The sequence below is a fragment of the Ochrobactrum sp. WV_118_8 genome (genome assembly GCF_039631535.1).
Lineage (GTDB): Bacteria > Pseudomonadota > Alphaproteobacteria > Rhizobiales > Rhizobiaceae > Brucella > Brucella anthropi.
Genome location: NZ_JBDIUZ010000004.1, coordinates 114,120 through 156,001, shown reverse-complemented (window position 1 = coordinate 156,001; position 41,882 = coordinate 114,120). Strand labels below are relative to the sequence as shown.

Genomic DNA, 41,882 nt, shown 5'->3' with positions numbered 1-41,882 from the left:
TCTTGTCCTGTTCGGGCGGATCTTTCTCCAGTCCATTCCGGCCAACAAAGCCATGAGTTGGGAATAGTCCAGACGGATCCTCGCTGCCGACAGGCCGGGCCAGCAAAAGCCATGGTCCTCAAGCGTTTTCGAATAAAGGCAAACGCCACTTCCATCCCACCACACAATCCGGACCCGGTCGGCACGCTTTGACCGGAAGACGTAAAGCGCGCCATTGAACGGGTCGAGACCGCCATCACGGACAACTGCCATCAGGGAAGCGGCTCCCTTGCGGAAGTCGACGGGCTGACAGGATACATAAACCACCACTGAGCTGGAGATCATACCTTGCGAACCGCCCGTAGAACCTTCACCAGATGATCCGGATCGAAGGCTGAGCCGACGCGCACCACCATGTCGGCGACAACAATATCGATCGAAGCGCTACACGTCGTTTCAACACGTGCAAATCTGGCCGGACTGTCCGTTCCCGCCGCTACTGGCGAAACAACACCAGACGCAAACGCCTTACGACGCCATTCATAAAGCTGCGAGGGATCCAGACCTTCAGACCGTGCAATCGCCGAGACGTTAGCCCCGGGCTGCAATGACGCGGCAACAATCCGCGCCTTCTCGTCATCCGACCAGTCACGCGGCCGTCGTCGGCTTCGCACGGGTTCCGCCGTCAAAATCTCAAATATCTGGGAATGATTCATATCGTCATTCATAGGACTCTCCGCATGATTCATACGGAAAATCCCCCATCAAACCGACAAAAGATACGTGGGGTGGCTTACCCGCTTACGGTTCATCACCGGTATGAATAATGCAAGTCAGGGCATGAGCGGTTTGTCAGGCGCTGAGCAAGCGGGTGCCGCCATTGGTACTGGGATAGGCGCTATGCTCATCCTGAGTATTTGGGTAATTGGCGATATCATTTTGGGGCTGTTTGTCCTCTTCACGCGCCCAAAGACTTCGTAATTTCAAATGACAGATGCTGAAGTCACTCGAAGCCGGATGGCTTCAGCACGGTTTATAACATATTCAGTGATCGTCTTCTTATTTAAACATGCTGCCCACGATCACATACCCTCTGGATTCATGCATGTTCTTCCGGAATAATGATCTTGATCTTACGAGGAGATCAAACATGAAAATGGGCGGCGGCGAAATACCAGATCCAGAGATACCTGAACCTGAGTTCGATGAATTCGGTGACCGTATCGTGCGCCCAATCGAAAGCGGGCGTTCGCCGGAAGGCCATATCTATGTCGAAAATTTCAACGAATGGAATGCCTATATCAAGCAGCTATCTCGAAATCGCGATGCCCGAATGCTGGAACGCGGCGAGATCGACCAGGCTGGTCTGATCAGAAAAAACGATATATTTTACGGTGTGGATTTCAGCAAAGTCCGGATCGTCGCCATCGGTGATCGCAAGTACGAGGACATCGACTGATGAAGATGCCTGCCCCAGAGATCCCCGAGCCGGAATACGACGAGTTTGGCAACGAGATTGTGCTGCCGATCATTGTGGACGAGTACGTCAAAGATGGCGTTCATATTCAGGTAGTCGAAAACTTTAATGAATGGTCGGACTACACCAAGCAGCTCGAACGGAACCGCGACCAGGCTAGGCTCGAACACGGTGAGATTAATCAGGCCAATCTGAGGCAGAAGAACGGGTTCCTGAATGGTTTCGATTTCGGGAAAGCCCGTATCCGCTGACAAAATTTTAGTCGTCTTCGTCTCGATCAAACTTGCCGTCGCCATTTAACTCGCCATGGTAGAGTTCGTCGATAACGAGGCCTGCAGGGTTGTTGCGAGCTTCTTCCATCGCTTTCTGCCAATCGGCTGGATCTTCCTCGGTTAGGGTAACTGTATGTCGTTGATCGCCATCCCAAAATGTGATGAGAATCTGGTCGCCGCGTACATGCAGATCGACATGCGCATCAGGAACTTTAATGCTATCGTTGATGGGTCTCGGTTTAAGTTCGAGACCGAAAAACCCGGCACCGTGATCGTCGAGAAGAATTAGATGGCGGTTCCGATCTTCGCCCTTGCGATATACAGCCTTCACCATTTCTGGCAGGTTTTCATCAGTATCGTCGGCTATCATTGTCCAGTCAGTCGAGGCTACATCTAGCTTCTCAACTTCCGAAAGGATCGCTTCGACCTGTTCGGACGTTTGGTAAAACCGAAGGTCTTTATCCTCGCCTGGCTTTGAAATCGACACTTCATAGGTCGGCTCGCGCTCATCACCCTTGGCGAAAACTGCTGCACCCACTGGAGTACCAGTAATTACGCTGACAGAGACTCCGTTTGTAAAATCGACGACGGCATGCTTCGTTGATTTCAGCGTTGCTGTCCAGTCGGACATCCGCTCCTGCAAGTTGGCAGGCAATTCGCTGGTACCGTTTTCGATAACAACTGCTCCGTACGCCATTTCATGCTGATGAAACTGAAGATCCTCGACAGTCATGTCAGGGAAGCCAAGTTGCGGTGTCGGATGTTCGAAATCGGTCATATGAAGCCCCGTCGTAAAATACGTGTCCGCTATGCACCAAAATGGATAATCGGGCAATCCTTTCATACAGACCCTTTTAAAACGACAAGGCACCCAAATGGGTGCCATTTAAAGGCGTCGCTCACCTCCTTTCTTAAGCTGCCATGCCGTTTGTGTATGCAAATGCCTTCTGCACGACGAAATCGGTAAATAAGGCATCGGAAATCGCATTGTGTATTCCAGCAGCGTCGACGGCATCATGGGATACGTACAGATATCCCTCGAATTCGCGGTTGCCATTATCTGAATAGACTTCGATGACTGTGTCTCTTTCGTCTTGCTCGATAATTTTGAGCTCAAAAGACTCTCGGTTTATTGTGAAGTTTAAAGTGTTCATAATTGCTCCTCCAATATGTTTTACAAAACTTATAAGCAACATTCGGTTATCGCCTATAAGATAATGATGTTGTCGGTGGATGCTTAAATCAAGTTATAAGTATATGTTTTATTGAATTGGAAGATGATGGGGTTCATTAAATGTTTACAACCATTTGAGGTATCGCATTTATTGTTACCAATTAATTTTATCTATTTTGCATCAGATATCCGCCGATGGATTTCTGTCTAAAATATTCTAAGATATCGGCCATCTCAAATGCCTCATTGCCATAATGGTCAACAATCATCGCATTCGATTTTCGAATGTTCGGAAGCGAATAAGACAGTTCGCGGATTGCATTTTCAATGACATCAACAACGACCTGCTGGCGCTTGAAATAATACCAGCCTTGTAATCGCATTACCGCATCGTTGGCCAACCTTGATAGTTCTGGAATCCCATCTTTCCGTGTCCACGACCGGATCGAGTCGATTGACCGCCAAAAAGCGGCCAATGCGCCTTCAAAATTGGAAAGATAGATGTCATCCCGCAATCCGGTGACTTGCATATAAAACAGGGCTTCTGAAACGTTGGCGGGCATGAAGACGGTCTTGCCGTCTTTATTCCAGATCGAGCGATAGACATGTCCATTCAGGGATTCCAATATACCGCGCTGCCGGTGTCCTAGTTTTATCTGTAAGGAGCCGAATGCAGGCCTGCAGGTATTCTCCCATACATCGTTATAGCTGCCATATTCATTACGATCCGATATCCAATCCTGCGCTGCCGGTGCCAGCTGATGATCGAACGGGATCATGAAGGCATTATGCTCGACATCGTAGATGGCTGCGGGAATTGATGCCTGAAAGGTTTCCTTGTCGGCCTTCGATACCAAACAATACAGAAAGCCGTTGCGCTCGAAGAACGATGCTAATGGCTCGTATGGCTCTGGCATTATGCTTGTGAAGTGATTGATGTCCGTTGCGTTCAATTCCAAGCGCCTCCTCCATGCGCTCATTGACGCATTCGGGGGTTGGTGGGCAATGCCAGCGCCGCTATGACACTGGCATTCTTTGCCTATTAATTCAGGCGGTATTCATCGTGGTATTGCTTGCTTACTTCACCTCTGATCTTTTCTTTCAGGACGCTGATTGCTTCATCTTCGCTGAAATCAACAAATTCGAAGCTATTACCCCATTCCTCCTGCATCTGTTCCACAGCAGCGTTTATTGGGGTAATCAGCATCTCTGCTTTCGAGTGCTTCATCAAAGATGATGTGGTATTATTGTTGTATGCCACTTGCGCTATATCGTCCGAATAAAAATACATTTTTCTCATTTGTCTGTCCTTAAAGTTTTAAATTGAAGTTGTTTCTTTGTCTTCAATAAATATAGTATGTGATCATTTTAGCGCACAAACAAGCCTTGTTTTCTCATAGTGCTTATTCGGATGCCAATAATGTTTATGAATGCTGATATATTCTACATTATTTGAGTGAAATAATTTTACTATTTGCACCGAATAACTTTTCTTCGGCCGATAAAATGGCCGATGAGAAATCCGCCGATGGTTTTTGTGTGCTTAAATTCTGTTTCTAAAGACGACAAACAGGTCTATTGAAAGGAAGGTCAATTGGCCTCATTGGATGTATCGGCTTGAGATTGCACCAGCTGCAGGAGCCGTCTCTCTTCACTTCAGAAGATTGGTAACAGCTCCATGTTTGATGGCAGCCCTCTCGGCTTACAGGCTCAGATAGCTTGCGGCATCCAAGGTCTCATCCAAAATTGCCAAACGATTACCAATGCTCTCTTTCAGATTATCGAGATGAAACAGGTCGGCCTCCAGCTTGCTAAGCACGCTTGCAGCTTGGTGTGTATCAGCACCGGATGCATCCTGGTCGGTGATTTCCGTATCCATCTCGTCGACAAGTTTATCGACCCCAGATGCCAGCAGCTCTATTTTAGCAATGACTTCGTCGTTTAATTTTTTGAGTTCAAAGATATCCATAGTTTTACTCCCTTAATGTTTTTGTTGGGCTGGTCGTTTTTTGAATACCCAACTGAATATATTATGTGCGCTAAAATGCACTACAACAATAGATAAGATATATTACTTGGCAAACAACGTTTACAGATACTGGAACACGACGGCATTATCAGATGAAATATTATTTATTATTGTTTTCCATCGGCGAAATTCACATGAAAGCATCAACACCGTCTTCAATTGAAAGCCTGTAATTAATTTCGGAATCCAGTGCTTGGGATAGATTGATTTCATCAATAGCATCATCAATGGTCTTTGTTATGCCACTGTCACGGATTTCGCCGTTGGATCGATAGCTCCAATGATACGTAAAGCGGCCACCGCTGGATCGAACCAAGATCGTGCCTTCCTGATCGTCTTCAAAAGTCCGATAGAACTCGGTTTTGTTGGTCGTTCGACCACGATATCCGCGCTGCTCCAGACTGCCTCTGATGACTTTCATCGTGTCGTAATAAAGATTGTTTGATGCCATTATACTCCCCTCTCAATAGCTTAATTCGTCCCCATGATCTGCTGCGGGCATGAAAACCACATAATCGAAATCAATAACGCCCACTCGGAGCTCAACAAATTCGTGATGGTTGTCTATTACTCATTTCTCAGTTTCTTCACCAGCTTCTCGGCCAGCAATTCAAGATCGGCTGCCATCGTCGTCGGCTTGAGCCCGACAGACCTCTGGAGTTCAGCCAGTGGTCGGTAGAATTCGACCACACACTTCGTGAGCTGCTCATCTTGTGGTCGCCGCCTGTTGGAGGGATTGCCCCAGCTTTTTGTTGTGAGCTCGTCCTCTCCGATCAGGGCTGCCAATCTGACATTTGTGGTTGCCAGCAATGTCCGTAGTTTTATGTAAATGTTTTTGTTTGGGTGCATTGGTTCCTCCTCTCCTAACTCCATATTTCTTTCATGTGGTCTTTAATGGCCTTCTGATAGCCGTAATATTCGACTGAACGAGCTGGCACATTGAATTGGCCACAATAACTGCTGCCAGCTTCATAAACGTGGTACCACGTAACGACTTCCGAATTCACATAAGCGGTCTCATTCGATGGTCTGACAGAATACTCTACGCCATCCATTTCGAATTCAAATTCCGCCTCTTCCTGATCCTCGTCAGATACCTTTTCGCCTTCGTAGCCATCCCTGATGTCGCGGTAGGCCTGTAAGGTTTTCTCAGGAATTGGGTTATCAGTAAGATAGTCATTTACGATGTCGAAAATTACTGCTTCGACTTCGTCATCAAATCTGTAATCACCGCTTGAAATCGCACCATCTGGATGTCCGCGTGCAATAAGCAGGCCATCGTCGAGATCGATCCATTCCACCAAATTCGTTTTCTCGCCATCGATAATGACATCAAAAGTTGCGCCAAGGTGACCGTCGAAATTTTCGGTTTCAATGTTTTCGACTGTAATATTGTTTGTGATGGTTTCCATATCTCTATTCCTTTAATTGTTTGCTGTTTCGGAAGATTGTTTTTTCTTCATGTATACATGATGTGCGCTAATTAGCTAACAATCAATACCTTTTCTCCAACTTCTTTAACTATATGACAAAGTATGTTTACAATTGTCGACGGAGTCTAGTGAATATAGGTGGTAAATATTTTGAAAATAACCGATATTTATGCATGCAATCGGTGGATTCCCACCGACCATATCCGCCGATGGCCTTTGATCAGAAATTCATTGGCCATAAATTTCGCGCAAAACGCATCGAATGCGATCACTTGGATTCCATTACTTTCTTCAGATCGTCGCACCATGAGAATTTTCTCATAGTCGTCATCTTTGCAAAGATGTTTGCCTCGAAATACCGAGGGCAATCGCGGCCATAGGCTTTCTTCTGCTCCGCTTGAATGGCAGCTTGATACGGATTCATTGCCGTCTGCTTTATTTGCAATGTGTATGCACCAGCTACCACTAGACCGATGACAAATATTATTTTACCCATTTTAACTCCTTTAAGTATGGTTTTCGTGATGATTGTTTTTCAAATGAACCTCTGAAAATTAAGCGGCCTCTTCTTCGGCCTTTTCCTCAGCTTCATCGCGTAGCTGCTCAAGACGGTCTTCAATGATGCCAATTGCGACTTCAGGATTATTGAGAGTATAATTGCGAGCATGGTCTTCCTGATCGCCGCCGGGATTATTCTCATAGTACTGATCGCCAAAATCGCGGTCACGCCATGAAATGTCGCCGTTACCCGAAATCTCGTAGCCGAAAAGCTCGTTATCACTGAGATTTAGTCGCTCCCCAGCTTCGTCAGTGAGAAAAACGACAAGTCCATCGCTGAGGTTCAAGCCGTGCTCAATGCTTTCGATGTCATCATGATCAGATCCGTAGCCGAACCCCCCATCTTTGTTATCTGCAATCCACTTCTCAAGCTGAGCAAGGATTTCGGATGTTTCATCTTCTTCAAAATCGTCTGCTAAAAGGTATTTATCTACCAAGCCGTCTGGCGTATAGACCTCACGACCAAGATTGCTGCCAGTCAGGTATTCTGAGTACTCGATGCCGTGGATTTCAAAAGTCAGAATGTCTCTTTCATCATAGCCAGGGCGGATGTTTTCGATTTTCAGTGTCATAGCTAAACTCCTTAAATGTATGACGTTTCTTCGTCTTTTTCCTCATTTGAGAACACCTATGGTGTGGTTTGAGCGAGCTGCATGCCCCTCTAAAACGCCTTCCGATCCGAAGGCGTTAGGGTGAGGCATTTAAGCTGCGAGCTGTTCAGGCCGCACATCAAAACGGGATGCAATGATATCTTTCACTTTATCCATCTGATCCACCGTCAATGAAATCTTGACTTTGGAAGCACGGCTATCCGCTGGATAAAGCTTGATGCGATCAACATTCATTACTCTCCAGCCTTCAGCGAAACGACGAAGATCGATTTCAGTGCTGTCGACACCGTATTTGTAGCCCTTGCCTGGTGCGTACCCGTATGCCTTTGCGGTAGCACCTACACGATAGGTTTTTGGAAGGTGTACTTCATCAAACTGCACCTCGGCTCTTTCAGCGATATCCACGACTTCTTTAATTGTATCGATTACCCAGTTGCACGCTTTACCGTTAACACTGTCCAGTGCCTGAACGATATCTTCTTCCTGAGTAAGCTTGAGGCCATTTTTCTTGATTACGATCTTTTCCATTATTCTATTCCTTTAAATAGTTGTTGTTTCCCAAGATTGTTTTATTCTTCATGTATTAATGATGTGCGCCTTTTAGCTAACAATCAATACCTATTTTGAAAACAATTTATCTCTAAGACAAAGTATGTTGACGGAATCCGACAGTGTCTAGTGAATATAAGTGAAAAATATTTTGGAAAAGACGATATTTATGCTTGCAAATATTTTATTTTGGCCGACGGAAACCAATTTTGCGCATTTTTATCGGCCGATAGAAATTTTCATCGGCGGTTTTGATAATCCATTGGCCGAAAATAATGGGCGCTCGAATTCCTGAACGCCCATTATGGGAGTCGTTGTTTTAGTACTCAAGGAATCTCAATGGGGACTAAACGCGTCGTCGCATAGTCCGACATAAGCCTCAAATTTTCTACCATTAGAGCCCTCACTTCAGGATTGTCGCCTTCCTGTTCGAGCTTTTCAGCGATGGCGATCAGCATGTCCTGACCGGACAGCATATCATCGGCGCTTACGGTGCCCTTCTTCACTGCTTCATCGATTGCATCCATCAGATAGATGCCGTCTTCCGGCAGCGAAGTGATTTCCGATTTCTTGCGCAGCTCTTCGGCTTCCTCAGCGCTGATGTTGACTTTGAGGGCGGTAATATTGCCCATTTTGCTTTCTCCTTTGTTGTAATCGGTGGCTGGATATCGTAGGTTCGTGAAAGATTCATTGCTGCCGTCGAATTTCATCGGCGAATTCCGTCAGGCAAGCACCGATGTCGGCATCTGACATTCCTGGCTTCCACGTTCCCTGAATTGCGGCAACAAGCAGTTTCCTGATGCGGTCGGCAGACTTGGGGCGCGATGTCGAAATGACGTTATCGTCGATTTTTAGGATCTCGTCACCGCGTATGAGACCGTGTTTGAAGGCAGGTTGATAACGGATACGCTTACCATTTACTTCTAAGTCGAAGGCCTCAGGTTTGATGCCAAGGATCTCGAAAATTGGCGTTGACGGGATTTTGCTATCACGAACAGACTTCCGATCTTTGATCTCGCCTTCGATGGCTGCCAGCAGGGTCTCTGGTGGCAACTTTCTGATGTTGGCGGTTGTCATATCCAGGATCACCGCAAGCTCAGTTTTCCAGAGCTTATGCTTCTTCAAGAGGCTTTTGATCTCGTGTTCGACGAATTCGGTTTCTGTTGTTGGATACCACATGTCGCCCCCTTACCAGCAATTTTCGCAAACGAGTTTTGGCATATAGACTGGCTCATCTCCGCAATGAGGGCAGTTGTCCCATACCTGAGCCTTTGCCTCCGCGAGAAAGCGGCTTTTGCGTGCGGAAATCGCTGGCGCTGGCTTCGTCTTTTCAGCTTCGTATACAGCACGGATGAACTGGGTTTTCTCGTTGAATGCAAAGATCGCTATCCGCTTCTTCAACGTTGGGACATCAAACAGGGTGACTTCGTTTCCTTCGATTTCGGCTGTTTCCTGGAGCGTCGCTGGATAGCGCGGGTCATTGAGAAGGCGGTTTGTGGCTTCCTCAACTGAGAAGTTTGGAAGCGACAGGGTTGATGTCTTCCTGTCCATTTTCAGCTTCCGCATCACTTTGAAGGCGATTTCTGAGGCGGCATCTTTTTCGGCTGCCTGTTCATCAACACTCAGGACTTCCAAGTTGCCAGCAACGGCGTATTTCACTGGGGAAGCGCCGAAATCAGACAGGTAGCTCATCTGCGCCGAGATTGTCGTGCCGACTGCCAAGGTCTTCGTGTTGGCATCGAGTTTGAGCTTGGCTTTGGCATTCCCTTTGTCGAGAATTACGATGATATCGATCCATTCGCGACCGATTTTTGTGATCTTAATTGTGCGCGGGTATGTTTTCTTTTGCTTAGCGTAGAAGGTCATTGGAAAGTTCCTATAAGTAATGTTTGTAGTCTTATTATGTGCGCTTTGTAGCTAACATTCAATGTTATATTTGTTTTTATTTATTTCTATTGCAAACATTGTTTACCGATGTAGGTATAACAACGGGTTTAAATGTCGGTATTTTAGTTTTTCCTTTCATTATTTGGATTCATCGGCGGATTTTATTGGCCGATAACCGCCGACAGAATTTGCCCCCGCAATTAAAATGATAGGATTGAAGCCATTGCCCAAACTCCTCTCAATTGTAAAAAATCGTTACGGTTCATTCGACCACTACGGAGTCTTCTGCTGACATCTGTTTTCTCCTTATTTGGCATTATGCGTAATTGCGTATTCTGCTGTTATGCTATTTTTAATATGAGTGCAATAGGTATTCTAGCTGACACCTGAGAAAAGCCTGCCTGAATGCAGAATTGTTTTTTTGTGATATTATCGAAAGTTGGCAACCGTGACCTTAGACATGCCAGAAAACAGGCAATAATTGGCCATTCACGCGTTTGATGACGTGTTGGGAATGCCGATAATTGGCAATCCGGTATTTATGCAGGCAATTTCGTACGCTTATTCATTCGCCGTCTTCCGAAGAATGCGAGCGTATAAAGGCCGATGAACAGGCCAAAAGCAAACAGCACATAATCGCCGTTGTGCAGGGGTTTACATGGATAGTCGACCTTTTCTTTCTCGATCTTTACAAGCACCTTAGCGCTTCTGCATCTGCGCGACCGCATTCCGCATAGTCGCGAGAACTTCTTCTGGTGGAAGACGACAATCAGACTCGGCCGCGTACTTGCGGGTTGCCGACCAGGATTTGCAGATTAGGACGGCGATCTCTGGAAGAGTAATATCCAACTGATCGCGCAGTTCGTTGAATTCTTGTTTTCGAGGATGCATCTGTTCTACTCCTTGTTATTTGGTCACCCTCCCCGGTTCAGTTTCCGAGGAGGGGTAGTTGTTTTCAGGAGTTCAGGAACTCGATTTTGGAAATCGCTGATGCCGGGAACCAGCTGGCTAGACCCTCGCATTCGCGAGAGATGTAAATGAAGCTTCCTTCAGGTTTAACCCCGGCGTTCTCGTAAGTGATAACCTTGCTGTCTGCAAAGGTTACCTTTGTTGTATCTCCAGAACGTTCAGAGCGATCAAACATAACCATAATTTCGTCAAAGGCATGCGCTGCAATCCAGGTTTTGGTTCCCTTCTTGCTGTTGATGACAGCAATAAAGCCGCCATTGTTCGACACAACGGTTCCTCTAATTCTCTCTATTTTGTCACCAAAATCGATAGAGATGGCATCTCCTCCCGATTGGCGTGTAGCAGGTTCTCCATGTTCGATGATCGATGCGATAGAAGCCGCAGGGATCATTTCCTGAGTATTGGTTTCCTGGTTCGTGATGCTCATGAATTCACCGCAAGGAAGCAGATCGATAGCACTTGAAGAGAGTGTGGTTCCGTTTGTATAGTTGATGGTAATCGTCTTATTCATATTAGTTTTCCTTTTAAGTTTGTTTCGGTTGTTTAGATAAATTGTTTTCTTATCTCTAGTTATTATGTGGTCACTCATTGAATAAAACAAATGTATTCTCTTTTTTTATTGTGACCACATGCAATATTGTTTACGGACTTACGTGAATCAAAGAGAATTGAGGCAAATTATTTTTCGTTTTTTCTTTTAAAACCGCCGACAGGATTACAACGATAACCGCCGACGAAATTTTTCATCTTGTTGAAGCCATGCCCCAAACTCTTCTCAATAAAAAAACAGCGCTTATTCGAGCTTGAATGACCGCCTTCGAAGGCTTGGAATCGGCGGTCAGGTCTTTATCGATGGCCAGAAGTTCCTATGGAAAATCGACTACTACGATCTGGATTACAAATACGCTTCCGAAGCGCCAGAAAACCCGAAAATCACGCGGCGGGTGCTATCAATCATGTTTGCAAGCGACTATTAGTGTCGATGGGGAATTTGTCATTAAGGGGAGTTGGGGAATGGCATCAAAGTGCGCTATTTTGGCGACGTCGATTATTCTGATGGTAGGAGAAGCCTGTTTATCCCTCCCTTCAATTGCAAAAGCCGATACATTCCCAATTGACAGCAAACTACCGGATTTTCAGATCATCAAGTCGTCCGGCATCGGCACCGAGAATGCCTACGTCGAGGCGCAATCGACTGTCGACGACGTCAAGAATTGGTGTGACAACTGGTATCCAGGCAAGAAAGACTGCGTGTCCGATAACTCTAGCGATCTGGACACCGTTTATAAGGCCTCAGCTGACTGCCATGCCGGAACGATGACCGACCCGCAAGGAATGAAGGTCAAATGGTCCGGTCTAAACCGTGGGCAGGATTGGAACCGCTTCTACGAATTCACGAATGTCGAGACAGGTAAGAAAATCGGTTTCTCAAACGCTGACGGTGGTGTCGGTTTGATGGCGCAATGGATGACGCTGTGTCCGTTTGGACTCCCGTATTCTGAATTACCGAAATCGAAAACTATAGACGTGAACCGCGATTATCCGAGACTTCGAGATCGAGACGTCCAGATGACAGAGCACGTCGGACACAACGGCAGCCTGATGGTGCTTGATAAGGACCTCGGTGTAGTCGTGTATAGAGAACCAAAATACAAAAGCATCGCCGAAAACACAGTGCTCTTTCGGGGTTCGATTAGTTTGGAACACGGCGTTCCGACCAGAGGCATGGCTTACGCCTTCAAGAAGGGCTGCGAGCCGCAACCATATTATGTGAATGGGTTCTTCGAGAATGAAAAGCCTGGAAAGCTCATTCTATCGGGCGAGGCTCCGATTTGGGATGGCTGCAATGTAAAAGGCTACAGTTCGAAATCGAAGAATGCCAAACTGGTTTTCGACATGGATTTAATGTGAAATCCGTTCGAATTTCGAAACGATAATGTCCGGCTGGACAGCAAAGTCTTATAGAATCCCGTGAAACACGGACGTGGGCTTTAGACACTTAAGCCTTTATAAAACCACGTAAACAGCGGATGTGGGATTTAAACATTTCCGTAAGTAGAAAACCAAAACGCTCTCCTGAACACGAAAACAGGAGAGCGTTTATTGTGTCGCGTAACGCTATGCGACGAGCGTTCGGGTCTGGTAATAAAGGAGCTACCAACCCGACTGTCGGTGTTGTTTTAAGCGGCACGACCGCCGACTGCGCTGCCGATACACATTGGTGTATTCTTAAAACCCTGTGTACTGCAATTATGGTAGCTGTCGATTTCCCAAGTTGCAAATTCGACCGTTTTCCGCCGACAGAATTATTGGTAAAAATGATGGGACAACGTTTTAATCCCACGTTGCTCAATCCCCGGATTTAGTGGTCGCCAGCTTACGGATTTGCCAGAATAGCTGACGTAACCCATGTTTTTAATCAATGGGGTTTAGACATTCAAACCCTGCAGCACCGGGCGTAGGATTCTAACATCACTACACGCACCATTCAGCCAATCAGCTCCACCGTCTCGACATCCATGTCCATGTCAAACATCACAACTTCGCTTTCACCACGTTCTGTGAAGGCCATCGCGATGTCACGCTTATTGACGAATGCCTTCAAGATATAGGGCGTACCTACGGTAACCCCGCGAATTCCAATGCGTGCGAATTTTTCGGCAACATTGATGTCAGTCGTCCATGCCAACCCGGATACGTAATTTCGACCGCAACGGTGGTCGTTTTGCCCACGATAGATTTCCAGCACGTCCTCACTGGGAAACAGCGCATCCAGATCCCGTTGACAGGCCTTTGTCAGATAAGCGTGGCGGTAAAGCGTATTTAGCATCAGATTTTGAATGGCATCGTGATTGATGTCGTCGAAGGTCGGCCAAAAGGTCGACAGATCCCGCCAGAATGCCCGATGGTTTTTCGGTTTGTCCTCGATGCCTTCATAATGGCTGATAAGTGCTGCGCACTGTTGCTCGGAATCGTATTGGTTCAGGTCAATCTGGCTTTTCATGTCGGCTCCTTGGATTTCGGTTATTCCTGAGTGTCAGCCAGCGGCTTGCATTAAACCAACGGATATTTTTACGCTTTTGCATTTATGATCTAGACAAGCTGAAAACTACATCGTATACGGGCTTTACAAACAAGGAGAAAGATCGTGAACACCACCCCAAACTTCAACAGCATAGCATGCATATCGGGCGTCAAACACGTCACGATAATAGCTATATCTGTTTGAAGTATATAGGGTTTCACGGTAACATATAGCTCTGCTGAACTGAGCTTGGCGGCCGCTCCAAGGCCGTGATTTCCAACAATTCAACGCCGGATCGACGCAGACGAATTCATTTCCTTTGCGTCTTTGACGTCAGGGATTTTCCGCCTACCTACGGCGAACAACCCGATATAAGACGTTTTTAATATGAAAATCCGAATTGGTAGCTACGGCTGCTAATAGGGCAAAGTCCGAAACCTCAGGCGGCCTGTAACTGGCCGCCTGACCCCTACACAAGGAAACGATTCAGGCAGCGGTATGCCCTCGCAACAGGGGAGCTGTGCCTTACAAAAAGATGGAGAATTGAAATGAGCAGATACTGGCTTGACTGGTTTGCTAAAAACGCGATGGAAATCGAGAACCGTCATCTGATTGGCAATGGCAAGAATCCTTACGCGTCACCTGCGGAATGTATCCGTGTTCTTGTTGAACAGGCTTTTATCATCGTGAACGATCCGAATTTATCAGTCCGGCAGGCTATGAATGAAGACTACTTATACCTGGTTGATAAATTAGCGCCATTCAGTGGGGCCGATCTCGAACTTGCCACACCGCCTCTCGCCGTAGCTGTCGCTGATACGCCCGACTACAATGTCTATGCATATGATCACGAGATCGAAGCACGGGCAAAAGAGGTCATCAATACACATTCCAGAATATATCTGGACCTTGGAGATCATGTGTTCAGGATGCCTGGAAATGTTTTTCAGGTGCGTGCGCTATTCATCACGGGAGGCGTTAAACGCGTTCATTTCAGCGCCATTCTGACACGCCCTGGCACCAACAAAGGTTGGTTGTTCGCATGGCTTGAAGGCCACCACAACAGACATCCAACTAACCTACTATACGATGACGTCTGGGCACCGGAACTTTGGATGATTGCCGACGCAAGCAGGCCAATTAACCGCAAAAAGATCGACTACAGAGCGTTTGCAGACCTCGAACGGCTTGCATTTATGACAATTGCCAACTGGGCGACACTCAAGAGAAATGAAGTACCTGCTGTTATGGTGGATTTTGAGAGATATCCAGCCGTTGCAAATCAAGGGTCGGTGCCAGCGGAGGCAATGGCTGAAGATGTTGCACAGGGGGATCGCATCGGTGAAATGCCAATGTCGGAGTCGATCTTTGATGTTGTGGTATTGCCAGCTCTAGGTGAAGAACGCATTAGGCAGATCCGTAGTCGTGTGTCCGGATTAAAATACCAGCCTCGCCATCGCAGGAATTGCGCCCATACGGTTGATGGATTTTGGAGAATGCAGGCTTATGGTCCTGGTAGGAAAAAGCATAAAAGGATTTGGATCGACGGTTTCAAAAGAGGATCAGGTCCGGCCAAGCCGATCATGAACAGTTTGCCCAGGAAATACCGTGCTGCTTAATGAAAATGAAAACGGCCGGATGACTTCAATCATATGTGGTTGTCCGGTCTACCCTACGAGAAAGGGTGGTCTCCAGTCTGGTTCACCCGCGACGAAAACTGTGGGGGGTGTATCCCAACTTTCAAAACTCGTTTGTAAAGCCATAAAACACGGATTCCGTTATTGTTTTTGGTTGGGCCTTACCTCAACACGGGATTCCAGATTTTGATGTCTATATCCCGTTATTTCCAGACGGTTCAATTCTCCAACCCGGCATCATCTCAAAACGAGTTTGGCAGATACGGTTTCAGCGACATCACGGTTCATCTGGAAAAACCGCTTCCGTGGTCTGGAAACAGGGAATCCATCGCTGTCCGACTTCTCGATGCCATCGCGGTCACGGTTTAGGAACTCGGTTGCCATTTGACTGCTTCTATGGGTTTTCTCGATCCCGATCTGGTTGGCCGACTCCGGTTTTCCTTTGATATCGACTTCATCACTGGCATGGTTGGCCACCGTTGGTGTCTGAATGTTGGAACGCTGTGCCTGTTTCTGGTTCTGAACTATGCCCGTGTTATGGGATAAGCTTTTTATCATACACTTATCTTTACGCCGCCCGACACGGTTCAATAGCCTGATAACCTGATCCCAATATTTGTGAACGGTCTGACGAGAAATGCCCGAAACACGGGAAACAATCGTCTTCGTCAATTCGACCCCTTCTGCAGTCAACTGCTGGATCGATGCCGTCAACGTCGCCATCACACGATCCGTCTTTTGTGTTGCAGCATATCGTGCACCTGCAGACTGGCGGTCAGATAAGAACTTCATTCCCTGAACCAGATGCATAGCTGCGCCACGATTGCGCTTCGTCATGAGCTTATCGGGATTCCATTTCGACACAGCATAATTCGCAACACTGGCAATCAGGTATTGAACATTGCCGTCCTTCTTCGATGGCCGATGATCGGATTGGGCAACCGCGCGTTCCAGTTCGATATGTAAACGGTCGCTAATGGCACCCAGTCGGCCTTCAGAACGATTGCGAGCGAATTCGGGATCGCCCGCGAAATGCCAGGTGCTCATGATGCTGTAGGCGGCTTTCTGGAGATAATTGAAGAGGCCATTGGACTGCTCGATGCTCATGCCAGATTGAACGGCCGCTGATTGTCGGGTCAGAGATTCACGGTTGTGACCGAGTTCCAAATATTCAGCGTGCTCACTGAGATCAGGAAAATGGGTGTCCTGAGGACACACAGTGAACCATTCAGGGCTGAGTGGGTTCTTGACCTGTTGAGATGCAGCTGGTGCACCTGCATCAGCTCCGGCGTCCAGTAATGCATTGCATAAACCGTAATAGACGGAATGGAAGAGATCCACAGGCGCACGGTTGAAGCCAGCCTTCGAAGGCTCATTAAAAACGGCCGATCCATATGGCAACATCCATATCGCATGGGGACGGACAAACTGACCGTTAGTCAGACGAAGTCCAACCAGAAAATGTGGTTCGCAGGCTATCTTGCCATCGTGCGCCAGCTGACGGAAATAATCGACGCACTGTTGGTAAGACGACCACACGCGGTCTGTATCGATGCGGATAAATGACAGGAATTTGCGATTACCTTCAATGTATGGCTCATCCAACGAAAGAAGCTTGTTACCAATAGTAGTCAGAGCGCCCTTCCCCCAATTGGAGCGGAGATCCTTGGCCTTCGGCACAGCGGCGACAAACAGCTTGGCAGCTTGGGAATTCAATGTCTGCGAGCGGAGGCCCATTTCAGAAACTGGCGCAACCTGGTGACCTGACAGCACCTTCCAACCACGACGGTCGTAGCCGTTTTCGAGGCGTTCCTTGATAAGCTCGCGCTGGATACGGGATTGCTCGATGAAATATTCGGCCTCAGGCGTGATCTCACGATTTGAATTCTTGCGACGGGCTTGCTTTTTGGCCTTCGCCAAATTGGAACGGAAAATGTCTTCCTGAAACTGCTTCATGAACGTCGCCGGCGACGATGGTGATGATTTGACACCGCTGAAACGGGCTTTCTGAAAATTATTTTTTAGGGTGTTTTGTGGACGAGCTGAGACGGTATGGGAATTATCATCAGATGCATTGTCGCCACGGCAATTTACCTTCGAGATTTCGAAATTTTTACTGTTGACAGATTTGTGCTGTGGATCGAACAATAACTTATCTCCTAAACATCCGCCGAGCCTGCCAGGGCTGTGACGCGGATGTTTTCTTTTTCCAATTCAATAGTTTGGTCTGTCGGCGTGGAAAAAAGCAACCCCTATTCTTTACAATTTCGCATTACTGTTGGATATTAATGCACAGTCGCTTTTTGTGATGTCGGCGGAATCAGCTATTTTGCGAGTGAATTGAAATCGAGAACACCTAAATCATGGCGATCCATCAAATCCAGCTGGCATACGAAATCACGGGTAAGACGAGCCATGCGCGCCGTGCGACGACGCATAAGATCGTCGCAAAGGTCGCCATTCGGGTGCAGGAAATTGATGACATCGATGCCCTTGATGGCCTGACGATCACCATTGGTGGCTACGCTGAGACATTAAAGTTTTACGATGATCGTTTCTGGATACGCGACAAATTGGATGGCCCAGCAGCTGGCATGCTGCGCGCTCAGGCAGGTGTCATCGAAGATATGCGATTGGCAACCGCACTGGTGAAATACCACAGCACATTCGAGGTCTTCCACTACAGGGATCCAGAGATATTCGCCGACGATTTCAAATCAATTTCAGTCGATGAGCTGAAAGACGTCAACGATGCTGGCAGAGCGACAGCTTTGGAGCGACTGGAGAAGGCCGCTGAAGCCGATCTAATCGACATTGATGGAATTCTTTACGTTGCCCTTGGAGAACCTGTTTATTGCCTGCGACTGCTGCCAGATACGCTACAGGTGCTCGTAAGCTTTAAGAAATCGAATGAGATTGCTGTCACCAGCACGCCGACTATTCGGATTCCAATCGATGATATGGCAACATCAAACAGAGACTCGCTGAATGCCTTGATGGCTATCTGGAAAGCCGAAACAGGAAAAGGCGTCACCCAGGTCGCAGAAGCTAGCCTTCATTTCGATTTCAAGCCTGAACTCGATTATTCGGTGGATCGACAAATTGAAAAAGCGGCATCCGATGTAGTGAACCGGACATCAGGGATTGTTGAATGGTCGACGGCGCAGATTACCAGATGGGCAGAGCTACGAGATACTTTGAAATCTTATCGAGACAAAAATGCTGATGTGTATGATTTGGCAAGCAGTCTGACAGATTATGCATCCTCACAAACGCCAGAAATGCGAGCATATATTCGGATGTTGAAGGATCTTTTGGATAATTCCCCGATACATATTCCAGAAATTTTTTTTACGGATTTTCCTCAATAGATTTTTTTGCTATATGTAGATTGCTGGCTGGAGCCAAGAACCCCTTAAGCCCCCCCCCTTGTTCAACAGTTTCGGCCAGCTTGAATATCCTCCGTTGAGACTGAGGCCTGCGTTAATGTCATCTAACGCAGGCCTCGCCTTTTACTTTGTTGAATTCTCAACCTTTTTTCTCTTGTATTTTATCGGCGGAACTTCACCCGGCTTACGACCGAGACCCATATTCTTGGCCATTGCAGACCGCTTTGCCGAATAGTTTTTTGTGACCATTGGGTAATCCTGCGGCAACCCCCATTTCGCGCGATATTCATCCGGCGTCAGATTGTACACGGTCTTCAAATGCCGCTTCATGGATTGGAACTTCTTGCCGTCTTCAAGGCAGATGATGTGGTCATCGAATACCGACTTTTTCGGATTCACAGCAGGTTTTCGGGCCTCGGCCGCTTCGACTACTTCAACAGGGCCATTTTGCAACTCATTGAGCTTTCCATGAACCAGACTAATCAGGGATGGCAGTTCAGAATGCTGGATAGTATTGTTCGACACGTATGAAGATACAATGTCGGTCGTCAATTCTAGTAATGCGATAGTAGTCGGATCAGACATGATATATTGGCCTTGTTAATCGGTAATCTGAATATGGCCATATGGACGCGAAAATAATAGTAAAATATAATTGCGAAGTCCCTTATCGACCCCTTTCTTGTTTCCAAATTCCTCCTTTAAACATCCGGAAACAATCGACAAGGGACATCACAGACGGCCTGATTATAAAGCCGTCAATGGCTGAATTAGGCGGCAGCGCGGTGGAATCTCTCGACCGCTTTTTCTGCAAGAATGTAGGCCAGCGCATGCTCATCCAGTGACTGGAGTTCATCATCCAAATCTATGCCGGATTCCAGCCAGTTGAAAAAGCGATCCTGCACTGAAATATCTGCGTAATCGCTTTCGCCGCCACGGACGACCCACAAGTCCAACTTGGGCAGCAGATTCAGCCTTGCAGCCAGCTCTGATGGAAGATTGAATTCATAGATCTCAAGTGAACCGGTAGTCTTCCTGCGATTATTCAAGCGCCATACCTCGTGACCAACGGCTGCCTGTAGAAGATTCTGGACATCGGTATGGTATGCGTTGTCTTCGCTTTCGTCAGCAATGTAGGCTTTTACCTTTTCTGCAAGGACATCGTTGATCGTCACATAGGCCGTCTGCAGGCCTTTAGCTCCACTGATATTGCTCGTGAATGCCACGCGCAGGGTGTTTCCCTTAAGCATGAAAGAGACATCGTTTAGATACGATCTGCTGTATGTGATGCGGAATTTGTGCTTGAATAAATCGGACATGTTCGGTTCCCTTTTATTGTTTGGTTGACTTTGAGGTCGCCCCCTCCCCGAGGCTTCAATTCGAGGAGGGAACTGTTCGCGAGGAATTAGCCCAGACCTCGCCACGAGAAATCTTCATCTCCCATGTTTATAATTATATGTAGCGAGGTGACATATAACAATGGCCAATATGATTACTTATGGAATTTCTGCTTTTTCTTGAGTCGTTCTTAATATGGGACAATTTGGATTACAGGACGCCGAACATTAAACGCCCGTATAACCAGGCGGTGTTCACAAATTGCGTTCCAATGGCGATATCGGAAATTAACGCTACTATTGGAATTCCAACGGCCATTTTCAGCCAGCCAACCAATAATTTTGGCCGACGAGGCTTTGGTTTGTAGCCGACTGACTTCAAAAACTCGGCCTTCGACATGCGAACGCATCGCCTGCAAATGGCCACGGCTTCGTCGACTGACAATTGGAAGAATTCGCGCTTATGATTGAGGCGATATCGATCCAAAGCCGGATGTAGTAGCCGCTCTGTCCAATTTGGATATTTGGTACGGATAGAGCCTTCCAGTTTAAATGGCAGCGCGACACCGGATGCTGAATTCAGTTCGCGCACGCGGTCTGTTGGTTGTCTGGTTGTCCGGCCGATTTTTACCAATCCTGGCATTGCCGGATTCGATAATACGTAGATGTAGCCCTCCTTCTTTTCACTCATGAGCAAAATCTCCTTTGCTCATGAGTATGGGCTCACAAATGGCACGTTCAAAACGCCGACAGAAATAATTGGAAGGAGGTAAGGCAGGCTTCTGGAATTGAAAGCTTAGAGTTCGATCTCTGGTTTGATGACCTTCAATGCCAGCAATGGGTTTTCGTAAATGCCCGCATAGCTGCCGAAATGACGCTTAACGTCGTCGTGGGTAAGATCGATGCGCTGTTCACCAGAACCGTCATGCCAGACAATGGAAGCATCCATCGCATCCTCGAACAGGTAGATACCAACTTCACCATTGCCGCCGACACCTGTTGCCAGTTGGCCAGCCTTGGTGAGCTTTATGAAAACGTCGTTACAGAGACGGCTCACCTTGGAAACAAGTGAATTCGTAGCAGTATTCAATGCTGGCAGTTCCAGGCGTACGGCTTCGGTTTCGGATTTGACTTCGGTGATGATAACTCGGCCGTTGGGATCGTATTCATTATTGGTCATATTGGTTTTCCTTTAAATTGATTGGTTTTCGGTTTTGAACATGCCGCTCTCAATCCTCGCAGCTGTCGCCAACTGGAGGATAAAGCGGGGCATGGTTTAGCTGTCCTCGTCTACCTGCTCGTCTTCAGGCGAAATAGCGATACCGACCATGCCACCCTCAAAAGAGATATCGAGCGGTCGGAACGTCTCATCCTGTGGGGCTATCCAGTCTTTACTGAGCATATCGTAGTCGTCAGGATCGATCTTGCCTTGGGCTACGAGCTGATCAAATTCGGCCTTGTACAGCACCTCACGAATAAGATCGAATTTCTTGCTGAGTTCATTTGTGCCAGATACTGATCCGACTGCTTTCCGAAGGATGGCTTCATTGGCAGCTTTCGCAGCTCTCCAAACTTCTGCATCAATATTGAGGGAGATCTTGCCGAACCTAATTTGTTTGGTTTCATTATATGTGTTTTTGGAATCCATAGTCTTTCTCCTGATTGTGGCCTCCTCTTCTGTTTGGTGGCCTATTGTTTGGGTATGAGCATGCCGCTCTCAATCCTTGCAGCTGTTTCCACCTGGAGGATGAAGCGGGGCATGTTATGCCGCTGAGTTCAATGCTGGATAGCCGGACTCCGACGCGATAAGCGGGAAGATAACCATCTTGTAATCGGCAATGAAGCGATCCATCAGTTCTCCGTCATCATCCATCTTGGCAACGCAGAGACCTTTCTCCTTGTCTTTCCACTGCACCTTGATGCTATTGTCATCAAAATCCAGTTCCACATTGATCGAATGTGAGGTATCAATACGGTAGTGGTTAAGATACTCAGAGAAGAACTCAAATACTTCGCGTTTTGACTCCCGGTTGTGTGCAACGGTTACAACGACGGTTACGGCTTCAGTCTTCTTCATAAATAATACTCCTGATTTGGTTGGTTTCGGTTTCGAGTGATGCCACTCTTCCTCCCCACTCCTCTGACTTGAATGCCAGAGGTTGGGGATGAAATGGGACATCATCAGTCGCCTAAGCGGACACCCCATTTCCAAGTCGCGGCTTCCTCGGCTACACGGATGGAATAGAAGCACTCGTCATTGGCAAAGATCGGATCGTGCTGGCCTTTCGTATGAACAACGGTTGGACACCAAGCGACTACATCAATGATTTCACCGTCCTCAGTGCGGGCGTACATTTCTGTAGAACGGATTTCATGCGAACCACCGACGACAGCAGTTACTTCATCAACGCGGACATACTTGTCGGATGGACGCTTTGAAGGCACCATAAGGACATCGCCCTGTCTGATGGATGCGTCGAGCTGCTTGTCCGTCACTTTCCACATCCAACGTTGAGCAGCGCGAACTGCGGCCTTTGGATCAGATGAGTTCTTGCGGATGGCTGCATGGATAGCATGAGGTGAAACCGGATGGCGGAAGAACTCATTTGTGATTTCGTTTTGGCCGACCAACACGTAGTCTTTATGGATGTTTGCGTAGCCCTTGGCATAGCGCTTGTAAAAGTGACGGATCTGAACGATGGCAACGCCCTGTTCAGCATCATATCCATAGAGATCGAGATTCAGGCTATCACCCCGCATCTTCTTGTCGAACTCTACGAAGGTCTCAGGCAGTACGGAGTCGAAGATATTCATAACCTTGGAAGCTGATACTGCTACGCCTTCGGCATCGGTATAACGGATGATCTCGTTGTAATGACCGCGTTCGACGGTGTTCTGCTTGGAATTATTGATTGCGGTTTTATTGGTTTCTACTGATGCTAACATTTCTTTGTTCCTTAAATTTGAGAAGTAAACCCTATGTCTAATCTCTATATTTTCAATTATATGTGACGGCGCGACACATAACAAGCGTTTTCAACAAATAATTTGCATATTTTAAAATTATTTTATTGACATTCTTTGTTAGTGTTTCCGGGCTTTATTTGTTTGAAATTCAAAGTAACCTATGTTTTCTACTATAATATTTTATTTTTCACGATCTTTCTTGCTATGAAGATCGACTTCCAATGAGGCTGACATACGGTGTGCAGCACTTGTTCCATTGATAAAGGCATCTAGATCGCTGTCTACTTCATGAAGTAAATGCACGAAATCCGCCGACAGCAAGAAATAAGCGAGTTCCTTATTGCGGATACCCTTTGGCAAAACGATACGCACAACATCAGGTTCGAAGGCCTGTCCGAGCTGGTAGACGGCTCTTTCAATGGCAATGGTCTCCTTCCTCAAATCGATATCGACCGCCGCGTATGGATGCCGAACCGTACCGACCAGGACATCAGGGTCATTCATCAACTGCTTTGCAAGAACTTTCGCATTCCACTCGGTTTTCAGGGGTTTCACGATGTCGTTCATGGTTACGCATTCCCCGCTACTTCAGCTTTGAAGAGCAAAATCTTTGATAGCTCGTCGGCTGAAATAGCCAGCACTGTCTGCAATAATACGACTTCATCGATGCCTGCTTCTTGATTCAAAAGATCGCTCCAGAAGCCAACAATCGCTTGCATGATCATTCTAGGATCGCGACCTTCGTCGCCTGAGATGCAGTATTGGCTGCCAGAATGGGTTGTAAAATTGGTGCCGTCGAATTTGCGAATTGGTGACGTAACGCGGATCTTTTCGCCAGCGATCCCGCCTTTTGGGAAGCCCATGCAGTGAACTTCTCTGGCCATCGTATCAAATAGAAAATGCCAGTTTGACAATGGTGTTGACATGTAATCTCCTTTAAACAATATCGGTATTAAGCAATAATGCATATAATATGTCGCAAGGCACAAGCATTTAATTGCCTCGCCGTGCCCTGTCGTATACGTATTTCTTCAGCTCTCGAACTCGCTGGATATCCTCCCTTGCTTCCTGTGGCTCCCACGCGCGGATCAGGTCTCCATGGCGGTTTAATAGGTCATCTGCGAGCCGCAATACCTGCAAATTCACCGCTGCTTTCGGCACCAGTTTGATAATCCTCTCGACAGCCTCATTTTCACGCCCTGCCCCCAGTTCCCATGCAATAAATAGCAGCGCTATCGCCGGGGATCGACACCGACCTGCGTTGCAATGAATAAGAAGCCTAAGCCCCAAGCTCCTTCCAATAGAAAAATCTCTATAGAAACTGAGGGCATCGACTAGATGCTGGCTTGTCACCGACAATTCTGTACCGTCATCAAAATCGATATCATTGAATCTCAGCGTCAGATGCGGCCTGCCGTCATCTACAGACAGCGACACAAGATTTCTGTCGGCGTTCTCAATGCTTATTACGGCATCGAATTCTGTATGTCTTTCAAGGGCATTCTTCAGTGACATGACCTCCAGTCGGTTCAATCCGGTTTCCATCTTGCCTGCTTTCACACCCATTACATTCTGATTTCGATTCCAAATCGGTCGGAAACCATTCCCCTTCATGTTCCAATTTTCAACGGCGAAAAAATTCGCTTGTCGTATGCAAACTTGTCAATCACCATACTGCATATATTGCGGTATCGCATTTTGTGCAAGCGGAATCTTCAGGTCAAACTGTTGGCCGTCTCGATCTGAAACCGAGACCATTCCGTGCGCTGATGATGAGACTGCAAAAACCGATAAAAGGAGAAAATTGAATATGAGTAATTTACTGACGGCGCTGGCCAGCCTTCGCGAGGAGGTCCCTGTGCTGAAAATGAGCGAGGCGAATAAGTCGGAAACCCGGCGACTGATGGAAAGTGTCGACCTCTTTCGTGAACTTATCGAACGCAAATTCCGCCCTTCGCAGGTCTATGAGAAGGTCAAGGATGAAGTCGAAATTCGCGAAATCCGCGACGCCTCAGGTATGTCGGACGAGGCCTATAAGCAGCACTTTGCATCCGTCTACAACGCCTTCAAGCGCAACCTCCGCAAGAAGGCTGGCAGGTCTGTTAAGGCAAAGGCGTCCCCAAAGGTGACGGCTGCCAACATAGCACCAGCAGAGACATCGGCCTCAGAAATCACGATGTCCAACACCCCTACCCCGACACCAATGGCTGTTGAACCGACAGCCGAGGTGCCTGTTGTGGATGCCAAAGCCGAAAAGAAAACCGAGAAGCCAGCCACACCCGCGCTGACTACCGGTGGTCGTGTCGACCGCCTAGCAAATTTCTAAAAAGGAGAAAACAATGACTGATATCGAAAATAGAACAATCAATTTTGCTGATCGCTACATCGGATTCAAAATGAGTTCGGCAGGTGGCATCGGTAAGTCTCGTGATTCAACTGAGACCGTGGACATACTACGCTCATCGTCAAGTTTGACAACAATCGCAATTGATGGTGACAGCGATGAGCCGTTGGCAAACGAGACTTTATACAAGACAATGGGCAACCGCGAAGGCGGCAATCATTTTGGCGCGCTTTTGCCCGCGTCAGAACAGGATCCCTATACCGGGGTTCTTACCGTGAATTTGCGTAAGGCAAATGCTCGTTCAGGTGATGTGATTTTCAACGCAATGGGTACCGAGGCAGATCGCATATGGGTCGACGGCGCGGGCGGATCGGAGCCTAACTTTGGCAAGCTGCTCATGGAAGACAACGGTGATCCAGAGTTTTTCGTCGAGACCATTTCAGAAGCTGGTTACGGTCTCGTCATATCGTTGATCGCATTACCAAGCAATCACAGCCGATGTGAGGATGCTGCAGAGTCGATCAGGTATTATTTCGAACTCTATGGCTCGTTTCCGAGTGTTCATTTTGTTGTCACGATGAACATGTGGGGCAGTGAAAAACTGGACGATATGGGCGACCCAAGCTTCGCGTATTGGTACAATTCAAAGACACGGAAGGCGATGATGGAATCTGGTCGCTTAAGCGAGATCAAGATGCCAAGTCTGGCCAAAGACATGTTCAAAATCTTTGGTGACTTTGCTTCGAAGGAATGCGGAGCACCTCTGTCTAAGATTATCGACAAGGATTTTGCTCAAGCGAACGGGGTTCCTTTCCGCCAGCGATCAACCATTGCTCGTACTCGTGTGATTTATATGAAGCAAATCGAGGCCGACCCATTTCTGAAGCACTTCTTCGGCATCGCCTAAGCGGTGTCGGGAAAGGAGACCACGATGCAACAAAAATGGGAGACGAATGCGCGCCTCGCCGAGACCCTACGGAAGATAGAAGGCCTCACCGATGACGACATTAAAACACTTTTTGATGTCGCTGACGCAACCGGGATGCCAATTACGGATGAATTGCTGCCGTTTTTTGCGACGATGCTGAGCCTTCGCCGTGAAGGTAAAAACACGACAGTCGCGATGAAAGAGCTACTCGATAGTTTTCAGCAAAACTCTACCATGATGTTGGAACTTGAGCGTGAAGCCAAGTCCAATTTCATCTCAGAACTGGATAGTCGCGGGGCTCAGGAACTCGACCTCGCAAAGATAAAGCTGGAGGCCATCTCAAAAGAAGTTGTCGGCGACACGGTGAAGACCTTCAGCGCCGATATTCAGCAAAAGATGACATCCGCGTTGCAGGAAGCTCGGCATCAGGAACGCGACCGTATCGGCATCGAGCAAAAGGCTGTTGAATCCGAAAATTGGCGTAAGGACACCAGACTTCTAGCATCTGTAACAGCTGGCGTCATTGGCCTTTTACTGCTGTCGAGTGGTGTGTTCTTTTCTATCGGGTATGTGAATGGCAAGTCGAACGCCCAGATCACCGGGAGCGAAATCGCCCAGTGGGCAAAACTCCCGAATTCGAGCCAGCTCGTAAACGTCCTGAAAAATGCCGATCCGTTGGCCATTACTCAAAAATGCGACCGCGCGGGTGGTAGCATAGTCGACGATCTGGAGACCTGTCAGATTACTATTGTTAAGGGACGAGACAGCCTGAGGCTGGCATCAGGGATGCGCGTTTTTGATCAGATCGAAGTCTGGTTGAAGACCGCAGGTTGGGGATGGCTTGTAGGCTTATCGGCGATTTCGACGCTCTTTATGCGACGTCTGCTGCGATCTGTTTTCAGACATCGCTGGGCGTCCTGGGTCCTCGAATAAATCCATAAAATATTTCGGCAATAACAGGGGTTTTGGCCTTGTCTCTTGCATGAACTGCAAACACACTATTCATAACTGTTTATCTACGAGTCTTTCGAAGGTGGTGAACATGTACCGTTAAAAAGGAGAAAATTTAATGAAATCCATAGCAAGTCTAAGGCTATTTTTAGTGATGGCCGCGTTATATATGCTCGCCGCCGTAAACCCTGGTTGGGCGGCGTCGGTGAGCCTTGAAACAAAGGTCAACCAATACTTTCAGCATAATTTCTCGGATGACTTCTCAGCTGGGCCTTATTCGCTGGAAAGCGGCACGCTGCCACCCGGTGTCGTAATGAACCTGAGTGGGATCATCGATAATCCAACTCAAGTTGGCGTTTACATTTTTACCGTTCGGGGATTCGATGAAAATGGAGATGATATGACTGTGACTTACACAGTCACGGTCAAGCCTTTGAACGAGATTGTCGCCCACGATGCTGTTATTTCGCTTGATGGCAACACTATGGGGCTTTACCCATATGCCTATGATTTCTGGCAACATGTGAACTCTGGAGACATGGCTCCAGATCAAATCGTTATCAAATCCGTATCAGATTCGCGGGCTACAATTAGTCCTGGCTCGGGCATTCGTCCGGTCTATCTTTATCTTCCCTTCGCTGTTCGTGGTGACTTGGTCGTCCAATATGCGGCCGTCGATATTCTCAATGGCGTTGAATCCAATATCGCAACCATCACTTTTAACATCGCTCGCCCTGAAATGGCGCTTCGTTTCAACGAGTCTACGCCCCCAGCTAGCGGCAAAGGGTATGGCGTAAGCTTTATTGCTGAAAACGGCGTCGGTCCTTTAACGTATTCGTATTCCGGCAAGATACCTGCCGGGCTTGTATGGGAGGAGGACCATAACGGTTCTGGTACTGAATTCCCAGAAAGCGCAATTTTCACGCTTCGTGGCACGCTGCCGAACAATGGGGTTTACCCGATAACGGTCACCATCACGGATGCTCTTGGACAGTCGAAGTCGATTTCGCACACCATCGATCTGGGAGATGTTGATCCTGTAGCCGTCGAGCTGCCTGATTTAACCATTTCGGCTATGACTGGCCAGTATTTCTTCCAAACCTTCGATGCTACTGGAGGTACGGGTGCAATTTCCTATCAAATCAATTTGAGTTCGGATGCTATTGCAAGCGGCATCACCGCTTCAGGTAATCAGATATCAGGCACCCCGACCACGGAAGGGAATTTTACAGCGGAAGTCATTGCGACGGATTCTGTTGGTGTTTCTGCAACTAAGACCTATGCGATTGAAATTATTAAAGGTTTTGATCCCGTTATCGCATCCGACGCAACTTTCGATCTGCCTTACGGCGGCTCACTCGATGTCGATCTGTCTACCTTAGTGACAGGTGATGTCTCTACATTCGACAAAAGCTGGATTGATACGAGCTATTATCGTGCCGACCTGAATGGGAGTGTAGTTACAATTCATTCCATGATTGACGGCGGTAATCCACCACGTTCTTTCACGATCCCTTATATGGTTTTTGGTGCGAACGGTGGTTCAGCATCAGGCACCCTTACGATTAATCTAGTGATCGCGGCACCCACGGTGTCAGACCTCAGCGTTTCTGCCGACCATTCTGGTGCCATTGATATCGATTTCGCTTCAGTCATCACCAAAGGCTCGTTTGACATCATGGATGTTGTTTTCGAAAGCACCAGCCTGAATATCGTCAACACGTCGCCGACCACGTGGCACGTTCAGTACGATATATTGGACATCGCAAGAGAAGAAATCATCCAGTTTTACGCTACGGATATCTTCGGTGAGCAATCGAACCGTGCCACTCTTCGCATTTCGATACCTGCGCAGAAAATGATCTACGTCCAAGGCAGTGCATTGAACGGCAAAGTCGGCGAGAAACTTGAATACCAGGTCGTCGTCACAGGCGGTGTGGCACCATATACCTTAACCGTGTCGCCTGCTCTGCCGGACGGACTTGTTCTCAATGGCGGCAAGATCGAAGGCACGCCAACTGCTGAGGGAAGCCAGCTGGTTCAGGTCACCGCTATCGATGCTGAGGGAACTTTCGGGTCCGGCATATTCAGTATCACAATCTCCTCTGCTGAGGCCGTAATCGAAGCTCCGAAGGCTGAAAATGGCTCGCTCGATCTCGACTTTGGTCAGTCCGGCACCGTTGATTTGGCTCAGTTGATTTCCGGTGACGTGGACACGATTGCCATTGTTTCGCAGCCATCCAAGGGCAGCATCAAGCTGGAAAGCAACACCGTTACTTACGTGCCGAATGAAGGCGCAACGGGTTCCGACCTGTTCAGCTTCATGGTGTCGAATGCTGGTGGTTCTGCGACTGCAAACATCGCAATTTCCATCAAGGAACCTTTTGGTGAAGCACCGATTGCCAAGAACCATTTCATCCGCCTTCAGCCAATGCAGGCAGGCGACGTGAATTTGACCGAAGGTGCGGTGTCGAAAGACCCGATCACCAGAGTGCACATCCTGACGTCGATCTCGGATGAAATTGGTATTTCGAACCTGGCTGATACGCATCTCGGATTCCAGCCAAATAAGACCTTCGCAGGAAATGCTGTGATCAGCTATCAGCTTGAAAACAAATGGGGTCGCTCGGCCATTGCGACGGCAACGTTTGTTGTAGCTGAACGCCCTGATCCATCCAAGGACGCCGAAGTGGCTGCATTGCTGAAGGCTCAGGTGGATGCTGCAATCAGGCTTGCTGATGATCAGGTCGCCAACATCACCCGCCGTCTTGAACAAATCCGTGCGGAAGCTCCAGGCGCACGTCAGAATTCGTTTGATTGGCAGCTCGGTGTCGATCCTAAGGACGGCGCTCGTTACGATCACGAAGGCAATGACATCAGCGCGCAGAACAGTCTGAATGCTCGTGGAACGTTCGAGTCTTCAAATCCTCTTGCAGTCTGGACGACGGGTTATGTCCGATTGGGTGAGAGTAGTGAACTGGGCAGCATAGAAATGAAGTCGACTGCGGTAGGTGGAACGGCTGGAGTCGATTATCGTTTCTCAGACGCCTTCGTTGGTGGTGTTGCTATCGGTTTCGGTCGTGAGATGTCGGAAATCGGCTCTAACGGCACCGAAAATGAAGCCAAGGCGATTTCAGGCGCACTCTATGGCACCTGGCACAATCGCAATGGTGCCTTTGTTGATGGCATCATCGGCTTCTCCCACTTGACCATGGATAGCACGCGTTATGTGACGTCTACTGGTGAACTGGCATACGGCTCCCGTGATGGTACCACCGTCTTCGGATCGATCATCGGCGGGTATCGCTTTGAGACGGATAAGGGTCTCAAGATTGAGCCTTACGCAGGCTTCCGTGGTGTTGTTGGAAAGCTGAACGGCTTTACGGAACACGGTAACGACTGGACAAATCTGGCATACGGCACCACTGACATTCGTTCCCTCAAAGCTGTTGCTGGCATTCGACTGGAAAAGCAGTATGAGACGGATGATTTTCTGATCACTCCAAATGCCAAAGTCGAATACCGCCATGAACTTGCAAGTGGAACTAACACCGCTCTCGGATATGCGGATCTCGGTACCATGCCATACTTGGTGATGACCGATCCGTCAGAAACCAGCAGCGTGGTTGCTTCCGTGGGTGTCCGTGTGAAGCCGAAGGCATCCAATCTCTCGGTAGAAGCATCTGCGCAGGCCAGCATGTCTGGTTCCGGCAAGCCGACGATGACCTATGCGGTTCGCGCCAATTGGGAAATCTGCGGTATCGGTTTCAAGAAAACGGACTGCATGACGCGTGAGCAGCGGGTGACCTTCTTCAAGGGCGAGCTGGCCAAGGCAGAAAAGAACAAGGACGCGAAGAAAATCGCCGAATTCAAAAAGCTTTTGGCAAAGGCGGAAGCCGATCTTCGCAAATGGAATGCTCTTTCGGCAAAGCTGACTCCGGTGCCGGATATGAACACGCAGTTCGTAGACACGATATCAGGCAAGGGAAAGCGCAAGCGCTAACCTTCCAATATTGACATCCAAATGGGGCGGCTTCGGTCGCCCCTTTTATTTCTGTCGGCCGAATTTTTTCCCCGTTTGTGCTATGCAACCACCTCTCCAACAATGATGGCATCCGGCAAAAAACTGCCGTCATTAAAAGGAGAGATACATGTTCACGAAATTTACAATGGTCGCGGCAAGCGCACTATTGGCGACCGCATCTTTTGCAACTGCAGGCACCTCGCCTGACGGTTTTGATGGGAAAGGTCAGGTTGGCATCCAGTCTGATGAATTCAGGAATGCCGCTGCCAACACTTATAAGATCAAGCATTGCACAGATGTAGACGAAAAAGCCCTCAAAGCAGAAATCGAAGCTGATATCTTCGATGCCTCGGCTAAAACCGGAATTGAGGCTTCCAAACTTCTGGTTCTGGTGGATGCCCGTGCCAAAAACATCGATGCCAGTTTTGCAAAGGCCGAAGCCGACGTTTCGTGGGTTTGCGATACCGCAAGTGTCGATGAATTCAGAAACTTCAGCACCTTTAGGTGGTCGCAGATACCTGCTGATGCGGCATCGAAATAAGGAGAGTGGATATGAGAAAGACAATTTTATCCGCCCTCGCCTCTACAGCAATTCTGGCGTCGACACTGACCGTATTGGCATCGCCTGTTGATCTGTTGGCAGGCCATGAGGACTACTCAAGGGTAGTCGCTGGAATGTTCCAAGTGAAGGTATGCGATGACAAATCGGCTTACCAAGATCTTCGCGTGGCCGCCCATTCATCTGCAAGAGAACTGGACATGAGTGTTGGCGAAATCATGTATTTCGCTCATCAGGAATCCGAGAAGATCGAGCACTCAAAAGGCGGCGCTTATCAGCATGCCAATCTGTACAGCTCACTCTGCGATCTGAAAAGACCGTCAATCGCGGTCTCACCAATCCCCATCGATTTCAAAGAAACTTTGAAAGCCAAGATCGCCGATGCGGCCATCAGGGATATCGCAATTGAGGCCATTGCACTGCGTATGGAATCCAAGACATGCGGTCTCAGTGATAAGGAATTGGAAATCGCAGATCAGGCTGTTGTTGGCCGCCAGGCGCGATTGAGGGCTATCGCATTTGATGACGAATTTCTGAGTGTCGGTGCCTGGTCATTGGCAGACCGGGCCGAGATTTTCAGTAAACGGTTTGGGCCTAAGTCGGCCTGCGATGTCATCAAGGAATTGATTGCGAATGAGCGTACTAGTGAAGGCGGTGGTGAGTGATGATGTTTAAGAAAACAGTCTTAGCCGCCGGACTTCTCACCTTATTGGCATCCAGTGCCTATGCCGAGCAAAAATTCTATTTCCGCTATGTTGCGGGAGGTAAAACTATCAATGTCTCCCAACCTGAGCTCCCCGTTGAACCCGAGATACCGCAGCCGGAGAAAAAGGGGGTGCTCAATATAAGTAACGGCTACCTTTCGCATTCTGATTACAATGGGAATGGTATAATCGACACTGGCGACCACGTTTCTGTGCAGTGGACGCTAAGAAATACAGGCATGGGTGAGATCAGAGGTATTGCAACGGCAGCGATATTTAATATCGAAGATCGCGCTTTGGGTTACATAAGCTGGAGCGGGGCATCAACTTCGCTTTCTTGCGCAAACAACCTTGCCCCGGGTGCAAGTATGACTTGCTCGACGTCCATGGTAGTCACAGATGGAATAATGCCGTCTAACCGATCTGACGCCTATTTTACGGCTCAGTTCAGCATGTCTATGCCCGAAAATGTCGATGAAATAACGGGCAATAGCACGATTCAGGAAGGCATTCCGCTCGGATCTGAGTTGTTGCTTGAATTGAAAGGATCGCCCAGCGTGGTGGGATCGCCTCAATATCTGTTTTCTGAATCTGCAATTGGTATATCATTCCAATTACAGGCGGACAGCCCTGAACCATTTTTAGATTATGCCGTCAAAGTAAAAATCCCGGAATTGGATGACGAAATTAACGCCAATTGTTTCTATATGAACATACCCAATAATTTCACTGCAATGTGCAACGCTACATTGCCTATCAACTTTTTACATAAGGAAACGATATACGAAGGTCTACCTGACAATTACCAACTCTCATATGAGATAATCCAAACGAAAATGGCTGGTTTCCCAACCAATAAAACAATTGCTGAAGGGGCTCTTATTGAAGGTCCGCTGCGTTACGGCTCGAAGCTTCCCGAAATTTCGTCATTTTCAGTGACTGCGCCTGCTACGTTGGACGGCAATTTTGAAATCAGTGCAGTGATAAAAAATAACTCATCTGACTACTTGCGCGGCTGGGAATTCGATATTGATATTGGGCTGGATGTGAAGCTAAAGAATATTTGTCCCGATATTGTCAATTTCACACCAAATCAAACGGTAACATGCTCGACGTCGATGAAGCTGACACAGGCACAACAAAATACTATCAAGAGTTTCTTTAATTCGGGCAACTCGACTACGCTCAATTACTCTGTAATGCTGGGTAAAGAGAACGGTAGCGAGTCTGGTGTAACAACAGGTCCATACGGAAGTATCGATATCAGCTGGTAATATATGACGGCAACTACAGATACAAATCAGCCTCCTTATGGGAGGCTTTTTTATTGCCGAATATAACCTCTTTGGCTTTAGAATTTCTCTTAGTCGCCAGCATCATATAATATTGCCGAACTAATTTTAGATTATTTAGCTTTTCTGAACTTGATCTGAACGTCGACCATCCAAGCTTGTTCTCGTGCGCTACTCGCTAGCGCCCTCTTGGTGGCAGAAAGTCGCCGTTTTTCTCAAAAATCAACTCAGAAAAGGAGTACGACCATATGTCGTCTATTAATACCAATATCGCATCTATGACCGCTCTTCAGACGCTGAAGACTGTGCAGAGCAATTTAACCGAAACTCAGGGCAGAGTGTCCACTGGTCTAAAGGTTCAGAGCGCCAAGGACAATGCTGCTTATTACTCCATCGCTCAGACGATGCGTGGTGACGCGGCCGTTTTCAATGCAATTAGCGAAAACCTTTCAATTACTGGCGCTTCTATATCTGTTGCCCGTCAGGGACTAGAGGAAATTGGAAACCTCACAAAAGAGATTTTGGAACGCGTGTCGTTTGCTCAGGCAGACAAGTCGGTCGACAAAGCCCTCATTCAGAAAGAGATCGATGACTTGATCGGTCAGATCGAGACAACCCGCAGTCAGGCCACATACAATGGTCAGAGCTTACTGGAAAGCGACGGTTCTGCGACATCAGATTTGACAGTTGTCACGGGCGTTAAGCGTGAAATAGGTGGCCTGATGACGACTAGCTTTGTTGTTCAGACAGCTGAATTAGACAGTTTTATCACGAACTTGAAAGGCATTAATGTTGAAACCGCAACAAACGCAAGCGATCTCGAAGATGCTTTGACGACGGTTGAGACGCAGATCGCATGGGCGGCGCAATATGAAACCAATTTCGGTATGGCTGAAAAGCGCATCGAAAACCAGCAGAACTTCATTAGTAAGCTGGTCGATAAGTTCGATACTGGCGTAGGCGCACTCGTTGACGCAGACATGAACAAGGAAGCAGCTCGTCTATCGGCTCTCCAGGTTCAGGAACAGCTTGCTACGCAGGCCCTATCTATTGCTAACCAGGCACCGCAGTCGATCCTGTCCTTGTTCCGATAACTTCGACATCCAACCATGCTCAAGGGAGGCTTCGGCCTCCTTTTCGTTTTGGTACGAAATCGAGTAAGCGGGGCAAATTTGGTGGCCAAGACCCTGTTTCTGATTCCAAGTCAGAAAAATTAAACACTGTGCATATCGTGAGTTCCGCATCGATATTTCATGGCTATGGGATTCCTGATTTTGGCAAATCATGATTCTCTTTTGCGATGCCGAAGAGAATGCTTCCCTCGCCCAAGCATGCTGACACGCTTTCACTGAACGCGTTGCGCAGTCTGGTCACGGGTTTGGTTGAGAAAACCGAACGTGCAGAGGCTCGGCTTGAAAAACTGGAAGCTGAGAATACAGCACTCCGTAAGGAGAATGCCGAGCTCCGTCTGGAAAACACCCGGCTTAAAGTTGAGAACCAACTCCTTCGCGATGAAATTGCGCGACTGAAAAACCTGCCGCCACGGCCGCCGTTCAAACCGTCGGGCATGGATAAGGCAACGGACGCGAAAGCTCAGGACAAGCAGGCGGGCAAGAAGAAGCCGCGTGGACCGAAACTGGATGTCGAGCGCGTTGATCGGGATGTGGTTCTTCATGCCCGTGTTCCGGACGGTTCACGCTTCAAGGGCTACAAGAGCTATTACGTGCGCGATATAGTTTTGCGCGCTGAGGTTATTCACTACCGGCGCGAATGCTGGGTTGCTCCGAACGGTAAGACTATTCTTGCGCCGTTACCTGCCGGAATCGTCGGTGGTTATGGCCCAAACCTCAGGCGGCTCTGCCTGATGCTGCATGCGCAAGGTCAGGTCACAGCGCAACGGTTGTCGACCCTGCTTAATGACATCGGCATGGACATCTCCAAACGCCAGGTTGTGCGTTTGCTCACCAAGGGGCTGGATGGCTTTGTTGCTGAGGATGCTGCCGTTCTGCATGCTGGCCTGGTGTCGGAAGCCTATGTAACGGTCGATGACACCGGGGCCCGTCATGCGCGTGATAACTTCTATACCACCCATATTGGCGGCGAGCATTTTACCGTCTTTCGCACCACGAAAACAAAATCCCGCCTGAACTTCCTGTCGCTCTTGCGCGGCAATTATCAGGATTATGTGCTTAACGATGCTACTTCTGATTATCTGAAGACGCGACATGGCGTGGATCCGACAGTCATCGCCAGGCTGCAAACACGCACGCCTCAACGCTTTAGCAACCAGGTCCCCTTTCTGGAACACCTGGCGCAAAAAGGTGTCGACATCTTCGATAAGGACATGGTTCGGGTCGTCGCGGAAGCGGGCATCTGGGGTTCTGTTCGCCACCACGGCCTGCTGGGCAATGCCGTCATTATCTCCGACGATGCCGGCCAGTTCCGGGTTGGCAATCATGCGCTGTGCTGGGTGCATGCGGAGCGGCTGCTGCAAAAGCTGATGCCGGCGACGCCACAGCACGTCCGGTGGGTGGAAAATATACGCGATCTCATTTGGAGCTTATACAAGGCGCTCAAGGCATTCAGGCAGAAGAGCCCCTCACCAGGATCAATCAGCGCTTTCCGGCAACGGTTTGACCGCATCTTCTCTATCCGGACGGGTTGTATGGAGCTGGACAAGCTGTTGGCACGCCTGCTACGCCGCAAGGAAGAACTGCTCAAGGTTCTCGAACGCCCGGAAATTCCGTTGCACACCAACGCCTCCGAGAACGATCTGCGCAGTTGCGTCACCAAACGCAAAATCTCGGGTGGCACCATGAGCAACGATGGACGCATTGCCCGCGATACCATGCTGGGCCTTATGAAGACCTGCAAAAAGCTTCGGCTTTCCTTCTGGCATTATCTCGGCGACCGGCTTGGTATATCCAGTCAACAAACAGCCATTCCGGAGCTTGCAGGCCTCATTATCGCCAAAGCCTGATCCCACTTACTTCCGACTGTCAGGCTTTGAGAATGGCACCACCCGACCTGCTCTTGTTGGTGCTTCATCCATAATATGACCACCCGTCAAGCTCAGTAATGACGGTGAAACATTCCACTGTTTGTCGTCATCCGTGTGCACCGTCACCGTCTTGCGATTGCGACGAATAACAAAGCCTCGAACCATCGTACCATCTGGCCCTTCAAACATCACGCCACTGCCGATCTTAATCTCCTGCAGCACAGCGGCTGTCTTTTGTTGATGGAGAAACTGCAATCGCTCAACGATGTGCCGGTTCAATTCCATCAGCGTGGCTTCATCAAGACTATCAATATCGAGCTCGGTAATCGGAGTCTTCTTCATCGTGCAATCTATACGACCTTCTTGGGCAAAAGGAATTATGGTAGATTGCAACTCACCGTGCAACTGCACAACAAAATGGCACCGCCAACGGATATGCCCCGCTTACGAAATCGAGAAGAATGGATACCGACCACCTAAAAGTTAACCCATTGTTAAGAGACATTTAAATTCTGTTAACAAAACCTAATACGGTCTTAGCTTTGGGTACTGCCGATTGATTTTTAGACTGCCATCCACTCATCGAATCAAGCGGCAAGTCGTGATAAGTCATTGTCCATCTTCCAAACACCGACGTCAATTAGCGGCCATCGCAGTCCAATTCTCCTTCAAAGTGGACATCAATAGCTGCGAGATCGAAAAGCCCCCTCTCCTCGCCTTCTGGGTTAGCGAACGCAGATATCCACCTGCCGACTGGATGTCTCGTGCTCGTTGCAGAAGCCACGCAATAACCGCAGAAACGCCTTCCATGCCCAATGTTTGTCGGGCTTCGACGTAGGCCGACTGTGTGATGCCGAGAAATCTTGAAACCATGGTGCTGGCTTCAACGAGGTCTCTCCAGGACTTGATGCCGTCTGATGCATACTCCCTGATGTCCGGACAGGCTCGGAGCACCATGTCGAGTGGAATGCTCTCAGGAAGGTTGGACACAGGTTCCTGCTTTTCCGGAGAATTCGCCTTCAAATCAATTTTTTGACCTGATTTAGATTCAAAAAGGGATTCTGGTAGGGATTCATTATGGTGCCGCTCAATTTGAGCGTCGCTGGCGCTCATTTCTTCTGCAATATCATTATTTTTCAGCAGGTTATCCATTTCAGAGCAAATGGCTTCCAATTTGGTTTTTATGGCCTGCAGTTCCTGCACTGTGGCCCGCCGTGGAATAGCATCGACGATTTCCCTGAAACGAATAAACAGGTCTTCCAGATCGCCAAAATGGGCGTCTGGAGCGGCTTCAGCGAAATCAGATGCAATCTCGCGTCGGATGACGGAAACCTCATCCCTGAGGCGCTTTATGACCTTCTGATCCGCAGCAATACGTTCGGCTGCCTGCGCAATCTCTATTGAACGGGAGACCATTGGCGCGAATGAGAAGCCGTAGGCGATCTCTACGACGCCTTCTTTGTCCTTGTGCGCATACCGCTTGCGGGTTGGGCTGTCCTTACGTTCGATAATCCCGGCTTCAACCAGTGACGCCAGATGACGCCGCAGGGTGCTTTCGGGCATACCATGAGCGCGCAATGAAAGCTGACGATTGGATGGGAAGACGACAAGGCCATTCTTCTCATTGAGCTCGTCTTCAGGCAGGAATGACAGCAACGAGCTCAACACCGCCAGACAACGGTCATTCAGACCGAATTCCGACTTTGCGATGCATAGCTGCTTATAGATTGTCCAACGATTAAGACCCCTGCCCTTTTCAGAATTTTGGGCACGGTTCTGCATTCGACCGCGAATTGCGGACGCAACAGTCTCCTGAACTTGCATTTCCCTTCACCTTTCTAAAGGCAAAAGAATTCCGCTCGCCAAAACGACGCCAACGACTCTTGACAGTGATTCATGGAAATGCGATTCTCTAGCTGCTTAGACTTATGAGAAGGGCTTCCACGCGGTGACGTTTGGGGGCCTTTTTCTTTTGCGGTTTAGTCTCCTGTTTCCTTATTCATTGACTGTTCGAACTCGTCGTAGAGACGATCCAAGCGTGTTGTCAGCCAATCGCTGAATGGTTTTGCGTTCTTCTCTTCGAGCTTGATCGCAACCATTTTTGGCTTCTGATTCATGGATAGGCTAACTGAATTATCCTTAGATCTCCAGGCTTTAGCTGCAGAACCATTTTCGAAGTCTGTTTCTATATTTTTGGCGTTGCTACCGTGTTTACGGAGCGCCGACATGAGCTTTGCAAAACGCTGATCACTATCAAGCGATTTTACGTCATCGTTGTTCAATAGGCTTTCGGCAGCTTCTAATTTCTTCTCGTCGTCAAGCTGTTCGAGTAACTCCATCCATCTTTTGCGACCCGCCTTTGGGGCTGAACCGATGACGCGGATCAGATTGAGAGGAACCTTCCGTGCAATCGAGATAAGGCGGCTGACATCGGCTTTATCCATTCCTAATGCCGAAATGACGACAGCTCTTTCTACGCCCTCGTCTTCCAAATTCTTTGCGAAAAATGCCTTCTCAATGAATGACAGATCCTGCCGATCCAGATTTTCACGTCCCTGTGCAACGATGAGTTCGTCGTCAGAAAGTTTCCGTACGATTGCACGAACTTTGATCCCTAAAGCTTGCGCTGCTCGAAGACGACGGCGTCCATAAGCGATCTGGAAGCGTGTGGCGTTGTCAGGATGCGGTCGCAACAGTACGGGTACCTGCTGACCGCTCTCACGAATGCTTTCAACCAAACCGTCAAATGCCGGATCGACATCTATAGAAATTCGGTCAGCAATACGCGAGGGGTCAACAAGACCGGGATCTATTTCCAGAATAGCATCCGCATCCTCCAATTGCTTCTGGAGATCGCTGGCGTGCTTAGCCGATTCCGCTAGTTCCTTAAGCGATGCCCCCATTGCACCGATGGCACCAGTTCGTACGCGATCCGTATCCAAAGACTTGGATGGGGCAGGGGCCTCACGTTTCTGAAGGAAAAGATTGCTGAGGGTTTCTTTACGACTCACTTTAGCCTCCATTCTCGGTTTCGCACTGTTGGGACGTCCCAACAAACGAGATGCTGATCAACTGGCTGTTGGGACGTCCCAACAGCAGGATGGGGAAACGCATCATCATTTCCGCCCCCAGGCGGCTTTGACGAGATCCTCAATCTCTCCATTAACAGCATCCAACGCTTCCATCGCGCGGTCATATGTTGAGCGAGTCAGGTTCTCTCGGCCGATTTCATAAAGAGTCTGCTTTGAAAGGCCCGCATCCGATACAGCTGCGGATTTCAGCATCGGGTTAACGAGCACACTGTCGTCGAACAGGTTACGGAGTAGGGCAGCCACCTTCGTCTGTGGGGCGTCCTGAGGCTCATAACGGGTCAGCAGATAGCGAATGAAGTCGTATTGCAGATTGCCACCTGCCTCTTTGACGACACCCAGCAGATCACGTGTCATCAGCAGGAACTGGGACATCGATGAGATATCCAGCATCTGGGGATGAACCGTGACGATCATCGAAGTTGCTGCACACAAACCCGACAATGTCAGGAAGCCGAGCTGAGGAGGGCAGTCAACAACTACAATGTCGTAATCATCAGCGACCTGATCTATCGCATCAGCAATCCGCATAAAGAACAGCGGCTGGCTGCGGTCACCCGACGTGAGAGCCTTAGGTGTCGTGTGTTCGAATTCCATTAGCTCCAGATTTCCCGGAACCAGGTCAAGACCATCGAAATAGGTCTTGCGAATGACGTCAGATAACGGGCGCTTCTCATCGTCGTAACGAATAGCTGCATACAACGTCTGATTGGAATGGACGTCTACTTCTGGCATAACACCTAGCAGTGCAGAAAGGGATGCCTGAGGATCGAGATCGATGGCCAGCACACGATAGCCTTGCATTGCCAGGTATTGAGCGAGGTGGGCCGACGTTGTTGTCTTGCCGGAGCCACCTTTGAAATTCGTAACTGCCAGAACCTGAAGGTGTTCATGTGCACGGCGGCGAGGAAGCAACTCGATTGGATCGCGGCCACGAATGTTGTCCGCCAGCAAGCGACGAAGCGCATTGATATCGCCAAGCGTGTATAGTCGACGTCCATTACTTGAAGTTTCAGGTTGCGGGCCATCGCCTGCAATGCTCATTTTCCGAAGATGAGAATCCGACACGCCAATCAATTTGGCAGCCTCTGTTGACGTGAAACGGCGAAGCTCTTTCGATGCCGTTGGCGGAAACAGGGCTTCGCTCATCGCTTGAAGAGACGAGCTTAGAATTTCAGCTTGATCGCCGATGGAATTGTAGACATCCTGACGTGCAGGCTGAGATTGTGTGTTCACAGAGAAATCTTTCATCACGCGAAATCAATGGAAATGGGTCGTTTGCCGTGATGATAGCAAGAAGGTCTTTTGCTGCAAGAAATTATTCGTTAACAGAGGGTTAACACTGGATCACGTAAGCGCCAAATCATTAAGGTTATCAGTAAGTTAATTGGACCACTGCGAATTCAAAAAAATGACGTTTAAATGGAAGTGCGGCTTACGTTCGCCCTAGTTCTCGCTATATTTTTTAGCCACCCCAATAGAATCGAATCGTAACCGTCATCATCATGACTTGAAAATGACTCCTGTCATGTATTTTACGTTCACCGAAAGAGGGCAGGGGAGGGGATGAAAACGATGTCAAATATAGACGCACGAACATCGACAAAATTTCAGGCAGACAAGACAATTGATGTGAGCAATGTCTCATCCACATTGGACATTGAATTTTTCAGAATGTTCGCTCGTTTCGAGTACGC

General features: G+C 48.3%; 50 protein-coding genes (1 of these 50 only partly in view). 16 read left to right on the top strand and 34 right to left on the bottom strand.

The window, feature by feature from the left end; all coding sequences use genetic code 11:
• Together tnpB and ABDF71_RS25525 are read right to left on the bottom strand one after the other, a co-directional pair.
• On the bottom strand, nucleotides 1–324 hold a 324-nt coding region (tnpB, locus tag ABDF71_RS25530), incomplete at its 3' end, for an IS66 family insertion sequence element accessory protein TnpB (protein ID WP_500061978.1).
• Nucleotides 321–707 carry a transposase gene (locus ABDF71_RS25525; protein WP_500061160.1) on the bottom strand — a complete coding sequence of 129 codons (387 nt, stop codon included), beginning with the start codon at nucleotides 705–707 and terminating at the stop codon, nucleotides 321–323. The genes ABDF71_RS25525 and tnpB, both read right to left, overlap by 4 nt.
• Nucleotides 708–1,129: 422 nt before the next feature.
• Between ABDF71_RS25525 and ABDF71_RS25520 the strand changes: the two genes are divergently transcribed.
• Entirely contained in the window at nucleotides 1,130–1,438 is a 309-nt protein-coding gene (locus tag ABDF71_RS25520) for a hypothetical protein (RefSeq protein ID WP_500061977.1), read from the top strand.
• Nucleotides 1,438–1,707 carry a hypothetical protein gene (locus ABDF71_RS25515; protein WP_500061976.1) on the top strand — a complete coding sequence of 90 codons (270 nt, stop codon included), beginning with the start codon at nucleotides 1,438–1,440 and terminating at the stop codon, nucleotides 1,705–1,707. Before ABDF71_RS25520 ends, ABDF71_RS25515 begins: the two co-directional genes overlap by 1 nt.
• Nucleotides 1,708–1,714: 7 nt before the next feature.
• Here the strand turns inward: ABDF71_RS25515 and ABDF71_RS25510 are convergent, their stop codons facing one another.
• The 16 genes from ABDF71_RS25510 to ABDF71_RS25435 form a co-directional block, all read right to left on the bottom strand.
• Nucleotides 1,715–2,506, bottom strand: coding sequence for a hypothetical protein (locus ABDF71_RS25510; RefSeq protein WP_500061975.1), 792 nt, complete (start codon nucleotides 2,504–2,506; stop codon nucleotides 1,715–1,717).
• 133 nt (nucleotides 2,507–2,639) lie between these two features.
• The gene (locus ABDF71_RS25505) at nucleotides 2,640–2,882 is read right to left on the bottom strand and encodes a hypothetical protein (protein WP_500061974.1); all 243 of its coding nucleotides are present in this window, start codon (nucleotides 2,880–2,882) and stop codon (nucleotides 2,640–2,642) included.
• Between the two features lie 187 nt (nucleotides 2,883–3,069).
• Nucleotides 3,070–3,861: a hypothetical protein gene (locus ABDF71_RS25500; RefSeq protein WP_500061973.1), complete on the bottom strand. Its 792-nt coding sequence runs from the start codon at nucleotides 3,859–3,861 to the stop codon at nucleotides 3,070–3,072.
• 83 nt (nucleotides 3,862–3,944) lie between these two features.
• The gene (locus ABDF71_RS25495) at nucleotides 3,945–4,202 is read right to left on the bottom strand and encodes a hypothetical protein (protein ID WP_500061972.1); all 258 of its coding nucleotides are present in this window, start codon (nucleotides 4,200–4,202) and stop codon (nucleotides 3,945–3,947) included.
• Nucleotides 4,203–4,604: 402 nt separating this feature from the next.
• Nucleotides 4,605–4,871 carry a hypothetical protein gene (locus ABDF71_RS25490; protein ID WP_500061971.1) on the bottom strand — a complete coding sequence of 89 codons (267 nt, stop codon included), beginning with the start codon at nucleotides 4,869–4,871 and terminating at the stop codon, nucleotides 4,605–4,607.
• Nucleotides 4,872–5,061: 190 nt separating this feature from the next.
• Nucleotides 5,062–5,382: a hypothetical protein gene (locus tag ABDF71_RS25485; protein WP_500061970.1), complete on the bottom strand. Its 321-nt coding sequence runs from the start codon at nucleotides 5,380–5,382 to the stop codon at nucleotides 5,062–5,064.
• 116 nt (nucleotides 5,383–5,498) lie between these two features.
• Nucleotides 5,499–5,780 carry a hypothetical protein gene (locus tag ABDF71_RS25480; protein WP_500061969.1) on the bottom strand — a complete coding sequence of 94 codons (282 nt, stop codon included), beginning with the start codon at nucleotides 5,778–5,780 and terminating at the stop codon, nucleotides 5,499–5,501.
• A 14-nt stretch (nucleotides 5,781–5,794) separates the two neighbouring features.
• The gene (locus tag ABDF71_RS25475) at nucleotides 5,795–6,343 is read right to left on the bottom strand and encodes a hypothetical protein (RefSeq protein WP_500061968.1); all 549 of its coding nucleotides are present in this window, start codon (nucleotides 6,341–6,343) and stop codon (nucleotides 5,795–5,797) included.
• Nucleotides 6,344–6,632: 289 nt separating this feature from the next.
• Entirely contained in the window at nucleotides 6,633–6,860 is a 228-nt protein-coding gene (locus ABDF71_RS25470; RefSeq protein WP_500061967.1) for a hypothetical protein, read from the bottom strand.
• Nucleotides 6,861–6,918: 58 nt separating this feature from the next.
• A complete protein-coding gene (locus ABDF71_RS25465) occupies nucleotides 6,919–7,494 on the bottom strand; it encodes a hypothetical protein (protein WP_500061966.1) in 576 nt (191 codons plus the stop codon).
• A gap of 129 nt (nucleotides 7,495–7,623) precedes the next feature.
• Complete coding sequence (locus ABDF71_RS25460; RefSeq protein WP_500061965.1) at nucleotides 7,624–8,061, bottom strand: hypothetical protein; 438 nt, start codon at nucleotides 8,059–8,061, stop codon at nucleotides 7,624–7,626.
• Nucleotides 8,062–8,408: 347 nt separating this feature from the next.
• Complete coding sequence (locus ABDF71_RS25455) at nucleotides 8,409–8,792, bottom strand: hypothetical protein (RefSeq protein ID WP_500061964.1); 384 nt, start codon at nucleotides 8,790–8,792, stop codon at nucleotides 8,409–8,411.
• A complete protein-coding gene (locus ABDF71_RS25450) occupies nucleotides 8,770–9,261 on the bottom strand; it encodes a hypothetical protein (protein WP_500061963.1) in 492 nt (163 codons plus the stop codon). The genes ABDF71_RS25455 and ABDF71_RS25450 overlap by 23 nt, the downstream gene beginning before the upstream one ends.
• 9 nt (nucleotides 9,262–9,270) lie before the next feature.
• Nucleotides 9,271–9,948, bottom strand: coding sequence for a hypothetical protein (locus tag ABDF71_RS25445; protein ID WP_500061962.1), 678 nt, complete (start codon nucleotides 9,946–9,948; stop codon nucleotides 9,271–9,273).
• A 720-nt stretch (nucleotides 9,949–10,668) separates the two neighbouring features.
• On the bottom strand, nucleotides 10,669–10,860 hold the full coding sequence (locus ABDF71_RS25440; protein ID WP_500061961.1) for a hypothetical protein: 192 nt from the start codon (nucleotides 10,858–10,860) through the stop codon (nucleotides 10,669–10,671).
• Nucleotides 10,861–10,924: 64 nt separating this feature from the next.
• On the bottom strand, nucleotides 10,925–11,449 hold the full coding sequence (locus tag ABDF71_RS25435; protein WP_500061960.1) for a hypothetical protein: 525 nt from the start codon (nucleotides 11,447–11,449) through the stop codon (nucleotides 10,925–10,927).
• 292 nt (nucleotides 11,450–11,741) lie between these two features.
• Here ABDF71_RS25435 and ABDF71_RS25430 point away from each other — a divergent pair, with 292 nt between their 5' ends.
• Together ABDF71_RS25430 and ABDF71_RS25425 are read left to right on the top strand one after the other, a co-directional pair.
• Nucleotides 11,742–11,915, top strand: coding sequence for a DUF3768 domain-containing protein (locus ABDF71_RS25430; RefSeq protein WP_500061959.1), 174 nt, complete (start codon nucleotides 11,742–11,744; stop codon nucleotides 11,913–11,915).
• Nucleotides 11,916–11,952: 37 nt separating this feature from the next.
• Nucleotides 11,953–12,849, top strand: a complete 897-nt coding sequence (locus ABDF71_RS25425) for a hypothetical protein (RefSeq protein WP_500061958.1) — start codon at nucleotides 11,953–11,955, stop codon at nucleotides 12,847–12,849.
• Nucleotides 12,850–13,426: 577 nt separating this feature from the next.
• Here ABDF71_RS25425 and ABDF71_RS25420 read toward each other — a convergent pair.
• On the bottom strand, nucleotides 13,427–13,942 hold the full coding sequence (locus tag ABDF71_RS25420) for a hypothetical protein (protein WP_500061957.1): 516 nt from the start codon (nucleotides 13,940–13,942) through the stop codon (nucleotides 13,427–13,429).
• A 569-nt stretch (nucleotides 13,943–14,511) separates the two neighbouring features.
• Here ABDF71_RS25420 and ABDF71_RS25415 point away from each other — a divergent pair.
• Complete coding sequence (locus tag ABDF71_RS25415; RefSeq protein WP_500061956.1) at nucleotides 14,512–15,582, top strand: hypothetical protein; 1,071 nt, start codon at nucleotides 14,512–14,514, stop codon at nucleotides 15,580–15,582.
• Nucleotides 15,583–15,837: 255 nt separating this feature from the next.
• On the opposite strand, the gene ABDF71_RS25410 is transcribed toward ABDF71_RS25415, so the two are convergent.
• The gene (locus ABDF71_RS25410) at nucleotides 15,838–17,748 is read right to left on the bottom strand and encodes a hypothetical protein (RefSeq protein WP_500061955.1); all 1,911 of its coding nucleotides are present in this window, start codon (nucleotides 17,746–17,748) and stop codon (nucleotides 15,838–15,840) included.
• Between the two features lie 215 nt (nucleotides 17,749–17,963).
• Between ABDF71_RS25410 and ABDF71_RS25405 the strand changes: the two genes are divergently transcribed.
• Nucleotides 17,964–18,971: a DUF8359 domain-containing protein gene (locus ABDF71_RS25405; protein WP_500061954.1), complete on the top strand. Its 1,008-nt coding sequence runs from the start codon at nucleotides 17,964–17,966 to the stop codon at nucleotides 18,969–18,971.
• 141 nt (nucleotides 18,972–19,112) lie between these two features.
• Here ABDF71_RS25405 and ABDF71_RS25400 read toward each other — a convergent pair whose 3' ends face one another.
• The 10 genes from ABDF71_RS25400 to ABDF71_RS25355 all read right to left on the bottom strand — a co-directional run bounded on the left by ABDF71_RS25400 (nucleotide 19,113) and on the right by ABDF71_RS25355 (nucleotide 24,859).
• Nucleotides 19,113–19,574, bottom strand: a complete 462-nt coding sequence (locus ABDF71_RS25400; RefSeq protein WP_139975171.1) for a Ros/MucR family transcriptional regulator — start codon at nucleotides 19,572–19,574, stop codon at nucleotides 19,113–19,115.
• Between the two features lie 185 nt (nucleotides 19,575–19,759).
• The gene (locus ABDF71_RS25395; RefSeq protein ID WP_500061953.1) at nucleotides 19,760–20,308 is read right to left on the bottom strand and encodes a hypothetical protein; all 549 of its coding nucleotides are present in this window, start codon (nucleotides 20,306–20,308) and stop codon (nucleotides 19,760–19,762) included.
• A gap of 229 nt (nucleotides 20,309–20,537) precedes the next feature.
• A complete protein-coding gene (locus tag ABDF71_RS25390; RefSeq protein ID WP_500061952.1) occupies nucleotides 20,538–21,017 on the bottom strand; it encodes a GIY-YIG nuclease family protein in 480 nt (159 codons plus the stop codon).
• 105 nt (nucleotides 21,018–21,122) lie between these two features.
• Nucleotides 21,123–21,506 (bottom strand): hypothetical protein, encoded by a 384-nt coding sequence (locus ABDF71_RS25385; RefSeq protein ID WP_500061951.1) that lies wholly within the window; start codon nucleotides 21,504–21,506, stop codon nucleotides 21,123–21,125.
• 96 nt (nucleotides 21,507–21,602) lie between these two features.
• On the bottom strand, nucleotides 21,603–21,974 hold the full coding sequence (locus ABDF71_RS25380; protein WP_500061950.1) for a hypothetical protein: 372 nt from the start codon (nucleotides 21,972–21,974) through the stop codon (nucleotides 21,603–21,605).
• Nucleotides 21,975–22,088: 114 nt separating this feature from the next.
• Nucleotides 22,089–22,403, bottom strand: a complete 315-nt coding sequence (locus ABDF71_RS25375; protein ID WP_500061949.1) for a hypothetical protein — start codon at nucleotides 22,401–22,403, stop codon at nucleotides 22,089–22,091.
• A 104-nt stretch (nucleotides 22,404–22,507) separates the two neighbouring features.
• Nucleotides 22,508–23,272, bottom strand: a complete 765-nt coding sequence (locus tag ABDF71_RS25370) for a hypothetical protein (protein WP_500061948.1) — start codon at nucleotides 23,270–23,272, stop codon at nucleotides 22,508–22,510.
• A gap of 201 nt (nucleotides 23,273–23,473) precedes the next feature.
• Nucleotides 23,474–23,860 carry a hypothetical protein gene (locus ABDF71_RS25365; RefSeq protein ID WP_500061947.1) on the bottom strand — a complete coding sequence of 129 codons (387 nt, stop codon included), beginning with the start codon at nucleotides 23,858–23,860 and terminating at the stop codon, nucleotides 23,474–23,476.
• Nucleotides 23,861–23,862: 2 nt separating this feature from the next.
• Nucleotides 23,863–24,219 (bottom strand): hypothetical protein, encoded by a 357-nt coding sequence (locus tag ABDF71_RS25360; RefSeq protein ID WP_500061946.1) that lies wholly within the window; start codon nucleotides 24,217–24,219, stop codon nucleotides 23,863–23,865.
• Between the two features lie 67 nt (nucleotides 24,220–24,286).
• The gene (locus tag ABDF71_RS25355) at nucleotides 24,287–24,859 is read right to left on the bottom strand and encodes a hypothetical protein (protein ID WP_500061945.1); all 573 of its coding nucleotides are present in this window, start codon (nucleotides 24,857–24,859) and stop codon (nucleotides 24,287–24,289) included.
• Between the two features lie 244 nt (nucleotides 24,860–25,103).
• Here ABDF71_RS25355 and ABDF71_RS25350 point away from each other — a divergent pair, with 244 nt between their 5' ends.
• The 9 genes from ABDF71_RS25350 to ABDF71_RS25310 all read left to right on the top strand — a co-directional run bounded on the left by ABDF71_RS25350 (nucleotide 25,104) and on the right by ABDF71_RS25310 (nucleotide 37,075).
• Nucleotides 25,104–25,619 (top strand): hypothetical protein, encoded by a 516-nt coding sequence (locus ABDF71_RS25350; RefSeq protein ID WP_500061944.1) that lies wholly within the window; start codon nucleotides 25,104–25,106, stop codon nucleotides 25,617–25,619.
• Between the two features lie 13 nt (nucleotides 25,620–25,632).
• Nucleotides 25,633–26,544 (top strand): hypothetical protein, encoded by a 912-nt coding sequence (locus tag ABDF71_RS25345; RefSeq protein ID WP_500061943.1) that lies wholly within the window; start codon nucleotides 25,633–25,635, stop codon nucleotides 26,542–26,544.
• Between the two features lie 24 nt (nucleotides 26,545–26,568).
• A complete protein-coding gene (locus ABDF71_RS25340) occupies nucleotides 26,569–27,498 on the top strand; it encodes a hypothetical protein (protein WP_500061942.1) in 930 nt (309 codons plus the stop codon).
• A 136-nt stretch (nucleotides 27,499–27,634) separates the two neighbouring features.
• Complete coding sequence (locus tag ABDF71_RS25335) at nucleotides 27,635–31,519, top strand: autotransporter family protein (RefSeq protein WP_500061941.1); 3,885 nt, start codon at nucleotides 27,635–27,637, stop codon at nucleotides 31,517–31,519.
• Nucleotides 31,520–31,667: 148 nt separating this feature from the next.
• Nucleotides 31,668–32,081, top strand: coding sequence for a hypothetical protein (locus ABDF71_RS25330; protein WP_500061940.1), 414 nt, complete (start codon nucleotides 31,668–31,670; stop codon nucleotides 32,079–32,081).
• Between the two features lie 11 nt (nucleotides 32,082–32,092).
• Complete coding sequence (locus ABDF71_RS25325; RefSeq protein WP_500061939.1) at nucleotides 32,093–32,764, top strand: hypothetical protein; 672 nt, start codon at nucleotides 32,093–32,095, stop codon at nucleotides 32,762–32,764.
• Complete coding sequence (locus tag ABDF71_RS25320; protein WP_500061938.1) at nucleotides 32,761–34,077, top strand: hypothetical protein; 1,317 nt, start codon at nucleotides 32,761–32,763, stop codon at nucleotides 34,075–34,077. The genes ABDF71_RS25325 and ABDF71_RS25320 overlap by 4 nt, the downstream gene beginning before the upstream one ends.
• A gap of 266 nt (nucleotides 34,078–34,343) precedes the next feature.
• Nucleotides 34,344–35,189: a flagellin N-terminal helical domain-containing protein gene (locus ABDF71_RS25315; RefSeq protein WP_500061937.1), complete on the top strand. Its 846-nt coding sequence runs from the start codon at nucleotides 34,344–34,346 to the stop codon at nucleotides 35,187–35,189.
• Between the two features lie 206 nt (nucleotides 35,190–35,395).
• Nucleotides 35,396–37,075: an IS66 family transposase gene (locus ABDF71_RS25310; RefSeq protein ID WP_500061936.1), complete on the top strand. Its 1,680-nt coding sequence runs from the start codon at nucleotides 35,396–35,398 to the stop codon at nucleotides 37,073–37,075.
• Between the two features lie 6 nt (nucleotides 37,076–37,081).
• Here the strand turns inward: ABDF71_RS25310 and ABDF71_RS25305 are convergent, their stop codons facing one another.
• The 4 genes from ABDF71_RS25305 to repA form a co-directional block, all read right to left on the bottom strand.
• Nucleotides 37,082–37,438, bottom strand: coding sequence for a hypothetical protein (locus ABDF71_RS25305; protein ID WP_011982512.1), 357 nt, complete (start codon nucleotides 37,436–37,438; stop codon nucleotides 37,082–37,084).
• A gap of 294 nt (nucleotides 37,439–37,732) precedes the next feature.
• Nucleotides 37,733–38,920 (bottom strand): plasmid replication protein RepC, encoded by a 1,188-nt coding sequence (gene repC / locus ABDF71_RS25300; protein WP_500061935.1) that lies wholly within the window; start codon nucleotides 38,918–38,920, stop codon nucleotides 37,733–37,735.
• Between the two features lie 155 nt (nucleotides 38,921–39,075).
• A complete protein-coding gene (repB, locus tag ABDF71_RS25295) occupies nucleotides 39,076–40,107 on the bottom strand; it encodes a plasmid partitioning protein RepB (protein ID WP_500061934.1) in 1,032 nt (343 codons plus the stop codon).
• Between the two features lie 105 nt (nucleotides 40,108–40,212).
• The gene (gene repA / locus ABDF71_RS25290; protein ID WP_139975191.1) at nucleotides 40,213–41,436 is read right to left on the bottom strand and encodes a plasmid partitioning protein RepA; all 1,224 of its coding nucleotides are present in this window, start codon (nucleotides 41,434–41,436) and stop codon (nucleotides 40,213–40,215) included.
• A gap of 315 nt (nucleotides 41,437–41,751) precedes the next feature.
• On the opposite strand from repA, the gene ABDF71_RS25285 reads away from it, so the two are divergent.
• Nucleotides 41,752–41,882, top strand: partial view of a hypothetical protein gene (locus ABDF71_RS25285; protein WP_500061933.1) — the beginning only. It continues 382 nt past the right edge of the window; only the first 131 of its 513 coding nucleotides appear in the window; it begins with the start codon at nucleotides 41,752–41,754; its stop codon lies beyond the right edge, outside the window.

Coding starts and splice junctions, on each gene's coding strand:
- ABDF71_RS25370 (WP_500061948.1), bottom strand. CDS start 23,272: ATGTTAGCATCAGTAGAAACCAATAAAACCGCAATCAATAATTCCAAG.
- ABDF71_RS25375 (WP_500061949.1), bottom strand. CDS start 22,403: ATGAAGAAGACTGAAGCCGTAACCGTCGTTGTAACCGTTGCACACAAC.
- repA (WP_139975191.1), bottom strand. CDS start 41,436: ATGAAAGATTTCTCTGTGAACACACAATCTCAGCCTGCACGTCAGGAT.
- ABDF71_RS25315 (WP_500061937.1), top strand. CDS start 34,344: ATGTCGTCTATTAATACCAATATCGCATCTATGACCGCTCTTCAGACG.
- ABDF71_RS25495 (WP_500061972.1), bottom strand. CDS start 4,202: ATGAGAAAAATGTATTTTTATTCGGACGATATAGCGCAAGTGGCATAC.
- ABDF71_RS25385 (WP_500061951.1), bottom strand. CDS start 21,506: ATGACCAATAATGAATACGATCCCAACGGCCGAGTTATCATCACCGAA.
- ABDF71_RS25515 (WP_500061976.1), top strand. CDS start 1,438: ATGAAGATGCCTGCCCCAGAGATCCCCGAGCCGGAATACGACGAGTTT.
- ABDF71_RS25405 (WP_500061954.1), top strand. CDS start 17,964: ATGGCGATCCATCAAATCCAGCTGGCATACGAAATCACGGGTAAGACG.
- ABDF71_RS25420 (WP_500061957.1), bottom strand. CDS start 13,942: ATGAAAAGCCAGATTGACCTGAACCAATACGATTCCGAGCAACAGTGC.
- ABDF71_RS25340 (WP_500061942.1), top strand. CDS start 26,569: ATGCAACAAAAATGGGAGACGAATGCGCGCCTCGCCGAGACCCTACGG.
- ABDF71_RS25460 (WP_500061965.1), bottom strand. CDS start 8,061: ATGGAAAAGATCGTAATCAAGAAAAATGGCCTCAAGCTTACTCAGGAA.
- ABDF71_RS25520 (WP_500061977.1), top strand. CDS start 1,130: ATGAAAATGGGCGGCGGCGAAATACCAGATCCAGAGATACCTGAACCT.
- ABDF71_RS25465 (WP_500061966.1), bottom strand. CDS start 7,494: ATGACACTGAAAATCGAAAACATCCGCCCTGGCTATGATGAAAGAGAC.
- ABDF71_RS25335 (WP_500061941.1), top strand. CDS start 27,635: ATGAAATCCATAGCAAGTCTAAGGCTATTTTTAGTGATGGCCGCGTTA.
- ABDF71_RS25310 (WP_500061936.1), top strand. CDS start 35,396: ATGCCGAAGAGAATGCTTCCCTCGCCCAAGCATGCTGACACGCTTTCA.
- ABDF71_RS25415 (WP_500061956.1), top strand. CDS start 14,512: ATGAGCAGATACTGGCTTGACTGGTTTGCTAAAAACGCGATGGAAATC.
- ABDF71_RS25380 (WP_500061950.1), bottom strand. CDS start 21,974: ATGGATTCCAAAAACACATATAATGAAACCAAACAAATTAGGTTCGGC.
- ABDF71_RS25435 (WP_500061960.1), bottom strand. CDS start 11,449: ATGAATAAGACGATTACCATCAACTATACAAACGGAACCACACTCTCT.
- ABDF71_RS25360 (WP_500061946.1), bottom strand. CDS start 24,219: ATGTCAACACCATTGTCAAACTGGCATTTTCTATTTGATACGATGGCC.
- ABDF71_RS25390 (WP_500061952.1), bottom strand. CDS start 21,017: ATGAGTGAAAAGAAGGAGGGCTACATCTACGTATTATCGAATCCGGCA.
- ABDF71_RS25330 (WP_500061940.1), top strand. CDS start 31,668: ATGTTCACGAAATTTACAATGGTCGCGGCAAGCGCACTATTGGCGACC.
- ABDF71_RS25455 (WP_500061964.1), bottom strand. CDS start 8,792: ATGAAATTCGACGGCAGCAATGAATCTTTCACGAACCTACGATATCCA.
- ABDF71_RS25345 (WP_500061943.1), top strand. CDS start 25,633: ATGACTGATATCGAAAATAGAACAATCAATTTTGCTGATCGCTACATC.
- ABDF71_RS25490 (WP_500061971.1), bottom strand. CDS start 4,871: ATGGATATCTTTGAACTCAAAAAATTAAACGACGAAGTCATTGCTAAA.
- ABDF71_RS25480 (WP_500061969.1), bottom strand. CDS start 5,780: ATGCACCCAAACAAAAACATTTACATAAAACTACGGACATTGCTGGCA.
- ABDF71_RS25365 (WP_500061947.1), bottom strand. CDS start 23,860: ATGAACGACATCGTGAAACCCCTGAAAACCGAGTGGAATGCGAAAGTT.
- ABDF71_RS25445 (WP_500061962.1), bottom strand. CDS start 9,948: ATGACCTTCTACGCTAAGCAAAAGAAAACATACCCGCGCACAATTAAG.
- ABDF71_RS25325 (WP_500061939.1), top strand. CDS start 32,093: ATGAGAAAGACAATTTTATCCGCCCTCGCCTCTACAGCAATTCTGGCG.
- repC (WP_500061935.1), bottom strand. CDS start 38,920: ATGCAAGTTCAGGAGACTGTTGCGTCCGCAATTCGCGGTCGAATGCAG.
- ABDF71_RS25355 (WP_500061945.1), bottom strand. CDS start 24,859: ATGGGTGTGAAAGCAGGCAAGATGGAAACCGGATTGAACCGACTGGAG.
- ABDF71_RS25305 (WP_011982512.1), bottom strand. CDS start 37,438: ATGAAGAAGACTCCGATTACCGAGCTCGATATTGATAGTCTTGATGAA.
- ABDF71_RS25470 (WP_500061967.1), bottom strand. CDS start 6,860: ATGGGTAAAATAATATTTGTCATCGGTCTAGTGGTAGCTGGTGCATAC.
- ABDF71_RS25440 (WP_500061961.1), bottom strand. CDS start 10,860: ATGCATCCTCGAAAACAAGAATTCAACGAACTGCGCGATCAGTTGGAT.
- ABDF71_RS25475 (WP_500061968.1), bottom strand. CDS start 6,343: ATGGAAACCATCACAAACAATATTACAGTCGAAAACATTGAAACCGAA.
- ABDF71_RS25510 (WP_500061975.1), bottom strand. CDS start 2,506: ATGACCGATTTCGAACATCCGACACCGCAACTTGGCTTCCCTGACATG.
- ABDF71_RS25525 (WP_500061160.1), bottom strand. CDS start 707: ATGAATGACGATATGAATCATTCCCAGATATTTGAGATTTTGACGGCG.
- ABDF71_RS25400 (WP_139975171.1), bottom strand. CDS start 19,574: ATGTCTGATCCGACTACTATCGCATTACTAGAATTGACGACCGACATT.
- ABDF71_RS25485 (WP_500061970.1), bottom strand. CDS start 5,382: ATGGCATCAAACAATCTTTATTACGACACGATGAAAGTCATCAGAGGC.
- ABDF71_RS25425 (WP_500061958.1), top strand. CDS start 11,953: ATGGCATCAAAGTGCGCTATTTTGGCGACGTCGATTATTCTGATGGTA.
- ABDF71_RS25505 (WP_500061974.1), bottom strand. CDS start 2,882: ATGAACACTTTAAACTTCACAATAAACCGAGAGTCTTTTGAGCTCAAA.
- ABDF71_RS25395 (WP_500061953.1), bottom strand. CDS start 20,308: ATGTCCGATTTATTCAAGCACAAATTCCGCATCACATACAGCAGATCG.
- ABDF71_RS25350 (WP_500061944.1), top strand. CDS start 25,104: ATGAGTAATTTACTGACGGCGCTGGCCAGCCTTCGCGAGGAGGTCCCT.
- ABDF71_RS25450 (WP_500061963.1), bottom strand. CDS start 9,261: ATGTGGTATCCAACAACAGAAACCGAATTCGTCGAACACGAGATCAAA.